At 34.2% G+C, this 56315-nt stretch carries 65 protein-coding genes and 1 other RNA gene (1 of these 66 running past the window's edge); 21 read left to right on the forward strand and 45 right to left on the reverse strand.

The window, feature by feature from the left end; genetic code table 11:
* Positions 1 to 225 precede the first annotated feature (225 nt).
* Complete coding sequence (locus tag MTX13_RS07420; RefSeq protein WP_130965174.1) at positions 226 to 1155, reverse strand: restriction endonuclease; 930 nt, start codon at positions 1153 to 1155, stop codon at positions 226 to 228.
* A 503-nt stretch (positions 1156 to 1658) separates the two neighbouring features.
* Between MTX13_RS07420 and MTX13_RS07425 the strand changes: the two genes are divergently transcribed.
* From MTX13_RS07425 to MTX13_RS07435, 3 genes are read left to right on the forward strand one after another with little or no spacing between them, the layout of a single operon-like run.
* Positions 1659 to 2255, forward strand: coding sequence for a SprT-like domain-containing protein (locus MTX13_RS07425; protein ID WP_250433883.1), 597 nt, complete (start codon positions 1659 to 1661; stop codon positions 2253 to 2255).
* A gap of 3 nt (positions 2256 to 2258) precedes the next feature.
* Positions 2259 to 3338, forward strand: coding sequence for a mannose-1-phosphate guanylyltransferase (locus tag MTX13_RS07430; protein WP_250433884.1), 1080 nt, complete (start codon positions 2259 to 2261; stop codon positions 3336 to 3338).
* A 6-nt stretch (positions 3339 to 3344) separates the two neighbouring features.
* Entirely contained in the window at positions 3345 to 4808 is a 1464-nt protein-coding gene (locus MTX13_RS07435; protein ID WP_250433885.1) for a DUF389 domain-containing protein, read from the forward strand.
* A gap of 4 nt (positions 4809 to 4812) precedes the next feature.
* Here the strand turns inward: MTX13_RS07435 and MTX13_RS07440 are convergent, their stop codons facing one another.
* Positions 4813 to 5580, reverse strand: a complete 768-nt coding sequence (locus MTX13_RS07440; protein WP_250433886.1) for an ABC transporter ATP-binding protein — start codon at positions 5578 to 5580, stop codon at positions 4813 to 4815.
* A complete protein-coding gene (locus tag MTX13_RS07445) occupies positions 5580 to 6317 on the reverse strand; it encodes an MlaE family ABC transporter permease (protein WP_250433887.1) in 738 nt (245 codons plus the stop codon). The genes MTX13_RS07440 and MTX13_RS07445 overlap by 1 nt, the downstream gene beginning before the upstream one ends.
* 95 nt (positions 6318 to 6412) lie before the next feature.
* On the opposite strand from MTX13_RS07445, the gene pafA reads away from it, so the two are divergent.
* Positions 6413 to 8086 (forward strand): alkaline phosphatase PafA, encoded by a 1674-nt coding sequence (pafA, locus tag MTX13_RS07450; protein WP_250433888.1) that lies wholly within the window; start codon positions 6413 to 6415, stop codon positions 8084 to 8086.
* Positions 8087 to 8088: 2 nt separating this feature from the next.
* On the opposite strand, the gene MTX13_RS07455 is transcribed toward pafA, so the two are convergent.
* The 6 genes from MTX13_RS07455 to rsfS all read right to left on the reverse strand — a co-directional run bounded on the left by MTX13_RS07455 (position 8089) and on the right by rsfS (position 12895).
* Positions 8089 to 8355 (reverse strand): acyl-CoA-binding protein, encoded by a 267-nt coding sequence (locus MTX13_RS07455; RefSeq protein WP_250433889.1) that lies wholly within the window; start codon positions 8353 to 8355, stop codon positions 8089 to 8091.
* Complete coding sequence (locus tag MTX13_RS07460) at positions 8352 to 9005, reverse strand: phosphatidylserine decarboxylase family protein (RefSeq protein ID WP_250433890.1); 654 nt, start codon at positions 9003 to 9005, stop codon at positions 8352 to 8354. Before MTX13_RS07460 ends, MTX13_RS07455 begins: the two co-directional genes overlap by 4 nt.
* Positions 9006 to 9009: 4 nt before the next feature.
* Positions 9010 to 9819, reverse strand: coding sequence for a phosphatidate cytidylyltransferase (locus MTX13_RS07465; protein WP_250433891.1), 810 nt, complete (start codon positions 9817 to 9819; stop codon positions 9010 to 9012).
* 1 nt (position 9820) lies between these two features.
* Entirely contained in the window at positions 9821 to 10429 is a 609-nt protein-coding gene (locus MTX13_RS07470; protein WP_250433893.1) for an LUD domain-containing protein, read from the reverse strand.
* Between the two features lie 118 nt (positions 10430 to 10547).
* Positions 10548 to 12515 (reverse strand): ATP-dependent zinc metalloprotease FtsH, encoded by a 1968-nt coding sequence (ftsH, locus tag MTX13_RS07475; RefSeq protein WP_250433894.1) that lies wholly within the window; start codon positions 12513 to 12515, stop codon positions 10548 to 10550.
* 8 nt (positions 12516 to 12523) lie between these two features.
* Complete coding sequence (rsfS, locus tag MTX13_RS07480) at positions 12524 to 12895, reverse strand: ribosome silencing factor (RefSeq protein ID WP_250433895.1); 372 nt, start codon at positions 12893 to 12895, stop codon at positions 12524 to 12526.
* A 95-nt stretch (positions 12896 to 12990) separates the two neighbouring features.
* On the opposite strand from rsfS, the gene MTX13_RS07485 reads away from it, so the two are divergent.
* Positions 12991 to 13722, forward strand: coding sequence for a biotin--[acetyl-CoA-carboxylase] ligase (locus tag MTX13_RS07485; RefSeq protein ID WP_250433896.1), 732 nt, complete (start codon positions 12991 to 12993; stop codon positions 13720 to 13722).
* Here MTX13_RS07485 and MTX13_RS07490 read toward each other — a convergent pair.
* Positions 13719 to 14114, reverse strand: a complete 396-nt coding sequence (locus tag MTX13_RS07490; protein WP_250433897.1) for an SRPBCC family protein — start codon at positions 14112 to 14114, stop codon at positions 13719 to 13721. The genes MTX13_RS07485 and MTX13_RS07490 overlap by 4 nt on opposite strands.
* A 25-nt stretch (positions 14115 to 14139) precedes the next feature.
* Positions 14140 to 14784 (reverse strand): orotate phosphoribosyltransferase, encoded by a 645-nt coding sequence (gene pyrE, locus MTX13_RS07495; RefSeq protein WP_250433898.1) that lies wholly within the window; start codon positions 14782 to 14784, stop codon positions 14140 to 14142.
* A 129-nt stretch (positions 14785 to 14913) separates the two neighbouring features.
* On the opposite strand from pyrE, the gene MTX13_RS07500 reads away from it, so the two are divergent.
* Positions 14914 to 15498 carry an NUDIX hydrolase gene (locus tag MTX13_RS07500; protein ID WP_250433899.1) on the forward strand — a complete coding sequence of 195 codons (585 nt, stop codon included), beginning with the start codon at positions 14914 to 14916 and terminating at the stop codon, positions 15496 to 15498.
* A gap of 128 nt (positions 15499 to 15626) precedes the next feature.
* The gene (locus MTX13_RS07505; RefSeq protein ID WP_250433900.1) at positions 15627 to 18260 is read left to right on the forward strand and encodes a T9SS type A sorting domain-containing protein; all 2634 of its coding nucleotides are present in this window, start codon (positions 15627 to 15629) and stop codon (positions 18258 to 18260) included.
* A gap of 62 nt (positions 18261 to 18322) precedes the next feature.
* Here the strand turns inward: MTX13_RS07505 and MTX13_RS07510 are convergent, their stop codons facing one another.
* Positions 18323 to 20050: a M14 family metallopeptidase gene (locus tag MTX13_RS07510; protein ID WP_250433901.1), complete on the reverse strand. Its 1728-nt coding sequence runs from the start codon at positions 20048 to 20050 to the stop codon at positions 18323 to 18325.
* 99 nt (positions 20051 to 20149) lie between these two features.
* On the opposite strand from MTX13_RS07510, the gene MTX13_RS07515 reads away from it, so the two are divergent.
* Positions 20150 to 21772 (forward strand): SulP family inorganic anion transporter, encoded by a 1623-nt coding sequence (locus tag MTX13_RS07515; RefSeq protein WP_250433902.1) that lies wholly within the window; start codon positions 20150 to 20152, stop codon positions 21770 to 21772.
* Here MTX13_RS07515 and MTX13_RS07520 read toward each other — a convergent pair.
* From MTX13_RS07520 to MTX13_RS07530, 3 genes are read right to left on the reverse strand one after another with little or no spacing between them, the layout of a single operon-like run.
* Positions 21769 to 22242 (reverse strand): hypothetical protein, encoded by a 474-nt coding sequence (locus tag MTX13_RS07520; protein WP_250433904.1) that lies wholly within the window; start codon positions 22240 to 22242, stop codon positions 21769 to 21771. The genes MTX13_RS07515 and MTX13_RS07520 overlap by 4 nt on opposite strands.
* 6 nt (positions 22243 to 22248) lie before the next feature.
* A complete protein-coding gene (coaD, locus tag MTX13_RS07525; RefSeq protein ID WP_250433906.1) occupies positions 22249 to 22704 on the reverse strand; it encodes a pantetheine-phosphate adenylyltransferase in 456 nt (151 codons plus the stop codon).
* Positions 22705 to 22722: 18 nt separating this feature from the next.
* On the reverse strand, positions 22723 to 23697 hold the full coding sequence (locus tag MTX13_RS07530) for a D-alanine--D-alanine ligase (RefSeq protein WP_250433908.1): 975 nt from the start codon (positions 23695 to 23697) through the stop codon (positions 22723 to 22725).
* Between the two features lie 162 nt (positions 23698 to 23859).
* Between MTX13_RS07530 and MTX13_RS07535 the strand changes: the two genes are divergently transcribed.
* The 3 genes from MTX13_RS07535 (at position 23860) to yaaA (ending at position 26317) form a co-directional block, all read left to right on the forward strand.
* Entirely contained in the window at positions 23860 to 24426 is a 567-nt protein-coding gene (locus tag MTX13_RS07535; protein WP_250433910.1) for a PASTA domain-containing protein, read from the forward strand.
* A gap of 2 nt (positions 24427 to 24428) precedes the next feature.
* Positions 24429 to 25469, forward strand: a complete 1041-nt coding sequence (locus MTX13_RS07540) for an RluA family pseudouridine synthase (protein WP_250433911.1) — start codon at positions 24429 to 24431, stop codon at positions 25467 to 25469.
* An 89-nt stretch (positions 25470 to 25558) separates the two neighbouring features.
* Positions 25559 to 26317, forward strand: a complete 759-nt coding sequence (gene yaaA, locus MTX13_RS07545) for a peroxide stress protein YaaA (RefSeq protein WP_250433913.1) — start codon at positions 25559 to 25561, stop codon at positions 26315 to 26317.
* 3 nt (positions 26318 to 26320) lie between these two features.
* On the opposite strand, the gene MTX13_RS07550 is transcribed toward yaaA, so the two are convergent.
* Positions 26321 to 26452: a 30S ribosomal protein THX gene (locus tag MTX13_RS07550; protein ID WP_250433914.1), complete on the reverse strand. Its 132-nt coding sequence runs from the start codon at positions 26450 to 26452 to the stop codon at positions 26321 to 26323.
* A gap of 68 nt (positions 26453 to 26520) precedes the next feature.
* On the opposite strand from MTX13_RS07550, the gene MTX13_RS07555 reads away from it, so the two are divergent.
* The 3 genes from MTX13_RS07555 to MTX13_RS07565 all read left to right on the forward strand — a co-directional run bounded on the left by MTX13_RS07555 (position 26521) and on the right by MTX13_RS07565 (position 28260).
* Positions 26521 to 27240 carry a hypothetical protein gene (locus MTX13_RS07555; protein ID WP_250433915.1) on the forward strand — a complete coding sequence of 240 codons (720 nt, stop codon included), beginning with the start codon at positions 26521 to 26523 and terminating at the stop codon, positions 27238 to 27240.
* A complete protein-coding gene (locus MTX13_RS07560; protein ID WP_250433916.1) occupies positions 27240 to 27911 on the forward strand; it encodes a uracil-DNA glycosylase family protein in 672 nt (223 codons plus the stop codon). The genes MTX13_RS07555 and MTX13_RS07560 overlap by 1 nt, the downstream gene beginning before the upstream one ends.
* A 70-nt stretch (positions 27912 to 27981) precedes the next feature.
* Positions 27982 to 28260, forward strand: a complete 279-nt coding sequence (locus MTX13_RS07565) for a hypothetical protein (protein ID WP_250433917.1) — start codon at positions 27982 to 27984, stop codon at positions 28258 to 28260.
* A gap of 58 nt (positions 28261 to 28318) precedes the next feature.
* Here the strand turns inward: MTX13_RS07565 and MTX13_RS07570 are convergent, their stop codons facing one another.
* The 13 genes from MTX13_RS07570 to MTX13_RS07630 form a co-directional block, all read right to left on the reverse strand.
* Complete coding sequence (locus tag MTX13_RS07570) at positions 28319 to 28906, reverse strand: XAC2610-related protein (RefSeq protein WP_250433918.1); 588 nt, start codon at positions 28904 to 28906, stop codon at positions 28319 to 28321.
* Between the two features lie 444 nt (positions 28907 to 29350).
* Entirely contained in the window at positions 29351 to 30181 is an 831-nt protein-coding gene (locus MTX13_RS07575) for a cyclase family protein (protein WP_250433919.1), read from the reverse strand.
* Positions 30182 to 30225: 44 nt separating this feature from the next.
* Positions 30226 to 30819, reverse strand: a complete 594-nt coding sequence (locus tag MTX13_RS07580) for a hypothetical protein (RefSeq protein ID WP_250433920.1) — start codon at positions 30817 to 30819, stop codon at positions 30226 to 30228.
* 6 nt (positions 30820 to 30825) lie between these two features.
* Positions 30826 to 31848, reverse strand: coding sequence for a DUF481 domain-containing protein (locus tag MTX13_RS07585; protein WP_250433921.1), 1023 nt, complete (start codon positions 31846 to 31848; stop codon positions 30826 to 30828).
* Positions 31849 to 31866: 18 nt separating this feature from the next.
* A complete protein-coding gene (locus MTX13_RS07590; protein ID WP_250433923.1) occupies positions 31867 to 32694 on the reverse strand; it encodes a hypothetical protein in 828 nt (275 codons plus the stop codon).
* 50 nt (positions 32695 to 32744) lie between these two features.
* Positions 32745 to 33509, reverse strand: coding sequence for a tryptophan synthase subunit alpha (gene trpA, locus MTX13_RS07595; protein WP_250433924.1), 765 nt, complete (start codon positions 33507 to 33509; stop codon positions 32745 to 32747).
* The gene (gene trpB, locus MTX13_RS07600) at positions 33509 to 34690 is read right to left on the reverse strand and encodes a tryptophan synthase subunit beta (RefSeq protein ID WP_250433926.1); all 1182 of its coding nucleotides are present in this window, start codon (positions 34688 to 34690) and stop codon (positions 33509 to 33511) included. Before trpB ends, trpA begins: the two co-directional genes overlap by 1 nt.
* Positions 34691 to 34741: 51 nt before the next feature.
* The gene (locus tag MTX13_RS07605) at positions 34742 to 35386 is read right to left on the reverse strand and encodes a phosphoribosylanthranilate isomerase (protein WP_250434542.1); all 645 of its coding nucleotides are present in this window, start codon (positions 35384 to 35386) and stop codon (positions 34742 to 34744) included.
* Between the two features lie 76 nt (positions 35387 to 35462).
* On the reverse strand, positions 35463 to 36248 hold the full coding sequence (trpC, locus tag MTX13_RS07610) for an indole-3-glycerol phosphate synthase TrpC (protein ID WP_250433928.1): 786 nt from the start codon (positions 36246 to 36248) through the stop codon (positions 35463 to 35465).
* Positions 36245 to 37243 carry an anthranilate phosphoribosyltransferase gene (gene trpD, locus MTX13_RS07615; RefSeq protein WP_250433930.1) on the reverse strand — a complete coding sequence of 333 codons (999 nt, stop codon included), beginning with the start codon at positions 37241 to 37243 and terminating at the stop codon, positions 36245 to 36247. The genes trpC and trpD overlap by 4 nt, the downstream gene beginning before the upstream one ends.
* Positions 37244 to 37367: 124 nt before the next feature.
* Positions 37368 to 37556 carry a hypothetical protein gene (locus MTX13_RS07620; RefSeq protein ID WP_250433932.1) on the reverse strand — a complete coding sequence of 63 codons (189 nt, stop codon included), beginning with the start codon at positions 37554 to 37556 and terminating at the stop codon, positions 37368 to 37370.
* A 3-nt stretch (positions 37557 to 37559) separates the two neighbouring features.
* A complete protein-coding gene (locus MTX13_RS07625) occupies positions 37560 to 38126 on the reverse strand; it encodes an anthranilate synthase component II (RefSeq protein ID WP_250433933.1) in 567 nt (188 codons plus the stop codon).
* A 1-nt stretch (position 38127) separates the two neighbouring features.
* Positions 38128 to 39531 (reverse strand): anthranilate synthase component I family protein, encoded by a 1404-nt coding sequence (locus MTX13_RS07630; protein WP_250433934.1) that lies wholly within the window; start codon positions 39529 to 39531, stop codon positions 38128 to 38130.
* 272 nt (positions 39532 to 39803) lie between these two features.
* On the opposite strand from MTX13_RS07630, the gene MTX13_RS07635 reads away from it, so the two are divergent.
* From MTX13_RS07635 to MTX13_RS07650, 4 genes are all read left to right on the forward strand, one after another.
* Positions 39804 to 40328, forward strand: a complete 525-nt coding sequence (locus MTX13_RS07635) for a TlpA disulfide reductase family protein (protein ID WP_250433935.1) — start codon at positions 39804 to 39806, stop codon at positions 40326 to 40328.
* Between the two features lie 5 nt (positions 40329 to 40333).
* Entirely contained in the window at positions 40334 to 40945 is a 612-nt protein-coding gene (locus MTX13_RS07640) for a thioredoxin family protein (RefSeq protein ID WP_250433936.1), read from the forward strand.
* Positions 40946 to 41039: 94 nt separating this feature from the next.
* Complete coding sequence (locus MTX13_RS07645; protein ID WP_250433937.1) at positions 41040 to 41354, forward strand: rhodanese-like domain-containing protein; 315 nt, start codon at positions 41040 to 41042, stop codon at positions 41352 to 41354.
* An 11-nt stretch (positions 41355 to 41365) separates the two neighbouring features.
* Positions 41366 to 41764, forward strand: coding sequence for a rhodanese-like domain-containing protein (locus MTX13_RS07650; RefSeq protein ID WP_250433938.1), 399 nt, complete (start codon positions 41366 to 41368; stop codon positions 41762 to 41764).
* A gap of 208 nt (positions 41765 to 41972) precedes the next feature.
* Here MTX13_RS07650 and ssrA read toward each other — a convergent pair.
* Positions 41973 to 42367: a transfer-messenger RNA gene (ssrA, locus tag MTX13_RS07655) on the reverse strand.
* A gap of 106 nt (positions 42368 to 42473) precedes the next feature.
* On the opposite strand from ssrA, the gene MTX13_RS07660 reads away from it, so the two are divergent.
* Positions 42474 to 43676, forward strand: a complete 1203-nt coding sequence (locus MTX13_RS07660) for an NAD(P)-dependent oxidoreductase (RefSeq protein ID WP_250433939.1) — start codon at positions 42474 to 42476, stop codon at positions 43674 to 43676.
* A 52-nt stretch (positions 43677 to 43728) separates the two neighbouring features.
* On the opposite strand, the gene MTX13_RS07665 is transcribed toward MTX13_RS07660, so the two are convergent.
* From MTX13_RS07665 to MTX13_RS07680, 4 genes are read right to left on the reverse strand one after another with little or no spacing between them, the layout of a single operon-like run.
* A complete protein-coding gene (locus tag MTX13_RS07665) occupies positions 43729 to 45630 on the reverse strand; it encodes a TlpA disulfide reductase family protein (protein ID WP_250433941.1) in 1902 nt (633 codons plus the stop codon).
* A 57-nt stretch (positions 45631 to 45687) separates the two neighbouring features.
* Positions 45688 to 46353 (reverse strand): DUF1361 domain-containing protein, encoded by a 666-nt coding sequence (locus MTX13_RS07670; RefSeq protein WP_250433943.1) that lies wholly within the window; start codon positions 46351 to 46353, stop codon positions 45688 to 45690.
* Positions 46350 to 46727 carry a ribosomal maturation YjgA family protein gene (locus MTX13_RS07675; protein ID WP_250433947.1) on the reverse strand — a complete coding sequence of 126 codons (378 nt, stop codon included), beginning with the start codon at positions 46725 to 46727 and terminating at the stop codon, positions 46350 to 46352. The genes MTX13_RS07670 and MTX13_RS07675 overlap by 4 nt, the downstream gene beginning before the upstream one ends.
* Positions 46724 to 47353 carry a SanA/YdcF family protein gene (locus MTX13_RS07680; RefSeq protein ID WP_250433948.1) on the reverse strand — a complete coding sequence of 210 codons (630 nt, stop codon included), beginning with the start codon at positions 47351 to 47353 and terminating at the stop codon, positions 46724 to 46726. The genes MTX13_RS07675 and MTX13_RS07680 overlap by 4 nt, the downstream gene beginning before the upstream one ends.
* Positions 47354 to 47569: 216 nt before the next feature.
* Here MTX13_RS07680 and MTX13_RS07685 point away from each other — a divergent pair, with 216 nt between their 5' ends.
* On the forward strand, positions 47570 to 47749 hold the full coding sequence (locus MTX13_RS07685) for a hypothetical protein (protein WP_250433949.1): 180 nt from the start codon (positions 47570 to 47572) through the stop codon (positions 47747 to 47749).
* Here MTX13_RS07685 and MTX13_RS07690 read toward each other — a convergent pair.
* The 9 genes from MTX13_RS07690 to MTX13_RS07730 form a co-directional block, all read right to left on the reverse strand.
* Positions 47727 to 49115 (reverse strand): DUF4153 domain-containing protein, encoded by a 1389-nt coding sequence (locus MTX13_RS07690; protein WP_250433950.1) that lies wholly within the window; start codon positions 49113 to 49115, stop codon positions 47727 to 47729. The genes MTX13_RS07685 and MTX13_RS07690 overlap by 23 nt on opposite strands.
* 75 nt (positions 49116 to 49190) lie before the next feature.
* Positions 49191 to 49484 carry a winged helix-turn-helix domain-containing protein gene (locus MTX13_RS07695; RefSeq protein ID WP_250433951.1) on the reverse strand — a complete coding sequence of 98 codons (294 nt, stop codon included), beginning with the start codon at positions 49482 to 49484 and terminating at the stop codon, positions 49191 to 49193.
* Between the two features lie 6 nt (positions 49485 to 49490).
* Positions 49491 to 49781, reverse strand: a complete 291-nt coding sequence (locus MTX13_RS07700) for a hypothetical protein (protein WP_250433952.1) — start codon at positions 49779 to 49781, stop codon at positions 49491 to 49493.
* Positions 49782 to 49805: 24 nt separating this feature from the next.
* Complete coding sequence (locus tag MTX13_RS07705) at positions 49806 to 50414, reverse strand: hypothetical protein (protein WP_250433953.1); 609 nt, start codon at positions 50412 to 50414, stop codon at positions 49806 to 49808.
* 79 nt (positions 50415 to 50493) lie between these two features.
* A complete protein-coding gene (locus MTX13_RS07710; RefSeq protein WP_250433954.1) occupies positions 50494 to 51228 on the reverse strand; it encodes a DUF6090 family protein in 735 nt (244 codons plus the stop codon).
* A 105-nt stretch (positions 51229 to 51333) separates the two neighbouring features.
* The gene (locus MTX13_RS07715; protein WP_250433956.1) at positions 51334 to 52104 is read right to left on the reverse strand and encodes a DUF6090 family protein; all 771 of its coding nucleotides are present in this window, start codon (positions 52102 to 52104) and stop codon (positions 51334 to 51336) included.
* Complete coding sequence (locus tag MTX13_RS07720; protein WP_250433958.1) at positions 52104 to 52853, reverse strand: DUF6090 family protein; 750 nt, start codon at positions 52851 to 52853, stop codon at positions 52104 to 52106. The genes MTX13_RS07715 and MTX13_RS07720 overlap by 1 nt, the downstream gene beginning before the upstream one ends.
* Entirely contained in the window at positions 52846 to 53619 is a 774-nt protein-coding gene (locus MTX13_RS07725) for a DUF6090 family protein (protein ID WP_250433960.1), read from the reverse strand. Before MTX13_RS07725 ends, MTX13_RS07720 begins: the two co-directional genes overlap by 8 nt.
* Positions 53612 to 54670 carry a DUF6090 family protein gene (locus MTX13_RS07730; RefSeq protein WP_250433961.1) on the reverse strand — a complete coding sequence of 353 codons (1059 nt, stop codon included), beginning with the start codon at positions 54668 to 54670 and terminating at the stop codon, positions 53612 to 53614. The genes MTX13_RS07725 and MTX13_RS07730 overlap by 8 nt, the downstream gene beginning before the upstream one ends.
* Before the next feature lie 108 nt (positions 54671 to 54778).
* Between MTX13_RS07730 and MTX13_RS07735 the strand changes: the two genes are divergently transcribed.
* Entirely contained in the window at positions 54779 to 55156 is a 378-nt protein-coding gene (locus tag MTX13_RS07735) for a DUF1801 domain-containing protein (protein ID WP_250433963.1), read from the forward strand.
* On the opposite strand, the gene MTX13_RS07740 is transcribed toward MTX13_RS07735, so the two are convergent.
* On the reverse strand, positions 55153 to 55620 hold the full coding sequence (locus tag MTX13_RS07740; protein WP_250433964.1) for a GNAT family N-acetyltransferase: 468 nt from the start codon (positions 55618 to 55620) through the stop codon (positions 55153 to 55155). The two genes, MTX13_RS07735 and MTX13_RS07740, sit on opposite strands and share 4 nt — an antisense overlap.
* 9 nt (positions 55621 to 55629) lie before the next feature.
* A protein-coding gene (gene kdsA, locus MTX13_RS07745; RefSeq protein ID WP_250433965.1) for a 3-deoxy-8-phosphooctulonate synthase crosses the window boundary here: on the reverse strand, positions 55630 to 56315 show its 3' portion. 136 nt of this gene lie beyond the right edge of the window; only the last 686 of its 822 coding nucleotides appear in the window; its start codon lies beyond the right edge, outside the window; it ends in the stop codon at positions 55630 to 55632.

Below are 56315 nucleotides of genomic sequence, written 5' to 3' on the forward strand. Positions count from 1 at the left end.
CGCTTTTTCTGGTTTAGTTTTCTCTTTACAAGAAACCAAAATCCCAAATATTAATGCTATGTAGATTGCTTTTTTCAAATGGTGTACAACGGTCTCGGCTATGAGTAGTTGCGTGGTTTAGCACTTAACTTTGCAAGTACACACCAACCTGAAAATCCGCGAGGATTTTCAGAAGTAGGCGAGAACAAGCAATTACTTATAGCCATTGTTGTAATGCGTTTTTTATTATTCATCATCTTTCATTGAATCCCAAAAATCGGCATCCAATTTTTTAATTTCTATTGTTTGCTCAACTTGCATTCCAAGTCCATAGTCGTAGATATATTCCGCAAGTTGTTTTCCGTCTATCAGTACCAAAGTTGTCGAGCCATTTAAATTGTTCGCATATTCAATTGCTCCTTTTGAATAATATGAAGTTGTAATAAACACTCCTTTATTTGATTGAGCAACTGCTAAAGCTCCAACAAATTTTTGTATTTCCTCACGTCCGATTGAACTGTCTATTTTATACCGTTTAGCTTGAATATGAATTCGTCCAAGTCCAAGTACGTCCTCTTTAATTATTCCATCAATTCCGCCATCATTCGAAACTTTTGTCACAAGTCCAGAATTTTCAATTTCTCCGCCATAACCCATTTTTTGAAGAAGTAAAACCACTAATTTCTCAAAAGCCGTTGGTGTTTTAGTCAAAATTGTATTAAGAATTTCTGTATAAACAGATTTTCTTATGTTCGAAAATGAAGAGTATAATTTTTCTTGAGGCGTAAGTTCTGAAGAAGACTCATCAATTGTTAATTGTTCTTCTGTTGTTTTTTTCTTTTGTCTTGTTGGCTCTCTTTTTTCAAGTTGTTCCTCAATGTATTTATCAACCTTTTCAGGTGTTTTTAATAATTGAATTCCTGAATCATTGATTTTATACATTCCTCTCTTTGGCTTGTCCAGAAGTCCTGCCATATTCAAATAACTCAATGCCCAAGAAACTCGGTCATAAAAAATGTGTCCATTTCCAGAAGGATACATTTCGTTAACTTCCTCATCTGTCAGTCCGAAATGTTCAGATAAAGGTTCAATGAAATCTCGAAGTTTCATTGTTCCGTTTTTATTCAATAATTCCATTACTGGAACTCTTATTTTATCGTGTTTTGGTATTGCCATTTAGTTTGGTCTTAAATGCATTACAACGTATGGATAAACACACTGGTGTGTTTATTTTTATTATATATATACTTAAAGGTAAGCTTTTGCACCCAATATGGGTGTATAACATTACCTTTAGGGTTGGTTAACTACCCAAAACTAACCATTTCTTAACAAATACCCTATACGTACTTGTACGTAGTTTTGCTAATAGCTCCTTAAGGTACGCGTCAGGTCCTATTAAGGTCTCCTTAAGGTTTCCTTCAGGTCAACCCGTTAAAATTCCTACAAACACCTCCTTAAGTAGGGCTTCACTATAGCTTAAGTATGGCTTAAGTATGGATAGTGTATGCAAAGAGCATATCAACCCAAACATACTATTCCGGTAAATACGCTTAAAAACAGTAAAAAATGGTAAAAATGGCAGAAATGGCAGAACCAAATACTTAAGGCTTATAAAGCCTCTTGGCCAAAGCCTTAAATGCATGTAAAAAATCTCTAAAAAACACTATGTTTGTGTTATGTATAAAACCCTCCAAAACTACATACCAATACAAGCGGTTCATCAGGTTATAGACTTGCTAAACCACGATAACCTTACCGTAAAGATTAAAAGCGAACGTAAAACACGCCATGGCGATTATAAGCGTTTGCCTAATGGCAAGCACCAAATAACCGTAAACAGCAACCTAAACAACTACAGGTTTTTAATAACCCTTATTCACGAAATAGCCCATTTTGAAGCTTATAAAACCTACGGTAAAAACATAAAGCCACATGGTAGGGAATGGAAGCATACCTTTCAGCACCTCATGCTGCCCTTTTTAAATCCAGAAGTGTTCCCCATACAGCTGTTGCCTTTATTGGCAAAACATTTTAAAAACCCCAAGGCCAGTAGCGATACCGATACACAATTGGCTCTTGCTTTAAAGCAATTTGACGAACCTAACGATAAAACCTTTATTTTTGAATTACCATTAGGTAGTACCTTTAAATTGTACAATGGTCGTGTGTTTAAAAAAGTGGGCAAACGCACAAAACGTTTTGAATGTATAGAACTTTCATCAGGAAAATTGTATTTGTTTAACCCTAATGCCGAAGTAGAATTAGTAAATTAAATTATGAATAAGAATTATTATGCCATTTTAATGGCTGGAGGTGTGGGCTCCCGATTTTGGCCCGTAAGTACACAGGATTTTCCCAAGCAGTTTCACGATATGTTAGGAACAGGCGAAACCCTTATCCAGAAAACCTTCCAGCGTTTAAGTAAGCTTATTCCAAAAGAAAACATATTTATTTTAACCAACGCGCGTTACAACAATTTGGTATTCGAGCAATTACCAGAAGTAACCAGTAGGCAAGTGGTGTTAGAACCAGCCATGCGTAACACCGCACCCTGTATATTATATGCGTCACTAAAAATACAAAAGGAAAACCCAGATGCAGTTATGATTGTGGCACCTAGCGACCATTGGATAGAAGACGAGCAGGCTTTTACCCAAAACGTACAACAAGCCTTTGAATTTTGTACACAAAACAACGCGCTAATGACCTTGGGTATTACGCCTACCTTTCCTAATACAGGCTATGGCTATATTGAATACAATAAGGCAGCTACCAATACCATAAAAAAGGTTAATCAGTTTAGGGAAAAACCCGATTACGAAACAGCCAAACAGTTTATAGCTCAAGGTAATTTTTTATGGAATGCCGGCATTTTTATGTGGAGCGTTAAAAGCGTAATCGAAGCTTTTAAAACCAATCAACCCAATTTGTATGCGCTGTTTGAAAAGGGCATGGAAGCTTATAATACCAATGCCGAAACGGCTTTTATTGAGGCGCATTATGCCGAAGCAGAGAACATTTCGGTAGATTATGCCATTATGGAAAGTTCGCAAAATGTATACGTAATTCCTGCAACTTTTGATTGGAACGATCTGGGCACTTGGGGCAGTTTATACGATAAGTTGGATAAAGATGCCGCAAATAATGCCGTAGTAAATGCCAAAACCTTAACCGAAGGCGCCACGGGAAATATGATAAGGGCACCAAAAGGAAAGGTTGTGGTAGTAGACGGTATTAATGATTATATAATTGTTGATAAAGAGGAAGTTTTGCTTATCTTTCCTAAAGCTAAAGAGCAGGATATTAAAAAAGTGCTCCAAAGCGTAAAAGATAAGTTTGGTGATAATCTAGGATAGTAGTATATGGAAGAACATAAATTCAATTTCTCCGAAGACGAAGAGAAAAAAAATGCTGCAGTAGAAGAATCTAAAAAAGCGGTTCAAAAAGACGCCAAGGGCTTGGTGCAAAACATCAGGAAGTTTTTAATAGAGCTTCTGGATTTTCGGGAAGATACCGATCGCGATGAAACCATCGAGGCTATTAAAAAAGACATCTCATTTAAAGGTGCTACCGCATGGATTTTGGTCTGTTCTATTTTTGTGGCTTCCATTGGGTTAAATGCCAATTCAACTGCTGTGGTTATCGGAGCCATGTTAATTTCACCCTTAATGGGCCCTATTTTAGGTATCGGCTTATCGGTAGCGGTCAATGATATTGATACCATGAAAAAATCGCTAATAAATTTAGCCACTATGATTGTGCTGAGTTTATTAACGGCTTTTTTATTCTTTTGGCTGTTTCCATTAAGTGAAGAAACCTCTGAACTCTTTGCACGTACACGACCAGATATTCGCGATGTGCTTATAGCCTTTTTTGGTGGTTCGGCATTAATAATTGCAAAAACAAAAAAGGGAACCATAGCCTCGGTAATCTTTGGTGTAGCTATCGCTACAGCCTTAATGCCACCGCTGTGTACGGCAGGATATGGTTTGGCTAAAGGAAATTGGCAGTTCTTTTTTGGTGCCATGTATTTGTTTACCATAAACACCATTTTTATTGCCCTGGCAACTTTTATTGTTATAAAAGCCCTGCGCTTTCCCATGCTTAAATACGCCAACTCTAAAAAGCGTAAGCGTATTGCCAGAATAGCATCGGTTTTGGCCATAGTAGTTATGGTGCCTGCTATGTGGACTTTTTATAATGTGCTTCAAGAGAGTAGGTTTTATGTAGATGCAAGAAATTATGTGGATAATGAGTTTAGTTCTTTACCACAGTTCGAGTACATTAAAAAGAATATGAACTACGGTTATAACGATGGGGATTCCTTTATAGCTTTTAATACCTACGGTTTAGATGAAATTCCAGAGTCGACAATTGAGCTGTTAAAAAGTAAACGCAGTGCTTATCCTGCTCTAGTAAATACTCGTGTGGTTTTTAATCAAAATAGACCCGACGAAGAGTTTGATAATTTAAAGTATATGGAGCGTTTGCGCTATCGGGACTCTCTCGATTTGGTAAACCAATCTGAAAAAATTGCCTATTTGGAAAATCGGGTAAAAACCTTATCGGTTTTAGAAGAACAGGCCATACCATTCAATCAGGTAGCAAGTGAAGCCCAAATAAACTACGAAGCCTTAGAGCGTTTTGGGTATGCCAGTGAAATAGTATCTAATTTTAAAAAGACAGATACCTTACCTGTTTTTATTGTGAAATGGGACAAGTCCAAAATTAAAAACCGTGATATCGCAAAAGAAGAAGACAAGTTAGGGCGCTGGCTTAAAACAAAATTACAATTAGATACTTTGGTGGTAAGGCGTGATAATTAAAGTTTTATTGGCGCTCCTCCAAATACATTTGACGTACTTTTTTAAACAACTCTGAAGAATATACAAAGCCTGTAACCGCTTCATTGTCGGTTTTAAAAATGGTTTTGTTAGAACCTTCCCAAGCTTTATGGCCATCTTTTAAAAACACAATTTTCTCACCAATCTCCATTACCGAATTCATATCATGCGAATTAATAATGGTTGTTATATTGTATTCGTCCGTTATCTCTTGAATAAGGTTGTCTATTACTATAGCTGTTTTAGGATCTAAACCAGAGTTGGGCTCATCGCAAAATAAATATTTAGGATTGTTCACAATGGCTCTCGCAATTGCGACCCGTTTTTGCATACCACCAGATGCTTCACTAGGCATTTTATTGTGGGCGTCAGAAAGATTAACACGATTTAGAACAAAGTTCACACGGTCCTGCATTTCACTTTTACTTTGTTTAGTAAACATACGCAATGGAAACATCACGTTTTCGGCAATGGTCATAGAGTCAAATAAGGCACTACCTTGAAACACCATGCCCATTTCTGCACGCAGGTTACGCTTTTCATCATCACTAAAATTGGAATATATCTTTCCATCGTATGAAATAGTACCTTTTTCAGGATGAAAAAGACCTAGTAAACACTTTAGAAACACTGTTTTACCAGAGCCACTTTGCCCAATAACCAAACTGGTCTTGCCTTTTTCGAAAACAGTTGATATGCCTTTTAAAATATGGGCGTCACCAAAGGATTTATGTAAATCTTTAACTTCAATCATTAGCTCAACATCAATTGGGTTAGTAAATAATTTAAAAGAATAATCATAACACTGGTCCAAACAAACGATGTTGTACTGGCTTTACCAACTTCTAGAGCGCCACCTTTCATAAAGTAACCATAATACGATGGTATGGTAGCCAGTAAAAAGGCAAAAACAAAAGTTTTAACAAAAGCGTATGTAATATGAAAGGTGTTAAAATCCAATTGAACACCAGTAATAAAATCTTCTAAAGTGCTAAAGCCACCATAAATACAGGCAGCCATTCCTCCTAAAATACCCAAAAACATCGCAATAGATATAACAAAAGGGTAGAGCATCATGGCAACAAATTTGGGGAATACTAAATAATTAATGGCATTAATTCCCATAACTTCAAGAGCATCAATTTGCTCGGTCACGCGCATGGTTCCTATACTAGAGGTAATAAACGAACCTACTTTACCAGCCATTATTATGGAAATAAATGTAGGAGCAAACTCTAATATAACAGACTGTCTTGTGGCAAAGCCTACCAGATATTTTGGTATTAAAGGGTTGTCAATATTTAATGCTGTTTGAATGGTAACAACACCACCAACAAAAAAGGAAATAAAGGCTACAATACCAAGAGACCCAAAAATTAAATCGTCTATATCTTTAAAGATTAATGTTTTCATTACCGACCACTTGGTTGGTTTACGAAACATTTCTTTAATCATTAAAAAATATGTACCAATATTATGGAGGTAAGTCATAGAAAAATTTATTAGTGCTAAAATAAAAAACTAAAATGTATTAACCGTAATTTTAAATAGGGATGTCTAAAAATCAGTATTTTTGAATCCTAATTATGAAATACATGAAAAACCCAATCTTATTTTTACTCTGCTTATGTAGTTTTTTATCTATACAGGCACAAAATAACAACCATAATAACAGGCCGAAATTGGTAGTTGGTATAGTGATAGACCAAATGCGCTATGATTATCTAACACGGTTTACAGAAAGATATGGAGAAGGTGGTTTTAAACGCATGATGCGTGAAGGCTTTAACTGCCAAAACAATCATTTTAATTACATACCTACCAAAACAGGTCCCGGTCATGCCTCAATTTTTACGGGTACAACCCCAAAATATCATGGAATAATTGGGAATGATTGGTTTGACAAAAAAAGGGGTAAAAATGTAAACTGTGTTCAAGATGATACTGTAACACCCATTGGTACAGACAGCAAGGATGGTAAAAAGTCTCCCATAAGGATGTTAAACACAACTTTTGCTGATGAAAATAGGTTGTTTACCCAAATGAAAGGAAAAACAATAGGGATATCATTAAAACACAGAGGTGCTATCCTGCCTGCAGGGCATACAGCTAATGCTGCCTATTGGTTTGATTATGATCATGACGGTACAGGTAATTGGATTACTAGTTCATTCTATATGGATGGTTTACCACAATGGGTTAAGGATTTTAATGAATCGGGTGTTGCTGAATCTTATTTTAAGACCTGGAACACCTTATATGATATTCAAACTTATGTTGAAAGTGGCCCCGATTTAAACACCTTCGAACGAATTTTTAAAGGTAAGGAAACAGCAACTTTTCCTTATGATTTGAAGGCTTTAAAAGAAGATAATGGAGGCTTTAAAATTATTGCCGAGTCACCGTTTGGAAACAGTTTAACAACAGACTTTGCCATTAAAGCTATTGATACTGAAGCATTAGGAGCTGATTTTGTTACAGATGTGCTTACCATAAGTTATTCTAGTACTGACAAGGTAGGACATGACTTTGGCCCCAATTCGGTTGAGGTTGAAGATACTTATTTGCGTTTGGATTTAGAATTGGAACGCTTGTTTACTGCCTTGGATGAAAAGGTCGGTAAAGGGGAATATATGGTGTTTTTAACGTCAGACCATGCTGCTCCCAATGTGCCATCATATCTAGCGTCTAAAAGAATTCCTGCTGGACTTTTTGATGAAAAGGCTATGCGTAAGGAGCTGAATGACTTTTTGTTGCAGAAGTATAATCAATCAAACTTGATTTTGAGTAGAGTTAACAATCAGTTGTTTTTAGACCATCAAAAAATTCAAGAATCGGGTTTAAATCTTGAAACCATTAAGAATGATGTTGCTAATAAGCTGCTGACATATGAGTTGATAGATAAGGTTTTTGTAACCAGTGCAATTAATCATTTTGAAGGGCCGAATGGCTATTTGGAAACATTGTTACGAAATGGGCACAACCAAAAACGTTCTGGAGATATATTATTTGTGTACGAACCAGCAGTTTTTAAAGATACACCTTGGAACCGAACAGGAACAGACCACCATTCGGGTTTAAATTATGACACCCATGTGCCGCTATTGTTTTTTGGTAAGGGAATAGCAAATGGGAGCACATTGCAACGTACCAATATTACAGATATAGCACCTACTATTTCGGCATTGCTTAATATCAGCTTTCCTAATGGGGCAATAGGCAATCCACTTGAGTTTGTATTTGAAGTAACTCAAGATTAGCGTTACTTTCTATATAAAAAATAGTTGTTTACAAGGTCTATATAGATTTGTTTGGCCTCGTCTGTTGTAATGTTCTTAACCTGAAAAAGGGCATTGGTTTTAAACGCGTTGATTATAGGTTTCTTACTACTTGGTCTACCATAATCGTTGGTAGCTTTTTTATAGTAAGCATATAAACGTAATAAGAAATCTGCTGGAAACGGTTCGGTGTGTGCGTTAATTCTCGCCACAGCGTCTTTAAATGCGATATCTAATTCTTCTGATGTCATTTTTTTTCTGCAATAACGCTTTCGCCGCCTCTAACTTTTTGATTAAGCTGTACTTTTATTTCGGAATCTAAAGGTAGAAACAAATCGACTCTAGAACCAAATTTTATGAACCCAGAATCATCACCTTGATTAACCTTGTCATTTGGTTTGGCGTAATTTACAATGCGTTTGGCAAGAGCACCAGCAATTTGTCTGTACAACACCTTCCCGAATGAAGGGTTTTCAACAACAACTGTTGTGCGTTCATTTTCTTCACTGGCTTTAGGGTGCCAAGCAACCAAATATTTACCAGGATGATATTTACTAAAAACAACTTCGCCTCCAATAGGGTAACGGGTAACATGAACATTTATGGGTGACATAAACACACTAACTTGTATACGTTTGTCTTTAAAGTATTCCGGTTCTTCTACTTCTTCTATAACCACAACCTTGCCATCTACTGGAGAAACTACATGCGTGTCGTTAAAAAATATATTGCGTTTGGGATTTCTAAAAAATTGAAGGATTAAAATTAAAAATACCAAAAGGGCAAGCATAATTAAAGTGCTTAGCCATGAAGCAAGATTAAAACTGTCTACAAGTAGAAATAGCCCAACAACCACAATTAGGGTTAGCACTATAATTTTATGACCTTCTTTATGAAACATATTATTAAATAATTTCTAAAAACAAATAAATAAATGGAGCTGCAAAAATAATACTATCTAACCTATCCAGCAATCCACCATGTCCTGGCATGATAATACCACTATCTTTAACATCGGCTTGGCGTTTAAATTTAGATTCTATTAAATCGCCTAAAGTGCCAAACACGCTAATTATAATAGCCAGTATCAACCAATGGTTGAAGGTTAAGGTTTCTGTAAAGGTAGCAATAAAATAGCTCGCTATCGACGCAAAAAGTAATCCACCTAAAAAGCCCTCTACAGTTTTTTTAGGCGAAATTTTCTCGAATAACTTTTGCTTGCCAAAATTTTTACCCACTAAAAAAGCAAAGGTGTCGTTTGTCCAAATCAATACAAAAGAACCAAATAGTATTAAAGGTTCATATGTGTTATTGTAATTGGCTATTAAAATTAAAAACACAAAAGCACTCGATAGGTAGAATGTTGTTAGTATAAACCGTTTAGATATAAAAAGCGGGATGCGTTTTTCGGTAAATAAATCTTTTATTAAAAACAATTGCACAAATATGGTAACCACTTGTAGGATTTGAGTTGCCTCATCAAGTCCAGTATGCGAATTCATGAAAAATTGCCAATAACCAAATACGAGATATAGGATTGTAAAAAATATAAAGGGTAAAAAAGACTTGTATCCAATTAGCTTTTTGAATTCAGCTAAACAGATGAGTCCGAAAAAATAAAATAATATTATTAAGGCATGCTCATTTAACAATGATACCATTAATAAGGAAATGTACACCAAACCCGTAAAAGATCTTACAAGAATTTCTTTCATTTTAAAGGTCCTCTAAAAGAAGTAAGTATAAATTTTTGGAGCTGCTACCGTAACTCAAGAAATCTTTCTCTTCTTGAGATTTAAAGTGCTTAATCGTAGTAATGTTTGTAGGAATACTTTTTTTGTTCTTGTGCTTAATGCCGCGCAAACCTTCACCAATACTACCTACAATCTGACTTGTAGTTGCAAATACAATAAGGTTGTTTGGGAATTCACCTAATTTTTTTTCGGCTATTTGATTAGACGATATAAGCAGAGAGCCATCATCTGCAATTAAGTTTTCGCAAGTTGTAACAAAAAACGAAGCATCATGAAGCGAATCATGCATTTTAATATTCGTATTCTTAAAGCGGTCTTTTAGATTGGCATCTAATATTAAGCCATTTTTATCTTCCCAATCATTTTCCTTCAGAATTAAGTCTAAACTCTCAAAAACTTCATCTAAATTTTCACAATACAAAAACTTACCGCCATTAGCTTTAAAGTTTATAGTAAACCTTTCGTCTATTGGCAGCTTTATTTCAGGCATATATTTGCCTCTATCACTTGATTTTAATTCTTCTTCTGAACTATCAGATTTTGAACCAAAAATTTTTCTAAAAAGACTCATTTATATTGTGCTATTAATCTGAGTGATTTAAGGTGTTTTTCAAATATAAAAAATCTTAAACGAACCTTTGGGTTTATTTAAGATTTTTAGTTAAAGTTAACAGAAATACTAATGGTTTTTATTCTTCTTCATCAGAAGTTTTTTCTGTTTTGTTTGTCTCTTCAGATTTATCAAAAGGTCTCTTTCCAAAAATCTTTTCAAGATTATCTTTAAAAATCACTTCTTTTTCTAAAAGAACTTCAGCCAATTGCGTTAGCTTATCTTTATGTAGTTCTAAAAGATTAACGGCACGTTGATACTGCTCCTCAATGATATCTGAAATTTCTTTATCGATTAGTTCTGCAGTTTGTTCGCTATAAGGTTTAGTAAAACCATATTCGTTTTGTCCCGAAGAGTCATAATATGTTAAATTACCAACCTTATCGCTCAAGCCATATATGGTTACCATGGCTCTGGCTTGTTTGGTGACTTTTTCCAAATCACTTAAAGCTCCTGTAGAAATTTTATTGAAAATAACCTTTTCGGCAGCACGCCCTCCTAGGGCAGCACACATTTCATCGAGCATTTGTTCAGGTCTAACAATTAAACGCTCTTCAGGTAAATACCAAGCAGCGCCTAACGAACGCCCACGTGGTACAATAGTTACTTTTACTAGAGGTGCAGCGTGTTCCAACATCCAACTCACAGTTGCATGACCGGCTTCGTGGTACGCAATTGCTTTTTTCTCTTCAGGCGTAATAATCTTGTTTTTCTTTTCCAATCCGCCAACTATTCTATCAACAGCATCTAAAAAGTCTTGCTTGTCAACAGCTTTTTTACCATTTCTGGCGGCAATTAAAGCGGCCTCATTACATACGTTGGCTATATCAGCTCCTGAAAAACCAGGTGTTTGTTTAGATAGAAAATCTAAATCTAAATCCTTGGCCTTTTTCAGAGGTCTTAAATGTACTTCAAAAATTTCCTTACGTTCACGAACATCAGGTAGATCAACAAAAATTTGTCTATCAAAACGTCCGGCACGCATTAAAGCTTTGTCTAATACATCAGCGCGGTTTGTAGCGGCTAATACAATAACATTACTGTTTGTTCCAAAACCATCCATTTCGGTTAATAGCTGGTTAAGTGTGTTTTCACGTTCGTCGTTAGAACCTGAAAAATTACTTTTTCCACGAGCACGACCAATAGCATCTATCTCATCAATAAATATAATTGAAGGCGATTTTTCTTTGGCTTGTTTAAATAAATCACGCACCCTTGATGCACCAACACCTACAAACATTTCAACAAAATCTGAACCTGATAATGAAAAGAACGGTACTTTAGCTTCTCCAGCTACAGCTCTAGCCAATAAGGTTTTACCAGTTCCAGGAGGACCTACCAATAAAGCACCTTTTGGTATTTTACCACCTAGAGAGGTATACTTTTCTGGGTTCTTTAAGAAATCTACAATTTCTTGAACTTCTTCTTTAGCACCTTCTAAACCGGCTACATCCTTAAACGAGGTTTTTACTTCATCGTTTTCATCAAATAACTTGGCTTTAGATTTTCCAATATTAAATATTTGTCCGCCAGCTCCTCCACCAGCACCAGAAGACATACGCCTCATGATAAAAATCCAAACACCAATTAATAAAATAAATGGTAAAAGACCAATAAGGAAATCGCCCCAAAGGTTTTGTTCGGTTTTGTATTCAATTTTAGGTTTAGGATCTAAATTTTGAGCATTTATAATTGTAGCTATTTCGTCTTCAAAGTTTTGAAGATCACCAAATTCAAAAGTGTAATTTGGCAATTTGGTTGCTGAAGGTAACAAAGAAGTCGGTTTTGAATTCTTGTGTGTTTCTTTTTGTTCAGCTTCTTTTGTTAAATAAACTTTGGCTTCCCGTCTGTTAACAATTTCCACTTTTTCAACATCACCATCCTGAAGGAAGGTCATAAATTGAGAAGGCGTAGTTTGTTTTGTATCTTGAAATCCGCTGCCACCTAAAATTTGCATGGCTAAAAAGATGACTATTATTCCACCATAAATCCAATACGGATTAAATTTAGGTTTTTTGGCTTTCGGTTTTTTATTGTCGTTTATCATTAATCTATTTAGTAGTTTGTTTCTATTACTGTTGTTTTTGCATCACCCCAAAGGCTTTCAATATCGTAATATTCTCGTATATGTTTTTGAAAAACATGTACAACAACATTTACATAATCCATTAACACCCATTCGGCATTACTTTCTCCTTCAATATGCCAAGGTTTGTCTTTTAGTTCTTTACTAACTTTTTTCTGGATGGCATTTACAATGGCATTAACTTGCGTGTTGGAAGTACCCTCGCAAACAATAAAATAGTCGCAAACTGTGTTTTCAATGTCTCGTAAATCTAGAATATTTATTTCTTTACCCTTTACATCTTCAATTCCACTTAATATAGTAGCAATTAACTGGTCTGCATTCGAATGTTTTTTCGCCATTAATTTGTTTTAATTTGTGCAAAGTTATTATTTTTTAGTTCTTTATACTGTAAAAAAATCATAAGATTTTTTAAGCGTATTAATAACTTTTTCTAATGCATATAATCAAACTTAATGCCACTGATTCTACAAATTCATATTTAAGGCAATTAAGTAATGATAAAAGTCTTTCTAATTATACAGTTGTTACGGCTGACAAGCAAAATTCCGGTCGAGGTCAAATGGGAACTTCCTGGGAAAGTGAAACGGGTAAAAACCTTATAGCTAGCGTATTTGTTGATGTTTCTTTTTTGCAATTTAATCGGCAATTTTATATTAGTATGGCAACTTGTTTAGCATTAATAAAAATGCTGAAGCAATTTTCAATACCTAAATTGAAGATAAAGTGGCCTAACGACATTTTGTCAGAAAACAAGAAAATATGTGGTGTTTTAATAGAATATATGGTTAAGCAAAACAATTTGCAATCTACTATTATTGGTGTTGGTTTGAATGTAAACCAGTTGCAATTTGATAATTTGCCACATGCGTCTTCATTAGGTAAAATAACAGGTGTCCATTATAACTTGGATGAACTATTATTGGGTTTTATCACGCACTTAAAATATTATTTAAACCTATTGGAACAGAATAAATTGTTCCAAATTAAAGAGGATTATGAATCATCTATGTTCCGAAAAGATAAGCCGTCTACATTTAAAGATGCTCAAGGAAATCTGTTTTCGGGCTTTATAAAAGCAGTAACAGATTCTGGTAAATTGCAGATCTTGATTGAAGACAACGAATTACGAGAATACGATTTAAAAGAAATTCAGCTTTTGTATTAAATTGCTGAAGGAATGTTTGTTGAAAGTGTTTCAATAAACTTGGTTATTGGGCCTTTTATCATCATGGCCATCATAGGATTGAAATCACCGTTAAATACCAACTGAACATGACTTGTATTAGCATCAATGCCTTCTATATGTCCAACAAGTGAAAAATCTATTTTACCACCAGCAGCTCCTAAAACAATTTTGTTAGGTGGAGTAACTTCTTTCTTTTTCAAGACAATTTCTGGCATGCCCTTTAAAGCAAACAAAAACTTATCAGCGTCTAATACTTCAAACTTGCTAATGTTTTCAGGCATAAGCTTTTCGAAATTTTTGACATCGGATAAAAAATTAAAGACCTCTTCAGGTGATTTGTTTACTGTTGTTTTTGGTGATTCTAAATTCATAATTGTGTTTTTGTTATATCACTAATCAATTAGCGTTCCATTCTGAAGGATTAGCATTCCAAGAAGCTAAAATGTCTTGTTCTTTAGTCGATATATAATTGGTGTGCAGGGCTTGTTCTAAAAGCGATTCGTAATCACTTAAAGTTAATAATTGAATACCAGATTTTTCAAAATTATCCCTGGCTACTTGAAAATCGTAAGAGAAAATAGCGATCATGCCCTTAACGTTGCCCTTGTTTTCTTGTATGGCTTTAACAGCATTTAAACTACTTTTTCCGGTACTAATAAGGTCTTCAACAACAACAACATTTTGACCGCTTTCTAAATGGCCTTCAATTTGGTTTTGACGACCATGGCTTTTTGCTTCTGGTCTAACATAAATAAAAGGAAGCCCCAAATATTCAGCTACCAGCATACCAATACCAATGGCGCCAGTTGCAACTCCAGCAATCACATCTGGTTTTTCGTATTGTTTTTCAATTTGTTTAGCCATGGTTTCACGAATATAATTGCGTATTGGCGGATAGGACAACACAATACGATTATCACAATATATTGGCGATTTCCAACCTGAAGCCCAAGTAAAAGGGTCTTTGGGTTGAAGTTTAATGGCGTTTATTTGAAGTAAAACTTCGGCGGTTTTTCTGGCAGTATGTTTGTTGAAAATCATAGTCGCAAAATTACACTTTTTTTGCTAATCTCTTTTTCAATTTTGCCATATTAAATTAAATTTTTTAAAACCTTTGTCATCGTTTAAAAATTGATATTTTTACAGAACTTAATATCATGTACCTAGAATATGTATAAAGTTTTTGTTAATGATAAGCCCATTATCTTAACGACTAAGGTTAAAAAGGAAAGTGAGTTTGAAAATTACCTCCTTAAATCGGTTAACCTTAAAAAGGTAATTAAAGAGCTTAATACCACAAATAGGAAAAAAGTACATATTATTCACCATAACGAAAAAAAACTACTTAAAAAGTTTCTAAAAAAGTTACCAAATGTAATTGCAGGAGGTGGTAAGGTGTTGAATAAAAAAGGCGAGGTACTTTTTATTTTTAGAAACGGAAAGTGGGATTTACCTAAAGGGAAAACTGAAAAAAAAGAACCTATTGAGGCTTCTGCAATACGAGAAGTTGAAGAAGAGACTGGTGTTACGGGTTTGAGAATTACAAAACCTTTAGAGACCACTTATCATATATTTAAACGTAATGGTAGATACCGTATTAAAATTACCTATTGGTTTGAAATGTACACCGAATTTGATGGTGATTTTACACCAGAAGAAAAGGAAGGTATAACCAAAGTAGCTTGGCTGAATAAAAAAGAAATTAAAAAAGCCATGAAAAACTCTTATGCCAATATTAAGACATTGGTACCCTAATCTAGTTTCGGATTAATTAGTCAATTTTTTATCACTCTTTATGTTAAAAACTGTTAATGTTTAAGTAGGCTTGTAAATTCAACTTTTATTTTGTTTAACTTTACAGCACAAACATTAAACAAAAAATCATGAAAAAAAAAGTTACTTACCAAATCCCCAAGTCTATCTTAATACTTTTCATGTTATTATTTTTTGGATCGATTGTTCATTCTCAAACTTTAATTTCTGCAGCTAACAATGATTGTGGGAGTTTGGAAAGAGTTATGTTCACAAACGGAAGTGAATTTGTCACCATACAGAATGGCGGACAATATGATATTTCTGATCTTCCTTCAAATTTTTATGTTCAACTGATGGTGAATGGGAATTCTGAAAGTTCCCGAATTTCTATTGAAAACGTTAATACTGATGAGCGACGTTCCATTATTGATAACCAAGCAGATTATACCTTTCCAGAAGGGGATAGTCCTTGGGATTTAGGATTAGGAGAATTTTTATTGAAAGCCGATATTCATGCCGCAGACAACGGGAGGGGTCGTAATTGTGACCGCATTAGATTTAGTTTTTCACTCACATGTTCAGCCGATGCCGGAACACTGACAGCCGATATGAACACGGTTGAGCTGGTAAACGGTATGGCCACGATATCGGCTACGCCAGATGGCAATGTAAATGTACCGGACGGATACAGCACAGTTTATGTATTAACACAAGGATCAGGATTAGTGATTGTAAATGCAGGAGGCGAGCCAAGCTTTGAAGTAACGGAAGCGGGCGAGTATACCATCCATACACTGGTTTACAATCCAGAGACATTGGATTTGAGCATTGTTGAGCCAGGCGTTACGACAGGAGTAGATGTATTAAACTTAATTAATGCCAACGGCATCTGTGCCTCTTTGGATGTTACGGGTGCCAAGGTTGCCGTAATGGAATGTATGGCCGATGCCGGGACACTGACAGCCGATATGAACACGGTTGAGCTGGTAAACGGTGTGGCCACGATATCGGCTACACCAGATGCCAATGTAAATGTACCAGACGGATACAGCACAGTTTATGTATTAACACAAGGATCAGGATTAGTGATTGTAAATGCAGGAGGCGAGCCAAGCTTTGAAGTAATGGAAGCAGGCGAGTATACCATCCATACGCTAGTTTACAATCCAGAGACACTGGATTTGAGCATTGTTGAGCCAGGAGTGACTACAGGCGTTGACGTATTGAACCTTATCAATGCCAACGGTATCTGTGCCTCGTTGGATGTCCCAGGTGCTCCAGTTTCAGTAATGGAATGTATGGCTGATGCCGGGACACTGACAGCCGATATGAACACGGTTGAGCTGGTAAACGGTATGGCCACGATATCTGCTACGCCGGATGGCAATATAAATGTACCAGACGGTTACCAAACATTGTTTGTATTGACAGAAGGTGCTGGTCTTGTCATCGTTAATGTAAACACCGAGCCAAGCTTTGAAGTAACTGAAGCAGGCGAGTATACCATCCATACACTAGTTTACAATCCAGAGACATTAGATTTGAGCATTGTTGAGCCAGGCGTTACGACAGGAGTAGATGTATTAAACTTAATCAATGCCAACGGTATCTGTGCCTCTTTGGATGTTACGGGCGCCAAGGTAGCCGTAATGGAATGTATGGCCGATGCTGGGACACTGACAGCCGATATGAACCCGGTTGAGCTGGTAAACGGTATGGCCACGATATCGGCTACGCCAGATGGCAATGTAAATGTACCGAACGGTTACCAGACCTTGTTTGTATTGACAGAAGGTGCTGACCTTGTCATCGTTAATGTAAACACAGAGCCAAGCTTTGAAGTAATGGAAGCAGGCGAGTATACCATCCATACACTGGTTTACAATCCAGAGACATTGGATTTGAGCATTGTTGAGCCAGGCGTTACGACAGGAGTAGATGTATTAAACTTAATCAATGCCAACGGTATCTGTGCCTCGTTGGATGTGCCAGGTGCGCCAATAATGGTTAATGAGGAAGTTGAATGTATTACTGATGCAGGGACTATGTATTCAAGCAGTCCAATCACATGCCTGACAGATGGAAGTGCTATGATAGAGGCTATGCAAAATAATCCGGCTAATATTCCGGATGGTTATCAGCAATTGTTTGTTTTAACAGAAGCGTTTACACTTACTATTTTAAATGTTTCTACAACACCCGAATTTACCGTTACAAATAGAGGTTTTTACAGAATACACAGTTTAGTGTATAATCCAGAAACTTTAGATTTAAGTGTTGTTGTACCAGGGGAAACTACAGGGTTTGATGTGGTAAACTTGATTAACGATAATAACATTTGTGCATCTTTAGACGTTCATGGTGCTATTAATTTAGTAATTGGTCGCAATTGGTTCTGCTTCTTCTTTGAGAACTATCACAAAGGAACTAACTCTAATGACTCTGGTTTAACAGCATATGTTGAGAATTATGATAACTATAAATCTTTTGAAAAAGACTTTATAGCTAACAATTCTGAAATTAGTTTATATCCTAATCCAGTAGTATCAGACTTAAATGTAAATATTCAATTATTTGATGATGAAGTTATGAGCTACCGTGTAACTGATGTAAGCGGAAGACAAGTGTTAAGCGGTAACGATTTGAGATTCACAAATGGATCGTTAATGATTAATACCAATAACTTAATAAATGGTATGTATATCATTAGTTTCGAATCTGAATACCGAACCCTTACCAAAAAAATATTGGTGAATAGATAGAATGAAAATTGAAAAAGGAAAATTTAAATCAGTAAGAGAAGCCTCTGTTTAGAGGCTTTTCTTTATTTAATTCTGAATACAGGATATTCCATATGGGCTTTTTCATAATGATTGGAGCGCTCAAAAATCCAATTAAGCTGGGCATACCAATTATTTGCAAATTGCGAATCCGATTCTTTCTTCTTTTCAAATTGGGTTTTTAACTCTGAATTAGTAGCCAATAATTCCAATGCTTCATCTTCAAAAACATAAGGTGAAAAACCTTCTTTTTGTTGTAAAATAGTATCAAAAAAGTTCCAATTAAAAAAGGAATCTGGTGCTTGAGGTTCTAAAGTTTCTAATAAATACCGTTTACCAGCTTGATTTGTTGAAATTAAATAATCACCTTTTTTAAATTTGATATCTAATTGATTGGTTTTAACATTAGTATTATAGTGTTGATAATGACCTTCGTAAGCACTTTTTCGTGTCTCGTATTCTGAAATTTTATAAGACTCAACTGAAATAATGGTGTCATTTTCAAGTTGTGTCATTTCAACTTGATTAATTTTTAATAAATCTATAACATCGTGCCAGCCTTGAGGAATAATGTAAGCCTTTGGTATAGTTATTTCGGTAGTTGGTTTAAAATGGTTTTTATATTTAACCTCTTTTGTGAACGGTTTTTCTCGATTGTATTTTAAGCGTTGTGCTCCAGTGATGTCACTTTTAATAAATGTGCCTTCATAACCCTTAAATTGTAGTGTGCTATGTTTACTATCATCAACTGTCCAATCAACTGGATATTTTGAGCCTAATTGAAATTGATTAAAAGCTTTTTCACGCTCTGTTTTAATAGTTTCATGGTTTTCCTCAATAATTTCAATCATACTTATCATGAGTTCATATGTGCCTTCAACTCGCTGTTTGTAGGGCTTAAGCATGTGTGTTTCAACCATCATGCCTAATGTGTTCCATAAGGTTGTGTATCCAGTTGAGTATCTGGGATAATCCATAAACTGACTAAACCCAATTTCAGGAACTTGATTAAATACATTCACGTAAGGTGTGATATCCCAGTTTTTTTGAGCCAATTTGTTTTCTAGTAGCGGCATAATTTCAGTGTTAAGGTAATTGCCTAGAGAGCCGCCTAATTTATTATGTTGGGTAAATAGATGCGTTAGGGTATATTGATAATCGGCACCGTTGCTTACATGGTTATCTATAAATACATCAGGCTTAATTAAATGAAATATTTGTGCAAAGGTTTTGGCATTTTCGGTATCACATTTAATAAAGTCACGATTTAAATCATAGTTTCTGGCATTGCCTCTAAAACCGTATTCCTTTGGTCCATTTTGGTTTGCGCGCGTACCGGAATTTCTGTTTAAACTACCACCAACATTATAGATTGGGATAGTTACTAAAACCGTATGTTTTGGTATGCTTATTTTGCCTTGAGCGATGTCGCGATATAACATCATGGTGGCATCAATACCGTCGCTTTCACCTGGATGAATGCCATTGTTTATCAATAAAATACGTCTGTTGGCTTGTCTTATTTTACTAAAATCAAATACTTTATCTGGGTTTAAGGTGACAAGGTGCAAAGGTTCGCCAGAATCGGTTTTTCCTATAGCTTGAATAGAAATTTCCGGATAGCTTTTGGCCAAATTTTCATAATACGAAATGGTTTGTTGATAGGTGGCTGTTTCAGTCCCATTACTTTTTTCAAAAACCGTTTCAAAATCTTGGGCAATACCATTTTGAAGCATTAAACAGGACACCAGAAAAGCACATAATCTATTCATAAAAGTAAGTTTTAAACCATAAACTTAATCAAATTCTAACAATATAAACTTGTGCTTCTTAAGATTAACCGTATTTTTGCAGCTTGTAAAACTACCATCATGACTGAGTTTATTAGTAAACGAGCGGCTAATGCTAAAAACGATATTTTATCAGGTCTAACAGTTGCCTTGGCCTTGGTTCCAGAAGCTGTGGCTTTTGCTTTTGTAGCAGGCGTAGACCCATTGGTCGGTTTATATGCTGCTTTTATGATTGGATTGATTACCTCTATTTTTGGCGGTCGTCCAGGTATGATTAGTGGTGCTACAGGTGCTTTGGCAGTGGTGATGGTTAGTTTAGTGGCAGAAGGAAATGCCATGGGAGTACAAGGCGAGCAATTAGGTTTGTACTACCTGTTTGCAACGGTTATTCTTATGGGTATTATTCAAATGCTAGCAGGTGTTTTTAAGCTTGGAAAGTTTGTACGATTAATTCCGCACCCCGTTATGATGGGTTTTGTAAATGGTTTGGCTATTGTGATTTTTCTATCGCAGTTAGGCATGTTTATGACAGTTGAAAACGGTAATGAAGTTTGGTTGCATGGAACTGAATTATGGACCATGATTGGTCTTGTAGCCTTGACAATGGGAATTATGTTTGGCTTGCCCAAACTGACCAAAAAACTACCCGAAGCGTTAATGGCTATTTTGGTGGTTTCCGCTATTGTCATTTTTGGGAATTTAGATGTGGCTACTGTTGGAAGTTTTATTAGAGAAGGAGGTGGCGAAGGCCTGAAAGGCGGTTTGCCACAGTTTCAGTTTGATACCTTTAACAAAGTACCATTTACTTGGCAAACACTAAAATTTATTGGGCCTTATGCCTTGATTTTGGCTGCCATTGGCTTGATAGAATCCTTAATGACCTTAAACTTAATTGATGAATTGACCGAAACCCGAGGAAATACCAATCGGGAATGTTTAGCACAGGGAGGAGCCAATATTGTAACAGGTCTGTTTGGTGGTATGGGAGGTTGCGCCATGATTGGGCAATCCATTATCAATATTAAAGGAGGTGGCCGAACAAGACTATCAGGTATTGTAGCAGCAGTTGCCTTGTTAATGTTTATTTTGTTTGCTTCTGGTCTAATAGAACAGGTGCCTATTGCAGCCTTGGTAGGCGTGATGTTTATGGTAGTTATTGGAACTTTTGCTTGGTCTAGTTTTAGAATCATGAATAAGATTCCAAAATCCGATGTATTTGTATTGGTTTTAGTATCCGGTTTAACGGTTTTATTCGATTTGGCCATTGCTGTAATTGCAGGTGTTATTGTAAGTGCTTTGGTATTCTCATGGGAAAATGCGAAACGTATTCGTGCACGTAAACGCTTTAAAGAAGATGGTACGAAAGTTTATGAAATTTGGGGCCCTTTATTCTTTGGTTCTATTAAAGCATTTAACGATAAGTTTGATGTAAAAAACGACCCAGAAAAAGTGGAAATAGATTTTGTAGAATCACGAGTCAGTGACCATTCGGCGTTGGAAGCTATTTTCAATTTGGTTGAAAAATATGAGGCCGAAGGCAAATCAATTAAGTTGAAACATTTAAGCGAGGACTGTAAAATCTTATTGTACAAGGCTAGCCCTAAATTTCGGGAAGTTATTATTGAAGATATTGATGACCCACGCTATCATTTAGCTGCTAATCCTGAAGAATTTCCGAAACCACTTTCGGAATATAAGTTTTAATCCAAATTTCGAGATTGTCCGTTTAAAAGTTTCCAACCATCAGTGCGTTTAATAAGTGTACCTGATTCTATTATTTTGAAGTTGGAAATAACATTGGCTGTATCAACCATTTTTCCTTTTACTATACCAGAATAGTTAGCAATTTCTGATGATAAAGGAAAAATTTCTAAAGTTTGAAATTCAAATGAAATGGATTGAATGCTTTTATTGTTCAGAATAAGAATAGCTTTAATAGAATCATATTTAATAGCCGATTGGTAACCTGGTGGCACCCAAAAAAAATCATCGGAATCATCCAAATAATCAAACTCAGCAGGTAAACCATCTTGTTTGATAGCTTCATGATATTCATCAAACATGGTTTCAATTTCACTAATAACTTGTAATTTATCCAATGCTTTGGATTGTTCTTTTTTGCAGCTGGTAGATAGTATAAGAATTAAAAGGAAATAGAGAGAGATGGGTTTCATGACAGTTTATTTTACCCGAACACTGGCAGGCACCAATTTGGTATAGTCGCCATTATTTCTAATAACATCGCGCACGATAGATGACGAAATGTAAGAGGTATTAGCAGCCGTCAATAAGAAAACGGTTTCAATAGGTGCCAAATCCCGATTGGTGTGCGCAATGGCTTTTTCAAATTCAAAATCAGCTGGATTGCGTAAGCCACGTAAGATAAATTTAACATTATTCTTTTTGCAGAAGTCAACAGTTAAACCTTCATACGAAACAACTGTTACCTTGGGCTCATTTTTAAAAGCATCTTTGATGAATTGGACACGCTCGTCCAACGAAAACATATATTTCTTTTCAGCATTGATGCCAATAGCCACAATTACTTCATCAAAAAGTTTCACGGCACGCTTAATAATATCGTAATGCCCAAGTGTAATAGGGTCAAATGATCCTGGAAAAATGGCTCGTTTCATAGGTTAAAATTACAATTTTTATTTCAAAGCCTCTTCAATAGCATTTTCAAACAATTGGGCTAAACTAATTCCTGCAGCTGCAGCTTGTTGTGGTAAAATACTAGCTTTAGTTAAACCAGGAACTGTGTTGACTTCCAAAAGATGTGGTTCACCATTCTTGAAAATATATTCGCTTCTGGAAAAGCCTTCCATTTTTAAAATCTCATAAACTTGTTTTGCTAACCTTCTTACTTTATCAGCATCAGCTTCAGAAATACGAGCTGGAGTTATTTCTTGGGATTCACCCAAATATTTCGCTTTATAATCAAAAAAGTCATTATCACTCACGATTTCGGTTATGGGTAGAACAGTAACCTCACCTTTGTACTTTATCACACCAACAGAAACTTCGGTGCCATCTAAAAACGATTCTATTATTATTTCATCATCTTCTTTGTAGGCGTGTTCAATAGCTTGTTTTAGTTCGTTTTGTTTATAAACTTTGGTAATGCCAAAACTACTACCGGCTTTATTGGCTTTTACAAAACAAGGTAAGCCAACTTTGTTGATAATGGCATTTTCGTAAATGGTATCACCCAAGTTTAAATAATAGCTTTCAGCTGTTTTAATGCCATAAGGTTTTAACACGCTCAAACAGTCTCGTTTATTAAAGGTTAAGGCAGCCTGATACATACCGCAACTGGTGTGCGGAATTTTTAAAAGCTCTAGGTAAGATTGCATATAGCCATCCTCACCAGGCGAACCATGAATGGCGTTAAACACACAATCAAAAGAAACTTTCGTATCCTTTATAATCACGGAAAAATCGTTTTTGTCGATAGGGAATTCTTGCTCGTTATCATCAACATAAACCCATCTGTCTTCAAATATGTGGAGTCTATAAGCCTCAAACTTATTGGGACTCAAGGTTTCATAAACCACGTTGCCACTTTTAAGCGAAATCTCGTATTCGCTAGAGTAGCCACCCATTATTATTCCAATCTTTTTTTTCATGTCTATTTTCCGCTTAAGTGGAAATCAAATTGATTAATTCTGTCTATAAAATCTAAAACGAACAATAAAACGTATCTATTATTAGTTAAGCTAAAATATCACTAAAAAATCGAAAGTAAAAACAGTTCTGTTTTTATATATTTGTTTCAGAAACAATCATTCATGAGTTTAATAGGATTTCTAAAAAGTAAAGTGTTTTTAAAGCAATTGGTATTGGCATTGGTAGCGATAGTTGTTATGGTTTTTATCATGTTGAAATGGTTAAATATATCTACCAATCATGGTGAATTTGAAACCGTACCCGATTTAAAGGGAAAATCCATTGAGGTTGCCAATATTGAGTTGAAGGAAAACAATTTGGTTATGGAGATATTGGATTCTTCAAATTTTAATCCAGATTATCCCAAATTCTCGGTAATAGAACAAGATCCTATTGCTGGTAAGCAGGTTAAAGAAAACAGAAAAATATATTTAACTCTTAATCCATCGGGTTACAGAAAAGTCATGGTTCCCGAATTAAAAGAACGTACCTTAAGGCAAGCGAAACCGACTTTGGAAGCTTTAGGTTTTGAAGTTGGAAAATTAACCTATGTGGATAATATTGCTATTGATGTGGTTATAAAAATGACGCACGATGGTCAAGAAATTAAAGCTGGTGACATGTTGCCTAAAACCTCTAAAATAGATTTGGTTTTGGGGAACGGAAAACGACCTGGTTCAACCGAATAATAATGGACGATTATACACCAGAAAATCAAACTGAAGATGATGACTTGTATGAGCATTATGCTTTTACAGCAGAAAAAGGTCAGCAACCGCTTCGTATAGATAAATACCTTATGAATTTTATTGAAAATGCTACGCGCAATAAGATTCAAGCCGCCGCAAAAAACGGTAATATTTATGTGAATGATGTTCCTGTTAAGCAAAACTACAAGGTCAAACCTTTTGATAAAATACGGGTACTTTTTGAACATCCACCTTATGAGTATTTACTGACTCCTGAAAACCTGCCTCTTAATATTGTTTATGAAGATAACGATTTGTTGGTGGTCAATAAAGAAGCTGGTATGGTTGTGCATCCAGGACATGGTAACTATTCAGGAACTTTAATCAATGCGTTGATTTATCATTTTGATAATTTACCCAATAATTCAAGTAACAGACCTGGTTTGGTTCACCGTATCGATAAAGATACCAGTGGTTTATTGGTTATAGCTAAAAACGAAGAGGCTATGACCCATTTAGCTAAACAGTTTTTCGATAAAACCAGTGAGCGGGAATATGTGGCTTTAGTTTGGGGGAATATTGAAGAAGACGAAGGCACTATAGAAGGCAACATAGGGAGGCATCCTAAAAACAGATTGCAAAATACGGTTTACGAAGGGGATGATGCCGACAAAGGAAAACCAGCTGTTACCCACTATAAAGTTTTGGAGCGTTTAGGTTATGTGACTTTAGTGTCTTGCAGTTTGGAAACCGGACGTACACATCAAATACGTGTGCACATGAAACACATTGGGCATACATTGTTTAATGACGAACGTTATGGTGGCGAAAAAATACTAAAGGGAACCACCTTTACTAAATACAAGCAGTTTGTAGAGAATTGTTTTAAGGTGTTGCCACGCCAAGCATTACATGCTAAAACGTTGGGTTTTGAACATCCAATAACGGGTGAAATTATGCGATTTGATTCTGAAATTCCTCAAGATATGCAAGCTTGCATTGAAAAATGGCGCCAGTACTCCAAGCACCAATCCAACGAATAAATTTTATTTATAATTTCATAGAAACAAAAACCATTGTAGGTTGATATTTTCTACAGGTAATTGTAAATTTGAGACAAATCTTTATGTCAATGAAATTAGTATTATCACCTGCCAAGTCTTTAGATTATGAAAGCAAGTTGCCAACAACCAAAACCACTGAAGCTTGTTTCTTAAATGAAGCCGAACGCCTGAACAAGCTGTTAAAAAAGAAATCGGCAAAGAGTTTATCAAAATTGATGAGCATTTCTGATAATCTGGGGCAGTTGAATTATGAACGTAATCAAGAGTGGCAGTTGCCTTTTACAAAAGATTCAGCTCGACAAGCGGTTTATGCTTTTAGTGGAGACGTTTACAGAGGGTTGGATGCGTATACTATTTCTGAAAAACAATTAGATAAACTTCAAGATACCGTGAGGATTATTTCGGGATTGTATGGGGTGTTGAAGCCTTTGGACTTGATTATGCCCTATCGCCTAGAGATGGGAACCAAATTCCCTGTTGGGAAAAACAAAAACTTGTATGAATTCTGGAAAAAGAAAGTCACTCAAGCTTTAAATGATGAATTGGAAGATGATGAGCTTTTTTTAAACTTGGCCAGCAACGAGTATTTTAAAGCCATTGATACCAAAGCGCTAAAAGTACCGGTGGTTACAGCTAACTTTAAAGATTTAAAAAATGGTGAATACAAAACCATCATGACCTTTGCAAAGTTAGCGAGAGGTTATATGACCCGATATATCATAGACACTGATGCTAAAACTTTAGATGACATCAAAGGGTTTAATTATGAAGGGTATGGCTTTAGTGAAAGTATGTCAACCGATACCGATTTAGTATTCATTAGATAGCCGTTAAGCTTTCGCTTTTTTATTGACGTTAATTTTATCTTCGGGCTTAACTTTTTTCTTGATACGTGGTCGTCTTACACCATAGGTACCCCTGTTAATTTTACCACGTTTTGTTTTTTTGTCTCCTTTTCCCATTTTCAGTTATTTATACATTTCTTAAGATAAGAAAATTTTATACTTTGGTCAAATAGAGAAAATTTATAATGCATTACTATCTTATAATAGCCCTACAAGGATTTTGTATTTATCATTCCATTAAAAACAGGAATAATTACTATTGGATTTTTTTAATAATTTTTTTGCCCTTGGTTGGTTCGGTAATTTATTTATTGACTCAAGTTTTTAGTAAGCGCGATGCTAAAAAGATATCCAACGAAATAACTACTATAATTAATCCAACCAAAAAAGTAAAAGATTTAGAGCAAAAACTTAAGTTTTCAGATACCTATCAAAACAGAGTGGATTTAGCAGATGCTTATTTTCAAATACATGATTTTGATCATGCTATTTTCCATTATCAAAAAGCTTTAGAAGATAAGTCCCAAAATAATGATTATATAAAGCAACAGCTTATTGCTGCTTATTTTAATAAAGGCGATTTTAAGGACGTTATTAATTTCTGGGAACAGATGAATGAAGGGAATTTTAAAAATTCTGAATCGGAATTTCTATATGGTATGGCACTATACAAAAGTGGCTTTGTGGATAAAGCTGAACAGTATTTGAGAAATGTAGACAAACGTTATTCAAATTATGAGGAGCGGTTGCAATTGTCAAAGTTTCTATTTGAAATTGGGAAGGAGTCTGATGCTAAAGAAATTTTAAATGAGATTTATGCCGAATCTCAACATATGACAAAAATTAATAAAAGGAAATACCGAACAACCATACTGGAGGTAGAAAAACTTTTAAGGGATACATAATGTTTCTCCACAAACATCCATATAAACCTTTTATTCAAGAAAACACGACAAAATTAATTGTAGGTACCTTGCCACCGCCACGTTTTTCTACGGGCGATTTACTGGAAAAGGATGTCGATTTTTGCTATGGTAGTTACTATAACAGTCTGTGGTTGTTTATTGACGAAATTCATGATTTAAATTTACGTTACGATAATTCGGAAGAAGCCATTGAAGAGCGCAAAGCGTTTTTAATTGCGCATCGAATAGGTGTTTGTGATATTGTGGAATCAGCTGAGCGCAACAAGATTGATGCGTCTGATTTGGGGATGACAAACATTGTGCTACGGGATTTGGTGGGTTATTTAAAGCAATATCCTAATATTGATACCTTACTGTTTACTGGTGGCAATAGTAAAAATGGTCCTGAATATTTTTTTAGAAAACATATTAAGGAATATAACCTAAAGCTTGAATTGATTTCAAGCGAAATACCTAGAATACACCAATTTGAGTTATGTCATTCAGCTAGAAATGACAAACGTATTATTAAAACGGTTTCGTTAACATCGGGATCTGGTGCGGCCAATATTTCCATTAGCCGAATGCCTTTGTATAAACAGTTAAAGGCCAAAGACCCAAAATTCAATACGTTTGATTTTCGGGTAATGCAGTATCGGGAGTTTTTTTAGGTGTTGGAGAGGGGAGTGTGAAAAGAACATAGTCAATAACTCCTGGGGAATGCTTAATAACTACTTGTGAATGGTTAATAACAAGTCGGGAATGGTCAATAACAACTGGAACATGGTCAATCAAAAGTCTGGAACGCTTAATCAAAAGTCTAGAATGCCCAATCAAAACTCTGGAACGGTCAATCAAAAGTCTGGAACGACCAATCAAAACTCTAGAACGGTTAATCAAAAGTCTGGAACGGTCAATCAAAACTCTAGAACGGTTAATCAAAAGTCTGGAACTGTCGATCAAAACTCTGGAATGTGCAATCAGGACTTATATATGATGAAACTTATAGAAGTACTTTAGTGAAAAGTTAATGGGTTTTTACATGTTTTTTGCTTCAGTTCTTTGTTGCCAGTAGTATTTATTCGGATTTTTTACTTACAAACTTTAATTTTCCATCTATGGTTTTCCAAGTTTCTATTTGATTTATTCCTTTTCTATCAGGTTCAGTAATATATCGTTTCGTAAGAATTGGAATTCCATTTTCTAATTTATAATAATCTTTATAAAATTTTGGAAGATATTCTCTCCAAGACGAAATAATTAGTTTTTTTTCATAATCGAATTCTGGTGATATAATTATTTCGTAATCAGTATTACTTTCAAACAGTTCAGTTTCGTGATTATAAATCCAATATAAATATGGAAATGAATATTCGGCTGGAATTGATTTAATGATTCGAAAGTCAATATAATTATCAAAATTCATATCTTCAATTTCTATAATTAATTCGTTTTTTATAAATGAGGAAAAATTATTCTCGCTTGGAATTATTTTTTGAATAAAGAGTCCATTTTTAAAGACTTTAATTTCGGTTATTTTGCAATGGCTTTCGTCACAATCTTTTGATAGCTGAAATTTAAATCCGTCAATATTCATCTCAATTATTTCTTGCGAATAAAGTTCAAATGAAAATAAAATTAGTAATGTTAGCAGAGCTTTTCTCATATTGTTGCCAACGGCTGGGCTATGCGCAGTTACGTTCTGGATTTTTGATTATGTGAATTTATTCACAAATAATTAAAAAGACAAGTAGAACGTGATCAAATTGCTTATAGCCATTGATGTAGCAACGTTTTCCCTCGATGGTCAGCTTCAGCTGAATGTGCTACATCTCGTTATATGCGTATAAATATATTTTTTTTAGGGTTTATTTTCTGGATAAGGGTACTTTTTTTGTTGGTTTTAGGCTAATGGCAGAGAGATTGCTTCTGCTGACGTTTACAGTCAGCATCGCAATGACGGTTTAGATGCCCAGACTCTTGACACTTATGTTTGGGACATGGGGTTCTCGATGCATTCCGACGCTTCGGTCGGACACTTGTTCTGACGCTTCGGTCGGAACACTCGAACAGACGGTTTTTGGTTGTTTATGATGCTATAGGTGGTTATTTAATTATCCAACAACGCTATAATTCTTAATGGTGCACCAGTACCACCTTTTATTTTCATAGGTAGGGCAATGACCTCAAAATTTTCACTGGGAAGTTTGTCTAGATTGGTTAAGTTTTCAAAGGCTGGAATGTTTTTAGAAAGCAGTATAACATGACTTTTAAACAATTGCGATTGGCCGTAATCTATACTGGGTGTATCAATTCCAATAGCTTTAATGTTTCTATTATCAACCAACCACTGGGCAGCTTCAGGTGATAGTCCTGGAAAGTGCAACAAAGCAATAGCATGGTCGCCACGTTCTGTTGTGCCTAAATATTTTTCTTTATTGGGATAGTATTTGGCAAAACCAGTTTGCAATAATACAATACTGCCATCAGGAATTTGATGGCCTATTTGATTTTCCCAGTTGGTTAAATCTTCAATGGAAATCAGGTAGTCCGGATTATCCTTGGCATTTTTGGACACATCAATTTTTATGGCTGCACCCACTAAATGCTCCAAAGGAATTTCTTCAACCGTTTGTCCGGTTTTTGAAAAATGAATGGGTGCATCTATATGGGTTCCGCCATGTTCGGCAGTGGCAAAGTTGTTGGCAGAATAGTAAAAGCCTTTATCGGTATCACCAGCAAAAACGGTATCGAGTTCAAACTCTTTGGCTGTTACCCAATACACGGTTTCCTTGGAATATTCGTGTGACAAATCTACTAGGGTTTTATTGGTTAGTTTTTGGGGTTGAACATTGGTTTCTGCTTCTTGAGTTTTGGATTGCTGGTTGCAGCTTATAATTGCTAAACAGAAGAAGATGCTTAATACGATGCGCTTTAACATAACAAATGGGTTGGAAGTTTCTAGTTAAAGATACGGAAAGATACTTATTTTGAGGTGGTTATAATTTTTTCAATATCCAACCCTTCGCCAAAATTATAGATAGCAGACATGGCATCTTTCATAGTTATGTTATGATACTCAAACTCATTATTAATCATATAGCGTACTTCGCCAGCATCAATCTTGGGCGCATCAGGAATATAAATGGCAGTATAATTAGCGGTCTTATCTGTTATAAAAGCAATTTTATAACTGTTGTCTTCTTTAAAAATTATACCCTGCCAAAACTGGTTAATTACATTATCGCGATCGCCTATTAAGCGAAACTTCAACATTTGTAGTGATGGTAAAAAAACAAATAGTTTTTTTTCAAGTCCAGAACTCCATTTTTTAACTATACCTTTTTCTATTAATATACCTGCAACAAAACACAATAATAGAATTAATACTATTGTAACAATAATTATAGAAGCAGGTCCGAAAAAGCTTTGTAAATCTAGGGTTTCGCTTATTTTGGTGCTGATGGGTTTTAATATTTGGTGAAGTTCTTTCCAAGCTAACAATACCAATAAAATGGGAACCATAAAAAATAATCCTCCAAATACTAAAGCTCGTGATGATTTGTTAATGAATGCCATAGTTGTTTAGTTAAATTCCCAGCCAAAAGTGGATTGAAATACGTAATCTGAAACCGATGCGCCTTCAACAGGTTTACTATCGTAGTTATAGGTTAGACCGAGTTTTATAAAAAAATCTAGTGGTAAATCGTACTTTAAGTTAAGATCGTAGTCAACCCTATAACGTCCACCTTGGGTTAAGCTAGGATAGAAAGTTATATCTGTTGTAAGATTAAAATCTTTTACATCAAACACATCTAATGCTAAACCTAGATAGGCTTCTAGTGAATTTCTATTGGTATTGCTTACATCGGTAAATTTTTCGTTGTTGAATGCTAAACCAAATCCGCCACCAAAATACATTTTATTGGAATGTATAACGTATTTACCCAAACCACTTTTAACGGTTGAACGCAATTGCAGTTTTTGTTCATCATTAGAAAGAAAATCTCCGGAGAATGAATAAAACCAATCGTTTTTCATGAAGTATTTAAGGCCTGCAGAAGCATCCATACGATCTGTAGCTGCTACACTGTCCTGGTTACTACGTACTTGATTGTAACTACCGTACAATTTCCATTTATAAGCCGTATAACTTAAGTTACTATTTATAGACAATTGACTTAAATTATTACTTTTTGTTATGTTATAGCCCAACGAAACTGAAGCGACAATTCTGGATAGGAATTTTTTCTTTACCGGATTAATGTAAACAATATCCTTAATTCTAACTTTTTCATTATTGTAGCCCTTTAATGTAACTACTGCAGAATCGCCTTCTTTGGTGTACATGGAGCTGTTAATACGTGTACCATTTGACAGCGTCATTAAATAGGTTTGTTTACTTTTAATACTCATGATATCTACCCAAGTAATGGTAAAATCGGAGTCGCTATAATCGGTTTCAATGGTGACAATGCCACGATCCATAGATTTAATTTCACCAACCAATTTATCTTTATTTTTTAACACAATGGTATCATTTTGTGACCAAAGTGTTAGAGGTGTTACAATAAATAATAAGATAAAATTAAGTTTAAGGCGTTTCATCTTTAAGGTTTTTCTAAATTATCCTTTTGGAAACAACAATACAATCATGGCTCTAAAACCCCAATCTGCTGTATTGGCATTACCATAAGGTATTCTTGGGCCTATGGCGAACTGTGTCAGTTGTTTGCCAATGCTAAAAACTTTAGCGCCTATAAGATGAAGGCTTCCCGAAGTAGCATCTGCTTCCCAGTTTTGGGTTAATTCTGTATTAAGGGTTATAGAATACCCACCTTTAATGTTTTTGGCTATAAAGGGTTGTAAAAACGTGTTGTTTACATCGGCTCTATTATTGCTTCCAGCTACAGACCAAATATGGTTAACTAAAGCTCCAATTGTGAATTTACCAGCTTGTTTTAAAACAACAGCAGTTGGACCCATTCCAAATTTTTCAGTGCCAAGCAAGTTGTCTGTAGCAGTTGGAACCAAAAACACAGGTCCTGCTCCCCAAATTAGCCCTCCTGAAGTAGGCTCTTTTGGAGAGAAAAAACCACTAACAACGGCATCGCTCAACCCAAATTGGCTACCACTGTTACCATATACATTGTTTTGAGAAATTACAGGTAAAATAACACGACCAATTAAATTCCAATTCCCACTGATGCTTATTGGTATTACGGGTTGAATATTAAGGGTCATTCGTGAACCGTTTTCAGAACCAATTCCAAAATCAAAATTCCCTTGAAACGGCACACTTATTAAACTGGCGACAGGGTTTTGCAATTGTTTGGCCAATTTATCGGCTTGAGATATTTCTTGATCTTGATTATCAGCTGAATTATCAGAATTATTTTGAGCAAAAGAAACGCAATGAATTAATAGAATGAACAGAAAGGAAAGCTTTTTCATTTTTTATGATTGATTTACATGCTAAAGATAAATGTTTTAAAATAAAACTACTAACCAATTATGGAGCGCATAAAACTTTTAATATCACTTAAAGGGCTGTTTTTAATAAACTTTACAAAAGCACTTCCAATAATAGCGCCTTTGGCATATTGTGTAGCTTGTTTAAATGTTTCATGGTTAGATATGCCGAAACCTACAATTTGAGGATTATGGAGGTTCATGTCTGCAATACGTTTAAAATAGCTAGTTTGTTCTTCGCCAAACCCAAGTTGAGCTCCAGTAGTACTGGCGGAGCTTACCATGTAGATAAATCCGTTTGAAACCGAATCGATATATCGGATGCGTTCGTCGCTTGTTTGTGGTGTAATTAAAAAGACATTTATTAAACCATGCTTTTCAAATATTGACTTATACTTGTCATGATAAACATCAACTGGTAAATCCGGAATTATTAAACCATCAATACCAATTTCTTGACATTTTTTGCAAAAAGCTTCAACTCCGTATTGTAACATGGGATTAAAATAGCCCATAATGATTAGGGGAATGGAAACCGATTTACGAATATCTTGTAGTTGATTGAATAAAACTTTGGTTGTCATACCATTTTTTAAGGCTTGTGTGGAGCTAGCTTGTATGGTAGGTCCATCGGCTAGAGGGTCGCTGAAAGGTAGGCCTATTTCAATCATACCTACACCACTTTTTTCAAGGTTTTGAATAATAGTAGCTGTATCATTTAAGTTTGGATAACCCGCTGTAAAGTAAATAGATAAAAGCTTCTTGTTTTCTTGTAATTTTTTATTAATTCTGTTCATTATAAATTAAAATGCTTAATGTACGTTTCTAAATCTTTATCGCCACGCCCAGATAAGCTAATGACGACAATATCGTCAGCTTTGAATTTTTTATATTCAAAAATTGCCAGCGCATGAGAGGTTTCAATTGCTGGAATTATACCTTCCAATTTAGTAAGTTCTAATCCTGCTTGCATGGCTTCCTTATCTGTAGCCGAATAAAATTCGGCACGTCCCGTTTTGTATAAATGCGCATGTAATGGTCCAACACCAGGATAGTCTAATCCAGCCGAAATAGAATAGGGTTCGGTTATTTGTCCGTCGTTGGTTTGCATTAATAGTGTTTTACAACCATGAATAATACCTTCTTTACCTAATACTGATGTTGCTGCGCTTTCAGCTGAATGAATGCCTTTTCCCGCAGCTTCAATAGCAATAATCCCCACATTGTTATTGTCTAGAAAATGATAGTACGTGCCTGCGGCATTACTACCACCACCAATACAGGCAACTACGTAGTCTGGATCTTCTTTTCCTTCCTTTTCTTTTAATTGCCATTTAATTTCTTCAGATATAACCGATTGAAACTTTGTAACCATATCTGGATAAGGATGTGGTCCTATTGCAGAACCTATAATATAGTGTGTATTTACAGGATTGTTAATCCAATCGCGAATAGCCTCGTTGGTGGCATCTTTTAGTGTTTTGCTTCCTGAAGTAGCTGGTACTACGGTTGCACCCAACATTTTCATTCTTGCAACATTTGGTGCTTGCCGAGCAATGTCTATTTCGCCCATATAGACTATACACTCCAATCCCATTAAGGCACATACAGTAGCCGTGGCAACACCATGTTGTCCAGCACCAGTTTCGGCAATAATTCGGCTTTTCCCCAACCGTTTAGCCATTAGAATTTGACCAATGGTATTGTTGACTTTATGCGCTCCTGTATGATTTAAATCTTCACGCTTTAGATACACTTTGGTGTTGTATTTTTTAGATAATCGTTTAGCAAAATAGAGTGGAGAAGGACGTCCAACATAATCTTTTAGTAGCTGGTTAAACTCTTTTTGAAAGTCAGGTTCTGCCATGACTTTTAAATAGTTTTGACGCAATTCTTCTACATTAGGATAGAGCATTTCTGGTATAAAAGCACCTCCAAATTCACCGTAATAGCCTTTTTTGTTGATGTTATAGTTCATGATATTATTTTTTTGTCATTTCGACATGAGCGAAGCGATTGAGAAATCTCATTATGAGATGTCTCGACTGTGCTTTACATGACAAACGTTGTTTTTAAATTTTTCTAATTCTTTAATGTTTTTTAGCCCTGGTTCTATTTCAAATTTGCTATTGATATCAATTGCATAGCAGTATTTGGATTCTTGCCTTTTCAGGAATGACAAGACATTATCTGTATCTTCCAATCCAATGCCTCCACTTAAAAAGAATGGTTTGGTTGAAGGATAATCTTTTAAAACATTCCAGTTGAATGTGTAACCATTACCACCTGGAAGTTTCCCTTTTGTATCAAAAAGGAAAAAATCGCAAACGGTTTCATAGGGCTCTAAAACAGAAAAGTCAAACTCATTTTTAATTGAAAACACCTTTATGACTTGGATACCCGAAGCTTTTAGAATTCTGCACGCTTCAGGTGATTCATGACCATGTAATTGGACAGCATCTAATTTGTGTTTTTCAATTTGGCGTGAAATAAATTCAATTTTTTCATCAACACAAACGCCAACTTTTTTTATTGAATTTGGAATATTGGGAATTTTATCATCAAAATTTCTAGGTGATGGTTCGTGAAATATAAATCCAACATAATCGGGTTGCAATTTTGCAACAGCTTCTATATTATCATGGTATTTCATGCCGCAGATTTTTAGTTTCATGTTCTTGTCATTTCCACATGAGCGAAGCGATTGAGAAATCTCCTTATGAGATGTCTCACATTCGTTCGACATGACATTATATTTTTAATTTATTAATAAAACCTTTTGCGCTCTCTCCTGGATTAATAGTTTTCATAAAATTCTCGCCAATTAAAAAGCCTTTATAACCATAAAGTTGTAATTCTTTTATGGCTTCAATAGAACTAATGCCGCTTTCAGAAACTTTAATAAAGTTATCAGGGATTAGTTCGCTTAACGCCTTGCTAGTGGCTAAACTAACTTCAAAAGTTTTTAAATTTCTATTATTTACGCCAATCATATCTATATTTGGCATTATAGATTTGTTCAATTCATTCTCATTATGTGTTTCTAAAAGCACATCTAGTTTTAATGATTTTGCGAGTTGGGAAAACTGTTTGATTTCATCTTTAGAAAGTATAGCTGCTATTAATAAGATAACATCTGCTCCATATGCTTTTGCTTCTAGAATTTGATATTCATCAATAATGAATTCTTTACGTAACAAAGGCAAATTACAACTAGCTCTAGCGAGTATTAAATCGTCTAACGATCCTCCAAAATACTTTCCATCTGTTAATACAGACATTCCTGAAACTCCTGCTTGTTCGTAGCCGGAAGCGACATCAGAAACGTTTAAGCTGTTATTAATAATTGACTTTGAGGGTGATTGGCGTTTGTGTTCTGCTATTATTCCAGATTTGCTATTTTTTAGATTACTGGCAAGTGATATGGTTTGCTTGTTGAACAAAACTGAACTTTCTAATTGGGAAATTGGAATCAGGCCTTTTTTTAATGCTACCTCCTTGTGTTTATCACTGACTATTTTCTCTAAGATGTTCATGCGTTTTGACTTAATGCGACCAATGTTTTAAAGCTTTTGAAAGCCTTGCCAGAGAATAAAGAATCTTTAGCTGTTTGAAAACTGTCTGCTATTGATGTGTTATTTATTGTTGATATGGCCAATGCGGCATTAGCGCAAGCTACATGGTTTTGCGCATCGGTACCTTGTCCTTGTAAGATATGGGTAAAAATTTTAGCTGAAGATTCAACTGAATTTCCTCCATGAATTTGTTCTTGTTTTAGTGTGTCGATATTAAAAGTTGAAGCATCTATAATTTGCTCACTATTATTTTTAATAACTTTTGCTGGACCTGTTAATGATATTTCATCATAACCATCTAAGGCATGAACAATTGAATAGTTTTTGTCGGTATTTTGATATAAGTAACTGTACAAACGCAATAACTCTAGACTAAACACACCAACCAGTTGGTTTTTTGGAAACGCAGGATTAACCATTGGTCCTAACATGTTAAAAAATGTTTTCACACCTAATTCACGTCTAATTGGTGCTACGTTTTTCATGGCTGGATGAAACAATGGTGCATGCAATACACAAATACCTGCATCATCTAAACAACGCTTTAAAAAATTGATATCGTTTGAAAATTTCACACCTAAAAATTCCATAACATTTGATGAACCACAAGTAGAAGACACACCATAATTACCATGTTTTGTAACACTTATTCCTGCACCAGCAGTAATGAAAGAGGCTAATGTTGAAATGTTGAATGTGTCTTTACCATCACCACCTGTACCACATAAATCAATCGTGTTATAATCGTCTAAACTTACGGGAATACAGAGTTCTAATAAGGCATCACGGAATCCTGATAATTCCTCAATGGTTATAGAGCGCATCATATAAACGGTTAAAAAAGAAGCTATTTGACTTTGATTGTAATTGCCTTTAGAAATGTTTACCAATACGTCTTTAGCCTCTTCACTGGAGATGCTTTCCTGATTTATTAATCGGTTTAAAATATTTTTCATATTTGTCTTTCCTGCTTCTCGATTATCACTCAAGATATACTCTGGCAGAAATCTTTTGTAGTTAAACTTTTTATTTTGTTCATTTTGTCTTGATACAAAACGAACCAAAAAATCACAATCAAAATTAGGAAATTGCTAGAGCACCATTCACTTTCAGAACTTCGTGCTTAAAGCTACGCTTTGCATCTGCATTCTTTCGTTCATTATTTCTGAATTTTGATGATTTCGACTTTATCGAAATTTGGAACTTACCTGTTTGTTGTATCGAGCCTTTATTCATTTTGCCATAAATTAGGACTAAACTTTTATTCATGTTTTAATGATTTATCCAATTTTTTAAAATTTGTTTGCCATTTGGAGTTAAAACAGATTCAGGATGAAATTGGACACCTCTAACATCATATTCTATGTGTTTCAAGGACATGATTTGACCATTTTTATCAACTGATGTAACATTCAAACAATCTGGCAGATTGTTGCTTACAACCCATGAATGGTATCGGCCTACTTCAATGCGTTTGTCTAACCCCTTAAACAAATATTCATTAGTGTCTGTTATTTCAATTGTTGTTGAAACACCATGAAAAACGGTGTCGAGATTTATTATTGATCCTCCAAATACTTCACCAATAGCTTGCTGACCAAGACATACACCCAAAATACTTTTTGTTGAGGCGTATTGCTTAATTAATGGTTTCAATAAGCCTGCTTCATCAGGAATGCCTGGACCAGGTGAGAGTAAAATTTTATTAAACTTTTTTACGTCTTCCAATTGAAACTGATCGTTTCTAAAAACAGTAACATTACAATTTAAATCTTCTAAATAATGAACAAGATTATAAGTGAAACTGTCGTAATTATCTATTACTAATACGTTTTTCATTTTAAATGGTTTCAGCAATTTTAATGGCTTTTGTTAATGCGCCTAGTTTGTTATATACTTCTTGCAATTCGTCATCAGGATTTGATTTTGATACCAATCCTGCACCAGCTTGCCAGTGTAATGTATGGTTTTTGCTTAAAAATGTACGAATCATTATAGCGTGATTATAGTTACCGTTAAAATCCATAAAGCCTATGGCGCCACCGTAAAACTCGCGACTAGTTTTTTCGTATTGTTCAATAAGCTGCATGGCTTTGTGTTTAGGTGCGCCAGATAAGGTGCCAGCTGGAAAAGTATCAGCTACCATTTGCATGGTGGTAGTTTTGTTACTTTTAATTCCAGTTACTTTACTTACCAAATGAATAACATGTGAAAAGAATTGAATTTCTCTATATGTGTCAACTTTTACGTGACTGCCATGCCTGCTTAAATCGTTTCTGGCTAAATCAACTAGCATGACGTGTTCGGCATTTTCTTTATCATCTACTGCTAATTTTTTTGCCAGTTCAGCATCGTGTTCATCATTACCTGTTCTTTTAAAAGTTCCAGCAATAGGATGAATCTCAGCTTTACCATTGTTGACAATAAGCTGTGCTTCAGGTGAACTTCCAAAGATTTTAAAATCGCCATAATCAAAATAAAATAAATAAGGAGATGGGTTTATACTTCGCAGAGCACGATAGACATTAAACTCATCACCTTTAAATTGTTGCGTAAATTTTTTTGAAAGCACTAATTGAAATACATCACCTCTTGCACAATGCTGCTTTGCCTTTATAACATGGTTTTTGTATTCCTCATCCGTTAGATTGGAGGTCGTTTCTCCTTCGGTTTTAAAATTAAAAGCTGCATAATTTTTAGACTTTATGAGTTGTAATACATCATCAATATTATTCTCGGCATTAAAGCAATGTGCAAAAACATAAGCCTCATTCTTAAAATGATTAATGGCTATTATGTTTTGGTAAACTGCGTAATGCACATCAGGTATATTTAAGCTATTTGGTTTTTTAGATATGTTTATGTCTTCAAAATACCGTACGGCATCATAAGCCGTAAAGCCAAAAATACCGTTGTTAATAAATTTAAAGTTTTTAGATGCTTGTGTTTTAAAACGCTTTGTGAATTTATGGATGTGCTCCGCCACGTTGGTTTTTGTGGTTAATTTTTTTGTTGTCTCACTATTGTCAGGGAATAGCTGTGTTATTGTTTCATCCTTTACCTGTATCGATGCTATTGGGTTGCAACAGATATAAGAAAAACTATTGTCGTTAGCATGATAGTCGCTACTTTCCAATAAAATACTATTAGGGTACTTATCCCTTAATTTAAGATATACGCTAACAGGTGTAATAGTGTCTGCTAGTATTTTTCTGTAATGTGTGTAAAGACTAAATGTTTTCATTTGGATACAAAAAAAAGGCTTGTCGTGAATGACAAGCCTTTAAAATATTTTTTTATTAAATATACAGGGTTAATTCACGAAAGTTGATTTCGATAAATACACCACCAAGTATGATTTAAAATTGTGTTCATTGTTTTATTTGTTCAAATATAAAATGAATTCGGTTTTATACAAAGTTTTTCCATGAAAATTAAATGTTTAAGTCGATTTTCATTTTAAAAGTATGTTAAAGGTTGAGGCGATTAATGTTTTTATATATAACTTTATAAGTTATGAAACCTATTATTTTAATACTTGTCCTATTCGTATTTAGCTGTAAAGAAGCGCCAACAGAAATAGTTGAGGTAAATGAAACTATTGACGAAAATAGTAAGGGCATAGAGCTCGAGATTAAAGACTATGTTGATATTGAGCCCTATTTAAACATTAAAGATGATAATGTTTATGTTGTGAATTTTTGGGCTACTTGGTGTGCACCATGTGTTAAGGAATTGCCTTTTTTTGAGCAACTAGGTAAAAACTTTAAGGATAATAATGTAAAGGTGGTATTAATAAGTTTAGACTTTCCAAACCATTATGAATCGAAATTGATTCCATTTATTGAGAAAAATAAACTACAATCTAAAATTCTAGTATTGGACGATCCAGATATGAATTCATGGATTCCAAAAGTGAGTGCAGATTGGGAAGGTGCTATACCAGCAACAATAATTTATAATAAAGATAAAAAACAATTTTATGAGCAATCCTTTACGTATGAAGAGCTCAAAACAGAGGTTAACAAATTTTTAAACTAATAACTATGAAAACACTAAAAACAATGCTTATGCTAGTAGCCATTTTAGGGCTATTTGCTTTTACAACAACTAATTACAGTGGTGGATATGATATAGGTGATGTAGCAACCGATTTTAAATTAGAGAATATTGATGGTAAAATGGTTTCACTATCAGATTTTAAAGATGCCAAAGGATTTATAGTAATTTTTACATGTAATACATGTCCCTATGCTGTAGCCTATGAAGATAGGGTAGAAGCTCTTAATAAAAAATACGCCAGTAAAGGTTATCCTGTTGTGGCGATTATGCCAAATAATACCGATGTGAAACCAGGTGATAATATGGATGCCATGAAGGCAAGGGCAAAATCAAAAGGATTCACATTTCCTTATCTAATGGATAAAGGGCAGAAAATTTATCCGCAATATGGTGCAACAAAAACACCGCACGTATATGTTTTGGAAAAAACTTCAAAAGGTAATATTGTTAAGTATATAGGTGCAATTGATGATAATTATAAAGATGCCAATGCGGTAAACCAAAAGTATGTTGAGGACGCTGTTGATGCTTTATTGGCGGGAGAAGAAGTGAAAGAACCTAAAACCCGAGCCATAGGGTGTTCTATAAAAGTATAAATGAAAATTATAATCCGAAGTGTAACGCTTCGGATTTTTTTATGTCTTTTTAATTAGAAATGTATAATTTTGTTATACACTAACTAAATAATTTATGGCAGATTTATCACAAGATACTTGGCGAGAAAAGCTGAGTGAGGACAAAAATGCAGTTGTTTTAGATGTTAGAACAGCTGAAGAATTGGAAGACGGTTTTATACCCAATGCAATTCATTTAGACATTTATCAAGGACAGGATTTTATGGATAGTATTAATAAGCTTGATAAAGACAAAAATTACTTTGTGTATTGTAAATCTGGAGGACGTAGCGGACAGGCTTGTGCCATTATGTCGCAACTGGGTTTTAAAAACGCCTACAATTTAGTAGGTGGAATTATGCAATGGTCTGGAGAAGTAGTCAATAATTAAAACATAATAATATGAGTAGAGTCTTAATTTTAAGTATTACTATCATGACTTTGTGCTTTTCTTGTAAGCAAGCTGAAGCTCAAGGCGAAATGCAAGTTGTAACTTCAGAGGAAATGAAAGAGTTGCTGGCAATAGAGGATATTCAATTGGTAGATGTAAGAACTCCAGGAGAGTATGAAGAAGGCTATATAGCTAATTTTCAGAATATAGATTTTATGTCTCCAACCTTTGATGAGGATATTTTAAAACTCGATAAAGAAAAGCCGGTTATACTATATTGTAAGTCTGGAGGGCGAAGTGCAAGATGTGCCAAAAAAATGGTTGAGGCGGGTTTCGTTAAGGTTTATGATTTAGAAGGAGGGATAACAAAATGGATTCATAACGGGAATGATGTGGTGAGATCCAATTAAAAAAAACAGACATAATTGAAATAAAAAAGGTAGACATGTGTCTACCTTTTTTTGCCCCAAATCTACCATAAACTTAACCTACTTATGTTATGGTGACATGAATTTATAAAATCAATTTAATTAGCAATGATTTTTCCGACAACTCGCACGTTAAATTGTTAAAGCGTAAAAAAACTCACAATCAATTAAATGAGATTGTGAGTTTTATAAGTGGAGTCGGAGAGAATCGAACTCTCGTCCAAACAAGTAACCAAAGGGCTTTCTACACGTTTATTCTGTTCTTGTTTTTTCGATTGCAAGCTGGTTACAGACAACCTACTTGCAACTTATCTTCTTAAATTTCAAACATAAATCGAAGCACTTTACGTTCTATGTTAATTTTTACGATGCCTCTAATCGAACGCCATTAACCAAGGCTTTCAGGAGACATTTAGCTTGTACACCTTGTGTACCTAGGCCAATCTTACTATAATTCAGATTAAGCAGCTAAAGCGTAGTTATTCTCGCCGTTTAAAAGTTTGACCTAGCCTTTTACGTGTTTCAATGTCATTACACGACGTGCTTACCATTTCATTAATCTTGCTGTCAAAACCAGTCGACCCCAAGTTTATTTACAATAATGGTAAAGGATTGCAAAGTTATCAAAAAGTTTGTATAACCTTGGCAATACATGTATTTTCGTGCAAAAATTATTCCAATTCGTTTCAGTATGAAGTTTGCCATCATAAAAGAGCGTAAAAATCCACCAGACAGACGTGTGGTTTTTTCACCAGAAAAGTTAGCAGAAGCTAGATCACAGTTCCCTCAAGCAGAATTTATAGTTGAGTCTAGTGATATTCGTATTTTTCCAGATGAGGATTATAAAGCTTTAGGGTTTAAGGTTACTAACGATGTGTCAGGTTGTGATGTCATGCTTGGTGTAAAGGAAGTGCCAATAGAAAATTTAATTCCCAATAAAAAATACTTTTATTTTTCGCATACCATAAAAAAACAGCCTTACAATAGAAAGTTATTAAAAGCTATGCTTGATAATAACATAGACATGTATGACCATGAAACCATTGTAAAACAAAGTGGAGCGCGTTTAATTGGTTTTGGGCGCTATGCTGGTTTGGTTGGTGCATACAATGGATTTAGAGCTCTAGGATTACGAGATGGCTTATTTGATTTGCCAAAAGTGGAAACTTTAGCCGATTTAAATGAGGTAAAAGCCGAGTTGGATAAAATAACGTTACCAAACATTAAAATTTTACTTACAGGAACAGGAAAGGTAGCCCAAGGTGCTAAAGAAATTTTAGATCATTTAAATATTAAGGAAATTAGTGATGCCTTGTATTTAACTTCAGAGTTTACGGAGCCGGTTTATGTTATGGCAGATGTTATGGAATACAACAAGCGAAAGGATGGTAAGGTTGGAAAAAAACAAGAGTTTTACAAAGATCCTTCAGGTTATGAAAGTAATTTTATGCCTTATGCAAAAGTAACCGACTTTTTTATTGCTGGTCACTTTTATGGTAATAACGCACCTTATTTGTTTACACGGAATGATGCCAAGCATCCTGATTTTAGAATTAATTTGGTTGCTGATATTAGTTGTGATGTTGATGGTCCAGTAGCCTCAACATTACGAGCGTCAACTATTGCCAATCCATTTTATGGTTATGATGCACAAACTGAACGTGAAGTAGCTTTTGATGCCAAAGGCGCTATAACGGTTATGGCAGTTGATAATTTACCTTGTGAATTGCCCAAAGATGCCAGTGAAGGGTTTGGCGAAATGTTTTTGGAGCATGTTATTCCTGCCTTTTTTAATAATGATGAACGCGGCATTTTAAAGCGAGCCAAGATTACTGATAAAGGAAAATTGACCGAAAGATTTAAGTACTTGCAAGATTATGTAGATGGTAATTAAAATAAAAAAGGTTGACTTATAAGTCAACCTTTTTTATTTGATTTTAAGGGTGTTATGATTTTAAAATTTCTATCATAATATCCATTTCATCAACAAGTTTTTCTGTTTGACCACTATAGCCAACAGCTTTAAAACGAATTTTACCGTCTTTATCTATTATTACTTTAGTTGGTATTCCTGAAACACCATATTTGTCAGCTACTTCAAAACCTCTGCTGTTTTCTATAGCTTTGTCATAAATCACATGGAAATCGTAGTTGTTTTTCTTAATAAAGTCAGTAACCAATTTTTGTCTATCATCACCACTTTCAAAGGTGTCTACAAATAGTAAAACAACATCTTCATCATCTTTGTATTTTGTTACTACTTGTTGCATTCCAGGGAATGATGCTTTACATGGTCCGCACCAAGTTGCCCAAAAATCTAGGATAACTGTTTTTCCTTTTAAAGACGCTAGCGAGACTTCTTCACCTTTGGTGTTCTTTAAAGCAAATTCAGGGGCATCTTCATTAATCATAGTCTTTTTAATTTCAGCTTTATAATTGTTATGGGCTGTTTTTTCTAATTGTGCTAATTTGCTTTCAAATGCTTGAACATTGTCATTAGATTTCATGAACGCCTCTTTATAAAACCCTTTAATTTTTTCTGAACCATTACCAGATTCAATAAATTCTTCTGACTTTTTTTGAACTAAATCATAATTTTCATCAGCCATAAGAAATTCAACATAGCGTTCGTTCATTTCTCCATTTTTTCCTTCTCCAATAGCTTTTTCTTGATAAGTTATGGCTTCTTTTACGTTACCTTGCTTAAATAAAATTAAAGCATAGGTATCTGCATACATGTTATACGAATTTTCTAAATTTTTCTGATATTGATTTTTAGTATAATATTCAGGTTTGTTATCTAAATTTTGCTGTGCTTCTTTCATTAGCTCTAATGATGCTTTTGATGTTTTAGCAGCAAAATCCAAATTCTCTCCTTTTTCGGCCAAAGGCCAGGCTATACTATTAAACATACTTGCTTTAGCCGACTTGTCTTTCATCATATTAGCGTAGTACTCAAACTTTTCTTCGTCGCCTTTATCTTGATAAGCTTGGGCTAAAGAGCGCACCATATAGTTTCCTAAATTACCATCAACTTCATTGAAGGTTTCCTTATATTCTAAAAATATTTTTTCTTTTTCTTCTAAATCCTTTGCTTGAGAAAATGTAGAGCCATAACTGTTTTTTGCCATAGCACCTTTAGGGAAATTAGCTTTGGCTTCTTCGGTTATTGATGCTGCTTTTTCTCTGTCGCCAATGGTATTATACATTCTAGATAAAGTGGCATAATCTTCTTCAGTCTTTGTTTCTTTATTAGATATTTCTTCTATAAAGTCATTAATCATTTTTTTGCCTTTTTCTTGATTTTGGCGGTAGGTCATTGCTAGGTAAGTGGCATTCCAATCGTTCTTAATTTCTGGATTAGCGGTAATGTCATTTTCAAGATCTTTGAATAAGGCTTCTTTATCTGATTTAATTCCGAATTCACCACCATATCGCATAATATAATTTGCTAATGCAGCTTTACTTCCTGGTAAATCGTTACCTGTGTCATCCTTTAATTGGTATAGAAACCCTTTTTTATCGTTATTCAGATAATCGCCATCAATTTTAAAGTTAAAAGCTAAAGCTTGAGCAGAATCTGGAATTTTTACTGTGGAAGTATTTTCTGCGTTAAAATTGATGTCTACAGGGTATGATTTGTCGTTTACCATGTAGAAATAAAAGCTTTCTACATTATCTTCTTCACCATTATAAGTGAGATTTACAGATGTGCCAGGCTTGAAATATTCGGTTTTAAAAACAAAATCACCCATGGCTAATTCAGGTGATTCAACTTTTTCTTCGTCTTGTTTACATGCTGTAAAAAGTACAGTTAAGATTGCAATGTAGGTTGAGATTTTTTTCATAATGTATTTGTGTTTTTTACGGTCATTGAAGATAGTAATATTTTACATTTGTTGATGTTAAAGTTTTTTTAAGTAATTACTTTTAAGTAAAATGAAGTGACAAACTCTTAAAAAACATGTAAATACAATAGTAAACACCCATGCACCTACGTGTGTTTTTGGAAAGAATATAATTGATAAAATATCAGTTATAAGCATAATTGGGTTTTGAATTATTTCCCACGAATTATAGCGTAAAAAGCGACCTAAATACACACCAAAGCTAGACAATAGAAATATAACAAATAGCATGTATTTTTCATTTTGAAGTTTATAATTCTTTTTTAGAATTTTTATCATGTCGTTTATTGACAGGAAATAGAAAGCCAAACCGGTGATAGCGAATGACGCTATAACAACAAGATCCAAGCATACCATGTAATTTAAGCTTAATCGTAAATGAATAAAATCTGTAACAATGTAGGGGGCGTTGGGGAGAAAAGCTAACCAAATACCCATGTAAAGTAAGTGTTTTGCTTTTGAAAGGGTTGGTTTACTTTCTAAAAATAAACTTATAGTATATGGAATTATGGCTAAAAACAAATTCCATACTAAAAATATTAAGAAAAATGAGTGGGTTAGTTTAATACGAAGCATTAATAGAAAAATGCTTAAACCTACAGATGCTGTTAAAATTGATAAGGTATTAAACCGATTAAACAAAAAGACTTTTAATGAATTCATGGTCTTGTTTGGTTTATTTTTTCGATAAGTAATACGGTAATTATGCCTAAAGTGTAGGCTGCTAAATCCCCAATTTGAAATGTACTTCCAAGTATCAATTTCGCTATATAATTATGCTCTAAATTCAAAAGTTTTAAGAGTTGGAATAACTGGAGAAACTCAATTGTAAATGCTATGGTTAATACCAGTATCCCAGCTGATAATGGATTTATATCTATAAAACTTTTAATAAAACAATACAAAAGAATAACTACTAAAAAATCTCCAAACGTATGCCTTATAAAACCATCTTTTAAGCAGGTTGCAATAAGGAACTCTACTATAAACAATATGATGAAACCAGAAAAATAGATTTTGTTGAATTGAAACTTCATGCAATTTTTATTTTTTCACCTAAAAATTTAGGTTTAATATTTAATAGGATATCAATAGAAGCTTTGGTGCGCGCAATATATTCACGAAGTTTGGTTTTAAATCCATAACGTCCATTTATGTCTTTTGCATTAAAGGCTATGGCTTGTATGTTGTAATGTTGAGCTAAATAAAGCGCACGTTCGTTATGGAATTTTTGGGAAATAATTGTTAATGAATCCAATCCAAAAATTTCTTTAGCTCGAACCATAGAATCTAATGTTCTAAAACCTGCATAGTCTAAAAATATTTTTTCTTTTGGAATACCATTTTTTATAAGGTCATTTTTAAAATCACTAGGTTCATCATAGTCTTTTTTACTGTTGTCTCCGCTAACTAGTATAAATTTTACCTTACCCGATTTATATAATGCAATTGCAGCTTCCAACCTGTATTTATAGTATAAGTTTATTTGTCCATTACGGGTGTACTTACTTGCACCTAGAATAATACCAACCCTGTTTTTCGGAATATTTTGTAAGGTACTGTAAATGTAATCTTTGGCATTGGATGACACATAAGAACTAAATACTAAGGCGTAAACAATTACGCAGATTACCATAAAGAGTGCTTTTTTTAAGTGTTTCATGATATTGTGTTTTTTGGGTTATCGGTTACAAGCCAATTCCAAGTTTGCATAGTGGTAATAAATGCTGATGCAAAAAAACTGATAGCATAAATGTTGAAATCGTTTTTCCAGACCCCATAAAAACATAAGGCAAAACAAAGAATTGCGTAGTAAGCAAAATATTTGACATATACTTCTCTAGGTTTCATGCCAGAGTTTAGAATAAACCAAGGTGCAATGGTGGTAAAGATTGTAAAAGAGCAACAAAGTGAGATAGGTATTATTGATAAAAACGCCCAAAATAGCATATCAGCATTAAAGCTTTCTGAAAAAATGACTAACCAAAATATAATTCCAGATAAAAAAATAGATTTTAAGATTGATTTGGAGTATCTCATTTGTATTGTTCTATATTAAAATTATCGAACTGCATTTCTTGCCATGTATTGCTATTTAGCTTTTCTACAAAATCATTATGCTTTTTATCAACTAGAAATTGATTTTTTGTACTCAATTGATTTTTTTCGGAGTATGCCTTTAATAGAAAGGTATTGTTGTTTGATAAGCTAATCAAGTATTCAAAATCATTGGACTTGGCATGGTATAAATTATAATTGGTAATTAAATTATCCCAATTAACCGTGCAAGAGATAATTAATAGGGCATAAGCCGTTAAACTGTTAACCCTGAATAAAAACCACAAGTTTTTTATTTTAAAAACTTTAAGAGCCGTTGTAAGTAATCCTATCATTGCAAGCAATAGATAAACTAATACGCCAATTCTTTTATACGTAAAACCATAATAATAAATATACTGGCTGTCTTTAATAACGATATTAACAACTAAAATGGTGTTGAGTATTATCCAACAATATGTAGCGGCTTTTAGTTTACTATTTTGCTCATAAAAATTTAAGTTTCCTCTAAAAAAGTAAATAATAATAATTATGGCAATAACAATTGAAACTATTAAGGCATTTATGCCATTGTGTACTTGATCGGATAGATTTGCTGCTATAATATCATTAGAGGTAGTTAAGTAGGTTATATCTGTTATCAGGAAGACAACAATCAGGATGTTGAGCAGAGTTATTAATATTAACCCTAATTGATTTTCCTTTTTTAAAGTGTCAATTGAAAATTTATGATTCTTTGCTAAAGTATTGCTTGTGTTTAAATCTAATTCGGTAGCAGGATTAACTTGTATAGGCTTTGAAATATTATAAAATAAAAAGTAACCAAGTGTGGTAAGGAGTAACCATTGCAAATTAATAAAACTGAAATCTATTTTAGAAATCATTTCATTAAATACAGGGTTTCCATTTTTATATAGTAGTATAAATACAATTATTACAGCTAATGGTATTCCAATAATTTTTATTAAATGAATGTAATCAATTTGTGTTTTGTTTTTGGATTCTTTGTTAGATTCTGACTTTAGCAACGCGTGAAGAAAAAACCCAGCTACAAATGTGTATAATCCATTTAGCCAGTTGACATATATTGACGTATTACGTTGTGATATATGGCCTACTAATGTAAAAAAGGCTAAACAGTTTGCCAAAATGGAAAGACTGGAATTATAAAAGAAAATTGCGATTGCGGTAATAAGATACGTTGTGGTTAATGCAATTGACGATTTGCTTTTAAAAGCTTTTGGATTAAAAATGGATAGTATTATAATGGTTACAATACTAAATAGAGACATGTTTAAACCGATATCTTGTTTGTAAAAAAGTGTACTGAACAAGATGGCGCCAAATAATAAAATGATATTCTTCATATATTTAAATTTAAAGTACTTTGAAATTCAAAGCTTAATAATAAAAAAATAGCTCGTATTGAGTTTGTTGATAGGTTATTGTTTATTAATTAATTTTTCTAATGCTTCAATATGCTTTTTAAATTCTAATCTGCCCAATTTGGTTGTAGCATAACGTGTGTTTGGTTTTCTACCTATAAATTGTTTTTCAACAGAAATATATTCAGCCTTTTCAAGTGCTTTAGTATGACTGGCTAAATTACCATCGGTTACATCCAACAATTCTTTTAGAGTATTGAAATCGGCATATTCATTGACCATTAAAATAGACATAATGCCCAAACGAATGCGGTGATCAAAAACTTTATTTATGTTGGTTATTATACTCATTAAAAATTAACTTCCAGCGAATGGTGATCCAAAAATTCCAACGCCCAATTCGGCCCAAATTAGTAAGAAAATCAATATCAAAAAAGCAATCAAGATAATACGTCTTTCCTGATTTTTGACAATTCGTAATATATATTCAACCAAAACGCCAACCGTTAAAAGCAATACGCCAAAGACAATAAAGTCGGTATAAATCCAATTGACTTCAGAGGTAAATTGCATGGCGATCAAGGGAATCAGTAATAGTGCTTCTAAGCACAAGATTATTGTGACAAACCGTTTGTTTTGTGCTAACATGCCTTTCAGTTTTTAATTCATAATTTAATTTCTATCATATTTAAAATGCATCCAAGTGCCATAAACTATGTGCATAACACCAAACCCCAATACCCAAAGCCAAAATCCATATCCGGGAAAGCAGGCGCAGATGAGTCCTAAAATTACTTGAATAAATCCCAAGTAACGGATGTCTCCAATACTATATTTTGAGGCATTTATTAAAGCCAATCCGTAGAACAATAACATTAACGCTCCAGTTTGGCCATACTTTTGTTGATTCAAAATTATTAGAATATAAATACCTCCAACCACCAATGGGATTAAAAAATTAAAGACTAAACGTCTAGAAGTATTATCCCAAATTTTCTCTCCATGTTTTTTCGCTTTGCGCGTTGTAAGGAGTATTCCCGTAACAATACTAAAGAATGCTACCAAGCCTAAAATCAATACACAGGTTCTAAATACCCAGCCATCTAATGTTAATGTGCCGTAACTATAATTTGTTACTAGCCAGTAAGCTGTTGCAGCGCCTATTAAGGCATATATTCCTGCCAGGATTCCTGATAAGCCTGAAAGCGAAATAAACCGAGACGATTTGTTCATTAGGTTTTTAATCTCGCTTATGTCTTTTAGATAATCTTTTGATTCCATATAAAAGTACTTTGAAATACAAAGTAAAATAAAAATATGTTTTCTAGCAAGTAAAAAGATGAAATATTTGGTTTAAAATTTAATTGTTGGAATTGGGCTTTGAAAGGTCAATAATCTCATTCAGTGTTTTCTGTACTTTTTGAAGTTCGCCAGTATTTGTTAATATTTGATCGATTAAAAAGTGTTGGTTTCTTACTAAATATTCAAATTCTAGAGTTTGAAGCGCTTCAAAGTCATTTCTTGGGTCATTAAAATTAAAATTCCAATCGAAATGCTTTGACATGTAGGGGTCATATTGTTGAACCATGTGTTCTAAAACACGTAATTCTTCTTCTTGATAATCGGTAATTAAATCATTCCATGAAATCAAATGGTTGCGCAAGGTTTCATTTTTAATAATATCGAAAGAGGAAGTACTTGCTAGAGCATTAATGCTTGTTTGAGATGGATTAAACGTGTTGCCACCATAAGACCAAAATAACTGATAGGCTAGCGAATCTAAAACTTCTGGTTCGGGTTTAGTTGTTATTGGAAATAGGCTGATTATTTTAGCGCAACTATCATATACAAGTTGGTGTTGCTTTACTACCGAGTCTAACTGTTCTTGGTTTTCCTTGAACTCGTGGTGAATATTTTTTAGAATGGCAGTTTCTTTATTTGATTTTATGCGTTTCTCATTCCAGTTATTGATTTGTAAGGCAATTAGAATCCCAATAACTACGAGTACAATCTCGCCTATGGCATATCTGGAATAGGCTGCAGCTTTATTTTCGGAAGCCAGTTTTTTGCGAATGTTTCTGAAAAACTTTATCATAGTTGGTTGTCATTTCGACATGAGGAACAAAGTGACGATTGAGAAATCTCATGTTGAGATGTCTCTACTCCGCTCGACACGACAATCAGTTTTGGTGGGAAGAATTTAATCATTTTGTATGTTGGCTTCAATTAAACTTAAAGTATCTTTTAAAAATCGCATAATAACATTCTCGTTTACGGTTACATAAGATTGATTCATGTAATAATCAAACAGCATGCTATCTACTTCTAGGCTTGACAGGAAGTCTACGTAATTTTCTTTTGGAACTTCTATAGGTTGAATAATAATATCACGTTTGTAATCAGATCTGTTCATTGAAGCGTCTACATTTCGCAGCGGGATGAACTTGTACAATATTCCTGGCACATTATTTACCCAATATTCTCTTCTAATAATAATGTCTTCTTTGTAGTCGTCAAGTTCACCTGTCCATTGGTTGAGCGCATATTTTAATTTAGAATCTCTTATGAGTTCCAGATTACCAGAAGATGTAATGTCGTTCATAACACCTAATCGCGCATCAAATGTGGCGTAATTGTACATTTGTCCTAATAGACTATCAATTGTTTTGGTTTTAAATGGGTTTGTATGGTCAAAATTCATTAACGCAACAATGGCATTTAAACTCCCTTCATTTAAGGTGTGGTCAAATTCTAGCTCTTTAATGTTTTGTTTAAATTCCTCTCTTAAGCTTAAAAGTATTTGTTGTTCTTTTTCAATATCTTTTTGCTTTTCATTCCAATTATTGATTTGTAAAGCAATCAAAATCCCGATGACTACGAGTACAATTTCGCCTATCGCATATTTAAGGTATTTGCCTGTTTTGTTCTCACTCATAAGGTTGTAGCGTATTTTTCTGAAAAATTTTAGCATTAGTTAGAATTTGAATTTAATTCCTCTTCAATAAACTGTAATAGATTTTTAATGTGTCTTTCCGTACGTTGCGCTCTGTTTTGTAGGGTTGAGTTTTCAAAAGATATTGCCGAAGCAAGTTTGATAAACGACTCATCTTTTCTCAACCTTTCGTAATCTTTTTGTGTTATTAAAAATTTAGAGTACCAAGTGGCCTTTGCGTCAAAGTTTTCATAGAAATATTCTAAAAATTTAGCAGAACTGTTTAAATTATGAAAGTCTAGTCGTTCGTCTTCATACCTTCTGTAATAAGTGTAGGCACGTTCATATAACAGTGAAATATCATTTCTCAAGCTATCATTAGATATTACCTCCATACCTTTAGATTGTAAGAGACCATAACCACTTTTATTGGGATCAAAGTGAGGTCTTACGCGTAATGCAGTGGTTAAATAATAAAAAGAAGAATCGGGTTGGCCTTTAGTTTTTAAATAGGTTACTACCTCTTTACATGCTTTTTTTATGGAATCCATAGTATTTATATCTTCTTGAATACCCAATAGGTCTATTTTAAGATTTTCATGTAGCTCTTTAAGGATTTTGGTTTCCAAACGTTTGGTTTTCTTTTCTTCATTCCAATTATTAATCTGCAATGCAATCAAAATTCCAATAACCACTAAAATAATTTCACCAATGGCGTATCGTGAATATGTCATAGCTCTGTTTTCTGCGGCTAATTTTTTACGGATATTTCTAAAGAATTTAATCACTTGTATTGGTTTCTTTATCTATAAGTTTAATAAGATCTTCAGACATGGTTTTCATTTCACGCAATTGCCCATTCATAACCGTAAACTCATAGTCTGCCATAACAAATCCGTTTTTATGCTCTAGGTCTTTAAGTATGGTTTCAAAGTTTGCCCTAGGGATTTCCCGGTTTTCTCCAGCTTGACCATTAGTGACATTATAGATGTATTTTTTAGTCAAAGGGTTTAGGTCTAAAGTTCTGAATGAGGGTCCATAAAGGAGCTGTTCAGTATCAAAACGATAGTGTTCTTCTTCGCCTTTTAGTTCCTTGTATAGTGCATCTATATTGAGCAATTGGTTTTTAATGGAGTCGTTTGATATTAAAGCCAAATTCCCAGAATTGGTAAGCTCTAAAAAGGTGTTGTTTATTTGGTAGAATTTGTGCCAAATATACACGTTCAAGCAGTGGTTGTTAAAGTCGTCAAGATCAGTAAGAGGCTTGCCTTCATAATATTCTAAAATAGCATTGGCCGATGCAATAGAACTTTCTCTTTTTTCAATAAAACTATCAATGTTGTCAATGTTAAGCAGTAAATCGGTTTTGATGTTTTTAAGGTATTTCAGTTCTTTTTCACGCGCTTTATTTAGTTCGTTATTATTGTTTATTTGCAATGCAATTAAAATCCCAATGACTACCAGAATAATTTCGCCAATGGCATAAAGTAGATACTTTGAAAATTTATTTTCAGAAAGTAATCTTTGGCGGATTTTACGGAAGAATTTAATCATTAGTATTCACCTTTTTATAGTTTAGATACTTGTGTTTTGCCATAATCTTAATACTTGTCTCACTTGGGTCGCTGTATAAATTAAATTTTACAACTTCAACTTCATTGGTTTTAAACATGAAAAACGAGGTGTTCGAATGTCTGTACATCCTAGTAGTTTGACCGTCTGAATCCTGTCTTTGTAAATAGTTGTTTGTTAATATAATTCTTGTCATATCTATAGATTCGCTATCGGGTTTATAGTCTCCTAAATAATGATCAAGTTGATGCTCTTGACTGATTTGTAACTTCAGTAATTCGTTGTCTTCTGGAGTTTCATTTAACACATCGCTTATCTTTTTGTAGAGTGATACAGCCTGTACTCTGAAGGTTTGTGTACCTCTATTTAGGTTTTTATAATCGTTAATGTAATTAGCAACTTGGTTTTTATATAAAGGGTCTTCTAAAAAAAACAAATGGCTTTCATCATGGTTTCCAGTGTCGCTTCCATATTGCCATTCATGATACCATGTTTTACTCTTGGCGAGGTAGTCTAAATTTTTATATACTGTTGTGCTTATTCGTTGATTGAACTTGTCTATATAATTACCTTGAGTAATGTAGAGTTCATCTAATGAGTCCTGAAAGCTAATAAATGAATCATCTAGGTTTTTTACAAAGTCTTTAAACTTTAAAAAAGCTTCTTTATTGATTACGAAGTTGTCATACCAATACATGAAATAGGTGCCTTCTGGTCCGTATATACTATTTTGATAATCAGATATTGTGAATTTATTATTGACAACTAATCGTGCTAACGAATCCTTTATTACGTAGGTTTCTAAAATATTTGTAGCACTTTCTATATCTGTTAAAAGATCTTTTTGAATATTTTTCAACAATTTACGTCCAGTTTGTTCTAATTGTCTTTCAGTGTTCCAATTATTGACTTGCAATGCAATGAGAATTCCAATGACTACAAGAATTATTTCACCAATAGCATATTTAAAGTATTTACCCGTTTTGTTTTCGGAAAGGAGATTCTGTCTTATCCGTCGAAAGAATTTTAGCATTTACTGGTTAGTTCCAAGTAAATTAAATAGTGTAGTAGTTTTGGTTGGTCATTTTCGATTAGTAATTTAGTAAATTCTTACAAATTATTATCAATTACGTGCAACTAAATGAAACCTGTTGATGCTTATTTTTTGGAACAGAAAGAACCCTATCAGTCCATTATGCTGTATGTAAGGCAGGTAATATTAAAGACTTTACCCAATGTTGAAGAGCGATATAGCTATAAAATTCCGTTTTATAACCTAGGGAAAAAGCCCATGATTTATTTGAATGTTTTAAAAGGAACCAACTTTGTAGATGTGGCTTTTGTGCAAGGTGTTTTACTGGAAAATGATTTTCCGGAGTTACAGAATTATAATAATCGCAAACAAGTACGATCTATTCAATTAAAAAGAATTGAAGATTTAGATGAACACCGTTTTGTTATGTTATTACAAGCAGCGGCAAAGCAATTGGAACAAAGCAAAAAACCTTGGTTTCTTTAGAGCGTTTTGCTGACTACGTAATTTTCAAATGTTATACCCTTAAGAATCTTTTTTTGCTTTTTAATAACATCGTAGTAGTGGTCTTCAAAAAATGGTAATGCCGTAATACTGACATCAGATTTTATTTTCTCAAAACCATCCATCATAACTTTTGATTCTATAATACGCAGTAATTTTGAAGCGATACCTTGTCGCTGAAAGTCTTTATGAACAAACAGTCCGTCAAAATAATTGCAATTTTTTAAATAGGCAAAACCTACAATGGTGTTATGGCTTTCGGCAACTAAAAAGTATAATCTGTTAATTCGGTCTTCCCATTTTTGGGTGTCATTTGCACCATCTGCCCAAGTCTGAATCTGCTTATCTGAATAGTGCTTTGAATTCACTTCACGAATAGTATCCCGAAAAAGTGTGGTAATTTCAGGAATATCTTCAACAGTGGCTTGACGGATTTCAATATCCATATTGTTAGCTTATTTTAAACTGTTAATGGTTTTTCTAATGGCCACAAGGTTTGAAAGTAAGCTCCCCAAATTATCCAAATGTAGCATGTTGGCACCATCGCTTTTGGCATTGGCTGGGTCAAAATGCGTTTCAATAAATAAGCCATCCACATTATTCACCACTCCAGCACGCGCAATGGTTTCAATCATATCTGGTCTCCCACCTGTAACACCAACCGATTGGTTTGGTTGCTGTAATGAGTGCGTAACGTCCAAAATAGTAGGTGCATATTGACGCATGGTAGGAATACCGCGAAAATCAACTATCATATCTTGGTAACCAAACATAGTTCCTCTATCGGTTATCCAAGCTTTGTCACTACCAGAATCCTTAACCTTTTGTACGGCATGTTTCATAGCTTCCGGACTCATAAATTGCCCCTTTTTTAAATTGACCACCTTACCAGTTTCTGCAGCAGCGACAACTAAATCTGTTTGACGCACCAAGAAAGCAGGAATTTGAAGTACATCAACATATTCGGCGGCCATTTTGGCATCAGATACCTCGTGGATGTCTGTTACTGTTGGAACTTCAAATGTTTCAGAAACCTTGCGTAAAATTTTTAAAGCTTTTTCATCACCAATACCTGTAAAGCTGTCAATACGACTGCGGTTGGCTTTCTTAAAACTGCCTTTAAAAACGTATGGGACATGCA

This window comes from Hanstruepera flava, from assembly GCF_023634025.1.
Taxonomy (GTDB): domain Bacteria; phylum Bacteroidota; class Bacteroidia; order Flavobacteriales; family Flavobacteriaceae; genus Hanstruepera; species Hanstruepera flava.

Coding starts and splice junctions, on each gene's coding strand:
- MTX13_RS07420 (WP_130965174.1), bottom strand. CDS start 1,155: ATGGCAATACCAAAACACGATAAAATAAGAGTTCCAGTAATGGAATTA.
- MTX13_RS07425 (WP_250433883.1), top strand. CDS start 1,659: ATGTATAAAACCCTCCAAAACTACATACCAATACAAGCGGTTCATCAG.
- MTX13_RS07430 (WP_250433884.1), top strand. CDS start 2,259: ATGAATAAGAATTATTATGCCATTTTAATGGCTGGAGGTGTGGGCTCC.
- MTX13_RS07435 (WP_250433885.1), top strand. CDS start 3,345: ATGGAAGAACATAAATTCAATTTCTCCGAAGACGAAGAGAAAAAAAAT.
- MTX13_RS07440 (WP_250433886.1), bottom strand. CDS start 5,580: ATGATTGAAGTTAAAGATTTACATAAATCCTTTGGTGACGCCCATATT.
- MTX13_RS07445 (WP_250433887.1), bottom strand. CDS start 6,317: ATGACTTACCTCCATAATATTGGTACATATTTTTTAATGATTAAAGAA.
- pafA (WP_250433888.1), top strand. CDS start 6,413: ATGAAATACATGAAAAACCCAATCTTATTTTTACTCTGCTTATGTAGT.
- MTX13_RS07455 (WP_250433889.1), bottom strand. CDS start 8,355: ATGACATCAGAAGAATTAGATATCGCATTTAAAGACGCTGTGGCGAGA.
- MTX13_RS07460 (WP_250433890.1), bottom strand. CDS start 9,005: ATGTTTCATAAAGAAGGTCATAAAATTATAGTGCTAACCCTAATTGTG.
- MTX13_RS07465 (WP_250433891.1), bottom strand. CDS start 9,819: ATGAAAGAAATTCTTGTAAGATCTTTTACGGGTTTGGTGTACATTTCC.
- MTX13_RS07470 (WP_250433893.1), bottom strand. CDS start 10,429: ATGAGTCTTTTTAGAAAAATTTTTGGTTCAAAATCTGATAGTTCAGAA.
- ftsH (WP_250433894.1), bottom strand. CDS start 12,515: ATGATAAACGACAATAAAAAACCGAAAGCCAAAAAACCTAAATTTAAT.
- rsfS (WP_250433895.1), bottom strand. CDS start 12,895: ATGGCGAAAAAACATTCGAATGCAGACCAGTTAATTGCTACTATATTA.
- MTX13_RS07485 (WP_250433896.1), top strand. CDS start 12,991: ATGCATATAATCAAACTTAATGCCACTGATTCTACAAATTCATATTTA.
- MTX13_RS07490 (WP_250433897.1), bottom strand. CDS start 14,114: ATGAATTTAGAATCACCAAAAACAACAGTAAACAAATCACCTGAAGAG.
- pyrE (WP_250433898.1), bottom strand. CDS start 14,784: ATGATTTTCAACAAACATACTGCCAGAAAAACCGCCGAAGTTTTACTT.
- MTX13_RS07500 (WP_250433899.1), top strand. CDS start 14,914: ATGTATAAAGTTTTTGTTAATGATAAGCCCATTATCTTAACGACTAAG.
- MTX13_RS07505 (WP_250433900.1), top strand. CDS start 15,627: ATGAAAAAAAAAGTTACTTACCAAATCCCCAAGTCTATCTTAATACTT.
- MTX13_RS07510 (WP_250433901.1), bottom strand. CDS start 20,050: ATGAATAGATTATGTGCTTTTCTGGTGTCCTGTTTAATGCTTCAAAAT.
- MTX13_RS07515 (WP_250433902.1), top strand. CDS start 20,150: ATGACTGAGTTTATTAGTAAACGAGCGGCTAATGCTAAAAACGATATT.
- MTX13_RS07520 (WP_250433904.1), bottom strand. CDS start 22,242: ATGAAACCCATCTCTCTCTATTTCCTTTTAATTCTTATACTATCTACC.
- coaD (WP_250433906.1), bottom strand. CDS start 22,704: ATGAAACGAGCCATTTTTCCAGGATCATTTGACCCTATTACACTTGGG.
- MTX13_RS07530 (WP_250433908.1), bottom strand. CDS start 23,697: ATGAAAAAAAAGATTGGAATAATAATGGGTGGCTACTCTAGCGAATAC.
- MTX13_RS07535 (WP_250433910.1), top strand. CDS start 23,860: ATGAGTTTAATAGGATTTCTAAAAAGTAAAGTGTTTTTAAAGCAATTG.
- MTX13_RS07540 (WP_250433911.1), top strand. CDS start 24,429: ATGGACGATTATACACCAGAAAATCAAACTGAAGATGATGACTTGTAT.
- yaaA (WP_250433913.1), top strand. CDS start 25,559: ATGAAATTAGTATTATCACCTGCCAAGTCTTTAGATTATGAAAGCAAG.
- MTX13_RS07550 (WP_250433914.1), bottom strand. CDS start 26,452: ATGGGAAAAGGAGACAAAAAAACAAAACGTGGTAAAATTAACAGGGGT.
- MTX13_RS07555 (WP_250433915.1), top strand. CDS start 26,521: ATGCATTACTATCTTATAATAGCCCTACAAGGATTTTGTATTTATCAT.
- MTX13_RS07560 (WP_250433916.1), top strand. CDS start 27,240: ATGTTTCTCCACAAACATCCATATAAACCTTTTATTCAAGAAAACACG.
- MTX13_RS07565 (WP_250433917.1), top strand. CDS start 27,982: ATGGTTAATAACAAGTCGGGAATGGTCAATAACAACTGGAACATGGTC.
- MTX13_RS07570 (WP_250433918.1), bottom strand. CDS start 28,906: ATGAGAAAAGCTCTGCTAACATTACTAATTTTATTTTCATTTGAACTT.
- MTX13_RS07575 (WP_250433919.1), bottom strand. CDS start 30,181: ATGTTAAAGCGCATCGTATTAAGCATCTTCTTCTGTTTAGCAATTATA.
- MTX13_RS07580 (WP_250433920.1), bottom strand. CDS start 30,819: ATGGCATTCATTAACAAATCATCACGAGCTTTAGTATTTGGAGGATTA.
- MTX13_RS07585 (WP_250433921.1), bottom strand. CDS start 31,848: ATGAAACGCCTTAAACTTAATTTTATCTTATTATTTATTGTAACACCT.
- MTX13_RS07590 (WP_250433923.1), bottom strand. CDS start 32,694: ATGAAAAAGCTTTCCTTTCTGTTCATTCTATTAATTCATTGCGTTTCT.
- trpA (WP_250433924.1), bottom strand. CDS start 33,509: ATGAACAGAATTAATAAAAAATTACAAGAAAACAAGAAGCTTTTATCT.
- trpB (WP_250433926.1), bottom strand. CDS start 34,690: ATGAACTATAACATCAACAAAAAAGGCTATTACGGTGAATTTGGAGGT.
- MTX13_RS07605 (WP_250434542.1), bottom strand. CDS start 35,386: ATGAAACTAAAAATCTGCGGCATGAAATACCATGATAATATAGAAGCT.
- trpC (WP_250433928.1), bottom strand. CDS start 36,248: ATGAACATCTTAGAGAAAATAGTCAGTGATAAACACAAGGAGGTAGCA.
- trpD (WP_250433930.1), bottom strand. CDS start 37,243: ATGAAAAATATTTTAAACCGATTAATAAATCAGGAAAGCATCTCCAGT.
- MTX13_RS07620 (WP_250433932.1), bottom strand. CDS start 37,556: ATGAATAAAAGTTTAGTCCTAATTTATGGCAAAATGAATAAAGGCTCG.
- MTX13_RS07625 (WP_250433933.1), bottom strand. CDS start 38,126: ATGAAAAACGTATTAGTAATAGATAATTACGACAGTTTCACTTATAAT.
- MTX13_RS07630 (WP_250433934.1), bottom strand. CDS start 39,531: ATGAAAACATTTAGTCTTTACACACATTACAGAAAAATACTAGCAGAC.
- MTX13_RS07635 (WP_250433935.1), top strand. CDS start 39,804: ATGAAACCTATTATTTTAATACTTGTCCTATTCGTATTTAGCTGTAAA.
- MTX13_RS07640 (WP_250433936.1), top strand. CDS start 40,334: ATGAAAACACTAAAAACAATGCTTATGCTAGTAGCCATTTTAGGGCTA.
- MTX13_RS07645 (WP_250433937.1), top strand. CDS start 41,040: ATGGCAGATTTATCACAAGATACTTGGCGAGAAAAGCTGAGTGAGGAC.
- MTX13_RS07650 (WP_250433938.1), top strand. CDS start 41,366: ATGAGTAGAGTCTTAATTTTAAGTATTACTATCATGACTTTGTGCTTT.
- MTX13_RS07660 (WP_250433939.1), top strand. CDS start 42,474: ATGAAGTTTGCCATCATAAAAGAGCGTAAAAATCCACCAGACAGACGT.
- MTX13_RS07665 (WP_250433941.1), bottom strand. CDS start 45,630: ATGAAAAAAATCTCAACCTACATTGCAATCTTAACTGTACTTTTTACA.
- MTX13_RS07670 (WP_250433943.1), bottom strand. CDS start 46,353: ATGAATTCATTAAAAGTCTTTTTGTTTAATCGGTTTAATACCTTATCA.
- MTX13_RS07675 (WP_250433947.1), bottom strand. CDS start 46,727: ATGAAGTTTCAATTCAACAAAATCTATTTTTCTGGTTTCATCATATTG.
- MTX13_RS07680 (WP_250433948.1), bottom strand. CDS start 47,353: ATGAAACACTTAAAAAAAGCACTCTTTATGGTAATCTGCGTAATTGTT.
- MTX13_RS07685 (WP_250433949.1), top strand. CDS start 47,570: ATGGTGGTAAAGATTGTAAAAGAGCAACAAAGTGAGATAGGTATTATT.
- MTX13_RS07690 (WP_250433950.1), bottom strand. CDS start 49,115: ATGAAGAATATCATTTTATTATTTGGCGCCATCTTGTTCAGTACACTT.
- MTX13_RS07695 (WP_250433951.1), bottom strand. CDS start 49,484: ATGAGTATAATAACCAACATAAATAAAGTTTTTGATCACCGCATTCGT.
- MTX13_RS07700 (WP_250433952.1), bottom strand. CDS start 49,781: ATGTTAGCACAAAACAAACGGTTTGTCACAATAATCTTGTGCTTAGAA.
- MTX13_RS07705 (WP_250433953.1), bottom strand. CDS start 50,414: ATGGAATCAAAAGATTATCTAAAAGACATAAGCGAGATTAAAAACCTA.
- MTX13_RS07710 (WP_250433954.1), bottom strand. CDS start 51,228: ATGATAAAGTTTTTCAGAAACATTCGCAAAAAACTGGCTTCCGAAAAT.
- MTX13_RS07715 (WP_250433956.1), bottom strand. CDS start 52,104: ATGCTAAAATTTTTCAGAAAAATACGCTACAACCTTATGAGTGAGAAC.
- MTX13_RS07725 (WP_250433960.1), bottom strand. CDS start 53,619: ATGATTAAATTCTTCCGTAAAATCCGCCAAAGATTACTTTCTGAAAAT.
- MTX13_RS07730 (WP_250433961.1), bottom strand. CDS start 54,670: ATGCTAAAATTCTTTCGACGGATAAGACAGAATCTCCTTTCCGAAAAC.
- MTX13_RS07735 (WP_250433963.1), top strand. CDS start 54,779: ATGAAACCTGTTGATGCTTATTTTTTGGAACAGAAAGAACCCTATCAG.
- MTX13_RS07740 (WP_250433964.1), bottom strand. CDS start 55,620: ATGGATATTGAAATCCGTCAAGCCACTGTTGAAGATATTCCTGAAATT.